Genomic DNA, 57,399 nt, shown 5'->3' with positions numbered 1-57,399 from the left:
ATATCCCCGCAAAGGCCGCCGCACGGGGCTTGCGGGGAAGGCGGGTAAACCGAGGCGCATGCGTCCCCAGGTTTGTGTCATGGCAATCTTTGCAGTCGGTTGAAACGGCTTTTGCGCTTTCTGCAACACCACGGAAAGAACTTTTGGGGACGCGGGTGGATTTTTCAAGCGCTGTATGGGATATTAAATAACAATTATTCTCATTAATATTAGTGATCGCGCCGCCGCGGTTCGGCGGCGCGTCCTGCCGGGGCCGGCGTGGGGCCGCCCGGATCCCCCGAAGAATGATTCGTCGCCACCCATCCGTTGGAGTTGTTATGTCGTCGCACATCAAGAGCCGCAAGCATCCCGTTGCCGGAAGCATGCGCACTCAAACCTCGTTGGCCACCTCGGCCGCCCTGGCCGCCGGACTGGCGCTGAGCCTGCCGGCCGGCGCCCAGACCACGCCGCCGGCCACCGCCGCCTCGCCCACCCTGCCCGCCGTCCGGGTCGAGGGCCAGGCCGCGAGCGAAGGCTACAAGGTCGATCAGCTGTCGTCGCCCAAGTTCACCCAGCCCCTGGTGGACACGACGCAGACCATCACGGTCATCCCGCAGGAAGTGATCCGGCAGCAGCAGGCCACCACGCTCACGGAAGCCATGCGCAACGTGGCCGGCGCCGGCACTTTCTTCGCCGGCGAGAACGGCAACACCAGCGTGGGTGACGCGATCTTCATGCGCGGCATCAATACGTCCAACAGCATCTATGTCGACGGCATCCGCGACACCGCGACGGTGTACCGCGACATGTTCAACATCGAATCGGTGGAAGTGGTCAAGGGCCCGTCGGGCTCCGACTTCGGCCGCAGCGCCCCCAGCGGCTCGATCAACCTGGCCACCAAGAAGCCCCACCTGGAAAACAGCTTCGACGCCACCGGCAGCCTGGGCACCGACAGCTACCTGCGGGGCACCATCGACTGGAACCGCCAACTGGGCGAAACCTCGGCCATGCGGCTGAACGTAATGGGCCACAAGGCCGACGTGCCCGGCCGCGACAAGGTCGACAACGAACGCTGGGGCGTGGCGCCCTCGCTGGCGTTCGGCCTGAACACGCCCACCACGGTATACCTGGACTATGTCCACGTGAAGCAGAACAACACGCCGGACGGTGGGATTGCGACCCTTGGAATGGGCCTTCAGGGTAAGAAAATAGACCAATTCCCCTGGCTGGCCTCGGCTCCGAAAGTGGATAGCAGCAACTTCTACGGCACGGCATCTGACCACGACGACTCGACCACCGACATGCTGACAGCTCGCATCGAGCACAAGTTGTCGGCTGACACCACGATTCGCAACATTACGCGCTGGGCCCAAACCAAGCAGAATTACCTGCTGACCGCATTCATGTACAGCCCTGAGCCGGGTCGTAACGGCTCCGCCCCCAGCCTCACGTACAACCCTGCGAATCCTACGGACTATTCGCAATGGTTCATGGCCCGCAGCCCGCTGAATTTCCGCGATTCCGACAATCAGATCATCACGAACCAGACTAACCTGACAAGCAAGTTTGCGACTGGCAGCCTCAAACATACCGTCAGCGCAGGCTTTGAGCTGATCCGCGAGGAACAGACGCTGTACAACCATACCGGCTCAGCCCCGGCTGTCAATGTGTATAACCCGAACAGCAATGTGTTTGCCGTCGACAATGGCAGCATCAATTCCAACAAAGGTAAGACCGACACGATCGCTGCCTATGCATTCGACACCGTTGAACTGACTGATCGAGTACAAGTCAATGGCGGCCTGCGGGTGGACCACTACAAGACTGAGTACTCGGGGTACTCCAGCGCCACGGCAACCGCGCCAGTAGACCTGAAGACCTCCGACACGCTCTTCACCTGGAAGCTTGGCGCTCTCTATCGCCTCGCCCCCAATGGGAACGTCTACGCGAACTACGCTGTTTCGCGGCAAGCCCCGGGCGGCGCAAACTTCTCCCTGGCCTCGAGCAGTGGACCGGAAGGTGCACAAAGCGTGGCCCCTGGCAAGGCCAAGACGTTCGAATTGGGTACCAAGTGGGAATTGTTCGAGAAGCGCCTGCTGACTTCGGCTGCGCTGTTCCGGACCGATATCGATAACCAGGTCGTAGCGCTGGAAGACAATACTAGCTACGGTCAGATCGGCAGTCAGCGCATCCAGGGCCTGGAACTTGGCGCCGTTGGTACCATCACCCCGCGCTGGTCGGTCATGGGCGGTTATACCTACCAACACGCAACCATCGAACAAGGCAATTCAATTACCTCTGACGGCTCTGATCTCCTCGGCTACACGCCTAAGCACGCGGTGTCGCTGTGGTCGACCTATCGGCTGCCCAGCGGCGTAACATTGGGCGGCGGAGCCCGCTACGTCAGCAAGTTGACGAAGGGCTCTGACGCCGATAACTACGTCCCGTTCAGTACCGACGGCTACGTAGTTTTCGACGCGATGGCCAGCTACCAGTTGAACCGCAACATCAGCCTGCAGCTGAACATTTATAACCTGTTCGACAAGGACTACACGGCCTCTATCAACAAGAGCGGCTATCGCTACATGCTCGGCACGCCACGCACCGCGATCCTGAGCGCCAACATCAGCTTCTGATCCTTGGCGGCCGCCAAGCCGCCCGCCGAACCGGATGTTGCGATAGCTCAAGTCCGCAGGGGAAGCCGATGCTAGACTTCCCTGCACCGACGCCTACCGGCATCGCCGGTAGGCGTTTCCGTTTCAGGAATCTACATCATGATGCTGCACATTCCCGCCGTCCTCACCAAGGACGAAGTGCGCCAGTTGCGGCAGCGGCTCGACGCGGCGGACTGGATCGACGGCCGCGCGACGGTCGGCTCGCAGGGGGCGCAATTCAAGCGCAACCGGCAGCTGCCGGAGCATTCGCCGGTCAGCCAGGAGCTGGGGCGGATCGTCCAGAAAGCCGTGATGTCGCACCCGATGTTCTTCGCCGCGGCGCTGCCTGCGCGCACGATGGTGCCGCTGTTCAATCGCTACGAAGGCAGCGAAACCTACGGCGCGCACGTGGACGGCGCCGTGCGCGGCGTGCCGGGGGCCGACTACCGGCTGCGCACCGACCTGTCTTCCACGGTGTTCCTGAGCGAACCGGAAGACTACGACGGCGGCGAGCTGATCGTGCACGACACTTTCGGAGAGCACGAGGTCAAGCTGCCGGCCGGCGACATGGTGCTGTACTCATCCAGCAGTCTGCACCGGGTCGAGCCCGTCACGCGCGGCGCGCGGGTCGGCGCCTTCTTCTGGACGCAAAGCATGATCCGCGACGACAGCGCGCGCACCATGCTGTTCACGCTCGACACAACCATCCAGTCGCTGCGCGAGAAGTACGGCGAAACGCCGGAGGCGGTGGCGCTGACCGCCCATTACCACAACCTGCTGCGGCGCTGGGCCGAACCCTGAAAAACGAACCGCGGCGCAAGGCCGCGGTCGGTAAACGGCGGCCGCGCGACCGACGGGCCGCGAGCCGCGAAGCCGCGCTCAGCGCGGCAGCGTGGTCGACCCCATCAGGAACTCGTCGACCGAGGCCGCGCACTGGCGGCCTTCGCGGATCGCCCACACCACCAGCGACTGCCCGCGGCGCATGTCGCCCGCCGCGAATACCTTGTCGACGCTGGTGCGGTAGTCATCCGTATTGGCGCGGGCATTGCCGCGGCCGTCGCGTTCCACGCCGAAAGCTTCCAGCACCTTCTGCACCGGCGACACGAAGCCCATCGCGAACAGCACCAGGTCGGCCGGGATCTCGAATTCCGAACCCGGCACGTCGCTCATCTTCATCTGGCCGTTCTCGTCGCGCTTCCACTCCAGGCGGTTGCCGACCAGCGAGGTGACCTTGCCGTTCTGGCCGCGGAAGGCCTTGGTGGTGACCGACCAGTCGCGCACCGCGCCCTCTTCGTGCGACGACGAAGTGCGCAGGCGGATCGGCCAGTACGGCCAGGTCAGCGCCTTGTTCTCGGACTCGGGCGGCTGCGGCATGACCTCGAACTGGGTGACCGATTTGGCGCCGTGGCGGTTGCTGGTGCCGACGCAATCGGAACCGGTATCGCCGCCGCCGATCACGACCACGTGCTTGCCGGCCGCCGAGATCTGGCCCTTGATCTGGTCGCCCGCGTTGACCTTGTTCTGCTGGCGCAGGAAGTCCATCGCGAAGTGGACGCCGTCGAGCTCGCGGCCCTCGATCGGCAGGTCGCGCGGCGTTTCGGCGCCGCCGGAGATGACGATGGCGTCGAACTCGGCCTGCAGTTCGTCGGGCGTCTTGACCGCCAGCGCGCCGCCCACCGAGAACGAGGCGGCGTCTTCGGGACGGCCGACGAAAGTGGAGGGACGGAAGGTGACGCCTTCCTGCTCCATCTGCGCCATGCGGCGGTCGATATGCGCCTTGTCGAGCTTGAAGTCGGGGATGCCGTAGCGCAGCAGGCCGCCGATGCGGTCGTTCTTCTCGAACAGCGTGACATCATGGCCTGCGCGCGCCAGTTGCTGGGCACAGGCCAGGCCGGCCGGGCCGGAACCTACCACGGCCACTTTCTTGCCGGTCTTGACCTTGGGGATCTGCGGCACGACCCAGCCGTTTTCCCAGGCGCGGTCGATGATGGCGTGCTCGATCGACTTGATGCCTACCGCGTCGTTGTTGATGTTCAGCGTGCAGGCGGCCTCGCACGGGGCGGGGCAGATGCGGCCGGTGAACTCGGGGAAGTTGTTGGTGGAATCCAGCACCGCGAACGCCTGCCTCCAGTTCTGGCGGTAGACCAGGTCGTTCCAGTCGGGAATGATGTTGTTGACCGGGCAGCCGTTGGTGCAGAACGGGATGCCGCAGTCCATGCAGCGCGCGCCCTGCACCTTGGCCTGCTCGTCGCTGAGGTGCATGACGAATTCTTTGTAGTGCCTGACGCGCTGCGTCGGCGCCTCGGCCGCTTCCTGCAAGCGCTGGTACTCGAGAAATCCGGTGACCTTACCCATGAGTTTTTCCTGACAATTCCGTTGCGGCGGTGGCAAAGCCCCCAGCCTTTTCAACCTTTATTGAGATTACGCCCCACCCACCGAGGATGCGGCGGATCCGGCTCCGCCGGTCCGCCCGCATCGCCCCCTGGGGGGCGCGCGAAGCGCGTAGGGGGGGCCTCCTCAAGCCGCGATTTTTTGCGGCGTCCCGGCATCCCACAGTTCGCCCAGCGCGCGCCGGTATTCCAGCGGCATGACCTTGACGAACTTGCCGCGCGAGCTTTCCCAGCTGTCGAGGATGTTGCGCGCGCGCGTGCTGCCGGTGTAGCGGAAGTGGGACTCCACCAGCCGCCGCAGGATGGCCTCGTCGGTATCGCGCTCGCCGCCGCGCACCGCGCTGTGCCACAGGCGCGGGCTGCCGTCCTTTTCCTGCAGCGCCGCCGGCAGCACCGGCTCGAGCTCGACCATGGCCAGGTTGGTGCGCTGGCGGAAGCTGCCTTCCGGGTCGAACACGTAGGCGATGCCGCCCGACATGCCGGCCGCGAAGTTGCGCCCGGTATGGCCGAGCACGACCACCGTGCCGCCGGTCATGTATTCGCAGCCGTGGTCGCCCACGCCCTCCACCACCGCGGCGGCGCCGGAGTTGCGCACCGCGAAGCGCTCGCCGGCCACGCCGTTGAAGTAGGCCTCGCCCGCCAGCGCGCCGTACAGCACCGTGTTGCCGGCGATGATCTGCTCCGGCCCCTCGCCGCGGAAGTCGTTGGGCGAGCGCACGATGATGCGGCCGCCCGACAGCCCCTTGCCGACGTAGTCGTTGCCCTCGCCGACCAGGTCGAGCGTGATGCCGTGCGCCAGGAAGGCGCCGAAGCTCTGGCCCGCCGTGCCGTTGCACTGGATGTGGATGGTGTCGTCGGGCAGCCCTTCGTAGCCGTACTTGCGCGCCACCATGCCCGACAGCATCGTGCCGATGGTGCGGTTGACGTTGCGCACGGTGGTGATGAAGGACACCTTCTCGCCGCGCTCCAGCGCCGGCCGGCTGCGTTCGATCAGCTGGTGGTCGAGCGCCTTGGCCAGGCCGTGGTCCTGCTCTTCCACCTGGCGGCGGGCCACTTCGGCCGGCACCGCGGGCTGGTGGAAGATGCGGCTGAAGTCGAGCCCGCGCGCCTTCCAGTGCTGGATGCCCTGGCGCATGTCGAGCAGGTCTGAACGGCCGATCAGGTCGTCGAACCTGCGGATGCCCAGCTGCGCCATCAGTTCGCGCACTTCCTCGGCCACGAAGAAGAAGAAGTTGACCACGTGCTCGGGCTTGCCCTGGAACTTGGCGCGCAGCACCGGATCCTGGGTGGCCACGCCCACCGGGCAGGTGTTCAGGTGGCACTTGCGCATCATGATGCAGCCTTCCACCACCAGCGGCGCGGTGGCGAAGCCGAACTCGTCGGCGCCCAGCAGCGCCCCGATGACGACGTCGCGGCCGGTCTTCATCTGGCCGTCGGCCTGCACCCGGATGCGGCCGCGCAGGCGGTTCAGCACCAGGGTCTGCTGGGTCTCGGCCAGGCCGAGTTCCCACGGCGTGCCGGCGTGCTTGATGGACGACACCGGCGAGGCGCCCGTGCCGCCGTCATGGCCGGCGATCACCACGTGGTCGGACTTGGCCTTGGCCACGCCGGCCGCCACCGTGCCCACGCCCAGTTCCGACACCAGCTTGACCGAGATCGAGGCGTGCGAATTGGCGTTCTTCAGGTCGTGGATCAGCTGGGCCAGGTCTTCGATCGAGTAGATGTCGTGGTGCGGCGGCGGCGAGATCAGGCCCACGCCCGGCACCGAGAAGCGCAGCTTGGCGATGTATTCGGTGACCTTGTGGCCGGGCAGCTGGCCGCCCTCGCCCGGCTTGGCGCCCTGCGCCATCTTGATCTGGATCTGGTCGGCGCTGGCCAGGTATTCCGACGACACGCCGAAGCGGCCCGAGGCCACCTGCTTGATGCGCGAGCGCAGCGAATCGCCGGCCTTCAGCGGCACGTCGGCCACGATGCGCTCGGCGCCCAGCACCGAGGCCAGCGTGTCGCCGTCCTTGATGCCGGCATCGCCCGCTTGCAGCTCGGCGCGGTAGCGCAATTCGTCTTCGCCGCCCTCGCCCGTGTTCGACTTGCCGCCGATGCGGTTCATCGCCACCGCCAGCACCGCGTGCGCCTCGGTGGAGATCGAGCCGAGCGACATCGCGCCGGTGGCGAAGCGCTTGACGATTTCCTTGGCCGGCTCGACCTCGTCCAGCGGCACGGCCTTGGCCGGGTCGAAACGGAACTCGAACAGGCCGCGCAGCGTCATGTGGCGGCGGCTCTGGTCGTTGATGATCTGCGCGTACTCCTTGTACGTGCGGTAGCTGTCGGCGCGCGTGGAATGCTGCAGCTTGGCGATCGCGTCGGGCGTCCACATGTGCTCTTCGCCGCGGACGCGGAAGGCGTACTCGCCGCCTTCGTCGAGCGCGTTGCGCAGGATCGGGTCGTCGCCGAAGGCCGCCTTGTGCATGCGGATGGCTTCCTCGGCCACCTGGAAGATGCCGATGCCTTCCACGCTGCTGGCGGTGCCGGGGAAATACTGCTCGACCAGCTTGCGCGACAGGCCGACGGCTTCGAAGATCTGCGCGCCGGTGTACGACATATAGGTGGAGATGCCCATCTTGGACATCACCTTCTGCAGGCCCTTGTCGATCGCCTTGACGAAGTTGTAGATCGCCTTGTCGGCCTTCTCGGCGTCGCCGCCGGCTTCCTCGACCAGGGTTTCCATCGCCAGGTAGGGATGGATGGCCTCGGCCCCGTAGGCGCCCAGCAGCGCGAAGTGGTGGACCTCGCGCGCCGAGCCGGTTTCCACCACCAGGCCGGTGCTGGTGCGCAGGCCGGCGCGGATCAGGTGCTGGTGCACGGCCGAGGTGGCCAAGAGCGCCGGGATCGGCACGCGCGTGGCGTCGACCCGGCGGTCGGACACGATCATGATGTTGTAGCCGCCGCGCACGGCCTCGACCGCCTGCGCGCAGAGCGCGGCGATGCGGGCCTCGATGCCTTCCTTGCCCCAGGCGGCCGGATAGGTGGCGTCGAGCTCGAAGCTGCGGAACTTGCCCGAGGTGACGCGCTCGATGTGGCGGATCTGCGCCATGTCGGCGAAGTCGAGCACCGGCTGCGCCACTTCCAGGCGCAGCGGCGGGTTGACGTTGTTGATGTCGAGCAGGTTGGGCTTGGGCCCGATGAACGACACCAGCGACATGACCAGGTTTTCGCGGATCGGGTCGATCGGCGGGTTGGTGACCTGCGCGAACAGCTGGCGGAAGTAGTTGTACAGGCTCTTGTTCTTGTTCGACAGCACCGCCAGCGGCGAGTCGTTGCCCATCGAGCCGGTGGCTTCCTCGCCCAGCGCGGCCATCGGGCGCAGGATGAACTTGTAGTCTTCCTGGCTCCAGCCGAAGGCCTGCTGGCGGTCGAGCAGCGGCACCGAGGAACGGCCTTCCTCGATCACTTCGCGCGCGGGCTCGGCCAGCGTGTCGAGCTTGATGCGGATGCGCTCGATCCACTGCCGGTAGGGCTTGCTGTTGGCGAGCTGGTCTTTCAGTTCCTTGTCGTCGATGATGCGGCCCTGTTCCAGGTCGATCAGGAACATCTTGCCGGGCTGCAGGCGCCACTTCTTGACGATCTTGCTCTGCGGGATCGGCAGCACGCCGGATTCCGAGGCCATGATGACCAGGTCGTCATCCGTGACGATGTAGCGCGCCGGGCGCAGGCCGTTGCGGTCGAGCGTGGCGCCGATCTGGCGGCCGTCGGTGAAGGCGATCGCGGCCGGGCCGTCCCACGGCTCCATCATGGCGGCGTGGTATTCGTAGAAGGCGCGGCGGGCTTCGTCCATTTCCGCATGCTGTTCCCACGCCTCGGGGATCATCATCATGATCGCGTGGGCGATCGGGTAGCCCGACATCACCAGCAGTTCCAGACAGTTGTCGAACGTGGCGGTATCGGACTGGCCCTCGTAGACGATGGGGTACAGCTTCTTCAGGTCGGCGCCCAGCACCGGCGACTGCATCACGCCTTCGCGCGCGCGCAGCCAGTTGAAGTTGCCCTTGACGGTGTTGATTTCGCCGTTGTGGGCGATCAGGCGGTAGGGGTGGGCCAGCGGCCAGGCCGGGAAGGTGTTGGTGGAGAAGCGCTGGTGCACCAGCGCGAGCGCCGACACCGTGCGCGGATCGGCCAGGTCGCGGTAGTAGCGGCCCACCTGGTCGGCCAGCAGCAGGCCTTTGTAGACCACGGTGCGCGACGAGATCGACGGCACGAAATATTCCTTGCCGTGCTTGAGCTGCATGCTCTGGATGGCGTGCGAGGCCATCTTGCGGATCACGTACAGCTTGCGCTCGAGCGCGTCGGGCACCATCACGTCGCCGCCGCGGCCGATGAACAGCTGGCGGATGACGGGCTCCACCTTCTTGACGGCGGGCGACATCGGCATTTCAGTATCGATCGGCACGTCGCGCCAGCCGAGCACGACCTGGCCCTCGGCGCGCACGGCGCGCTCGAGTTCCTGCTCACAGGCCAGGCGCGAGGCGATTTCCTGCGGCAGGAACACCATCGCCACGCCGTATTCGCCGGGAGCCGGCAGCTCCACGCCCTGGGCCGCCATTTCCTCGCGGTAGTAGGCGTCGGGGATCTGGATCATGATGCCGGCGCCGTCGCCCATCAGCGGGTCGGCCCCCACCGCGCCGCGGTGGTCGATGTTCTCGAGGATCTTCAGGCCCTGCTGGATGATGGAGTGGCTCTTCTTGCCCTTGATGTGGGCAACGAAGCCGACGCCACAGGCGTCGTGCTCGTTGCGCGGATCGTACAGCCCCTGGGCGGCCGGCAGGCCGATGCGGCTGGCGTCGACGACCGCGGTGTGCACGGTCGGGGCGGATTCCTGGTGGGAATGGGGCATTTCGCGCTCCGGAAAGCGGATCGCGGCGCGTGGGTGCGGGCCGGCGAGCCGGGAAAACGGGGCCGGCGGCGCCGGCGTTTGCGGAGGCCGTCTGTATGACAAACATCCAGGTTCGACGATACTGCGCCGCACCACCTGATGCAAGGACTATAATTAGGGGAGTGTCCCTATTTTATATCCTGGTGTCACCCAACTCGCTTTTTATTGGGGACACATTATTGTCTGGCGGATTTTCGAGGGCTGGCGGCGCGTTGTCGGCCGGCGCCTTGCGCGGCCGCCCGCGGCGCGCCGCCACCGGGCGGCGGCTGGCGCTCTGGCTCAGGTCGGCCAGGAAGGCTTCGCCGCCCAGCGCCCACTGCCCTTGCAACGCCTGCTCGATGCGGCGCGCCTGGGTCAGGCCCAGGCCGTCCAGCACCATCCGGCGGTAGACCGCCTGGCGGTCGAACGGCGTGTTGCCGCAGGCCCAGTAGTCGGTGTGGTCGCTTACCAGGCCTTGCGGCGCGGCGCCCATGTGCTGGGCCGCCGACGACCAGCGCCAGTGCTCGCCCTCGGCCACCAGCGCCTGCCGCACGGGCAGCGTTTCCAGCCAGATCAGCGCCGGCAGCACCCAGGCGGCGGGTTCCACCAGCGTGGAGCGGAAACGCCCGGCGTATACCCGGCCGGACCGCAGGTGGGCCGCCAGGCGGCGCCCCAGCGCCTGCAGCAGGGCCGACATGCCGGCCGGGCCGGCCGGCGTGGCCAGCAGCACCAGCTGGTCGGGGGTCAGCACCCAGCCGTGGATGGCCACTTTCTGGGTGCGGGCGTCTTCCGCCAGCCAGGCCACGATGCGGTCCGGCATGTCGGCGCCGGGCGCGGCGCCCGGCATGGCCAGCGGCGATGCGAAGCGGGCCTGGGCCAGATGGGGCAGATCGGGAGCATACAAGCGCGGAAGGCGTGCCATGTCGGACGTCTCCAATTGGGGTCGGATCGGCGCGGCGGGCGCGGCGCTTGCTGGCGCACTAAGCGCGTTTCCGAGAACGATTGCGGGAGTTTCCTGTCTATACCTTAACCGCAGAGCGGTCCGTTGGGTAAGTCAAAGTTTCGAAAACGGCGCATTGCCGTCCCCGCGGTCTTGCAATGCAACAACGATACTTCGCTATCGCTCCAATCGAAAAGTCCCATTAGCACTCCAATCCACCGAGTGCTAACCTTCGTCCAGGAGGTAAGCCATCCATGAAAAGCGCCAATTCATCCAGCATGATCGTCCCCGCCGCCACCAATCCCGGCGCGCTGGCCATGGCGATCGCCAATCCGGGCGCCCTCGGCACGATCGACGCGTACATCGGCGCGGTCAACCGCCTGCCGGTGCTGACGGCAGAACAGGAATCGACCCTGGCGCGCCAGTACCGCGACGGGCAGGACCTCAACGCCGCGCGCGAACTGGTGCTGTCGCACCTGCGCCTGGTCGTGGCGATCGCGCGACAGTACCTGGGCTACGGGCTGCCGCACGCCGACCTGATCCAGGAGGGCAACGTCGGCCTGATGAAGGCGGTCAAGCGGTTCGACCCCGATCGCGGCGTGCGCCTGGTGTCGTTCGCGATCCACTGGATCAAGGCCGAAATCCACGAGTACATCCTGAAGAACTGGCGGCTGGTCAAGGTGGCCACCACCAAGGCGCAGCGCAAGCTGTTCTTCAACCTGCGCAGCATGAAGCGCGAGGCCCATGCGCTCACGCCCGAGCAGGTGGAAGAGATCGCCACCAGCCTCAACGTGCGCCCGCAAGACGTGGCCGAGATGGAAGTGCGGCTGTCCGGCCAGGACATGGCCCTGGAGGGGCGCGGCACGGATGACGGCGAGACCGATTTCGCGCCCATCGCCTACCTGTCCGACGAAGGGCGCAGCGAGCCCAGCCACGTGCTGGAAGACCGCCGGCGCGACCAGCTGCACGGCGAAGGCCTGAGTTCGGCGCTGGAAACGCTGGACGCGCGCTCGCGGCGCATCATCGAGGCCCGCTGGCTGCAGGATGAGGGCGGCTCCACGCTGCAGGAACTGGCCGACGAGTTCGGCGTGTCGGCCGAGCGGATCCGCCAGATCGAGGCGCGCGCGATGACCAAGATGCGCGGCGCGCTGGCGGACTACGCCTGAGGCGCGGCGGCTGTCACAGCCGGTTACTCGAACGCGCGGGAACGCGAAAAAAAACCTGGCGATGCGCGAACTTCCCTACGCGTTGGGTGCCTAATAGACAGGTAGGGCACGATCCGGCGCAACGCCATCGTGTCGGAACCGGGCGGCTCCCCCCCGCTGTCCGGTTTCTGCCGGCGCAGTTTGCCGGCACTAGCCGATACGTCCGCCTCTGTTTTCTCCTCCCTCCCCCCACTCGAGGCGGATAGTTAACGGGACACCTCCACGGTGTCCCGTTTTTTTATGCCCATCCCCGCGGGCCTGCGGCCCACCCCCTCAAAGGGGGCGGCGCTGGCGGACCGGAAGGAAGGGCCCACCCCTGGCGGCCTTCGGCCGCGCCCCTCAAGGGGCGGCACCGGCGGACCGGCAAAGCCGGATCCGCGGTGCCTCAGATGGGATTGCCGTTAGGCGAGGAGCTGGCGGATGTCTTTGGCCAGGGCGTCGGTGGAGGCGCCGTGCTGGGCGAAGAGGCGGATGTTGCCCTGGGGGTCGAAGATGTACATGCCGGCGGAGTGGTCCATCGTGTACGACCCCGGTTCCTTGCCGGCCACCTTGGCGTAGAACACGCGGAAGGATTTCGCCACGCGGGCGGTGGCGTCGGCGTCGCCGCGTAAGGCGAGGAAGCTGGGGTCGAACTGGGTGACGTAGGCTTTCAGGATCTCGGGCGTATCGCGCTCCGGATCCACCGTCACGAATACCACCTGCATGCGGTCGCCGTCAGGGCCGAGCTTGCGCTTGACCTCGGTCAGGTCGGACAGCGTGGTGGGGCAGACGTCGGGGCATTGCACGTAGCCAAAGAACACCACCAGCGCCTTGCCGCGGAAATCCTGCAGCGTGCGCGGCTTGCCGTCGTAGTCGGGCAGCGACAGGTCGCGGCCCAGGTCGGCGCCGCTGACGTCGGTGCTGCTGAAGATCGGCTTCCTCTGGCAGGCGGCCAGCGCGGCCGCCAGCGCCGCGGCCATGCCGGCCCGCAGCGCCGCGCGGCGCGAAGAACGGAACGCGGACATCGAAAGCTCCTTCACGCCGGCAGCCAGTGGTCGGCCAGCAGCGCCGCGAACAGCAGCGCCAGATAGATGATGGAAAAGCGGAACATCTTCTTCGCCAGCGCGTCGCTGTAGTCCCGGTAGAGCCTGACGGCGTAGCCGACGAACACGCCCCCCAGCACCAGCGAACACGCCAGGTACGGCAGGCCGTTCATCCCGATCACGTAGGGCAGCGTGGTGGTGGCCAGCAGCGCGATCGAATAGAGCAGGATGTGCAGGCGGGTGAGCTGCTCGCCATGGGTGACGGGCAGCATCGGCAGGCCGGCCTTCTGGAAATCGAGCCGGCGGTACAGCGCCAGCGCCCAGAAGTGCGGCGGCGTCCAGACGAAGATGATCAGCACCAGCAGCCAGGCCTCGGCCGGCACCTGGTTGGCCACCGCGGCCCAGCCCAGCGCCGGCGGCATCGCGCCCGACAGGCCGCCGATCACGATGTTCTGCGGCGTGCGCGGCTTGAGGATGACGGTGTAGATGACGGCATAGCCGACGAAGGTGGCGAAGGTCAGCCACATGGTGAGGTCGTTGACCCAGGCGTGCAGCACCGCCATGCCGAGGCCGCCCACCACGCCCGAGGTGGCCAGAATCTGCAGCGCGCCGATCTCGCCGCGCGCCGAGGGCCGGTGGGCGGTGCGCGCCATCTTGGCGTCGACCTGCTCTTCGATCAGGCAATTGACCGCGAAGGCGGCCGCCGCCAGCAGCCAGATGCCCACGGTGGCGGCCACCACGGTCTGCCAGGGCGGCAGGCCGGGGGCGGCCAGGAACATCCCGATTACCGCGCAGAACACCGCGAGCTGCGACACCCGCGGCTTGGTCAGCACGAGGTATTGGCGGAAACGCAGGCGGGCGGCGGAGATGGTAAGGGTAGTCATGACAGAACGGATCAACGCGAAAAACGAGGCGAGCGCCCCGCAACGACGGCGACGCCCATTCTACTTCCTGCGACGCCCTCCCCACACCGCCATCCTCATCCAGGGCACCGCGGATCCGGCTTCGCCGGTCCGCTAGTGCCGCCCCTCGAGGGGAGCGGCGAAGCCGCCAGGGGTGGGCCTCAATCTCACCAACAGGGTCACGCACAGCATCGTCAGCACCGCCGACCCGCCGTTGTGCAGCACCGCGATTACCAGCGGCCATTGCAGGAAGATATTGGTGAGCCCGGTGGCCAGCTGGACGGCCAGCATGACCAGCAGCGCCCGCGCCGGCCCTTCCAGGCCCGCGTGGCGCCGCAGTTTCCAGCCCAGCCATCCGAGATAGACCAGCACCACGAACGCAAAGTTGCGGTGCGTCCAGTGAATCGCGGTCAGCGCGTCCTGCGAGATGATCTCGCCCGAGGGAAGCTCGCCCAGCCCGCGCACGATGGAGTAGCCGCCGCGGAAGTCCATCGCCGGCAGCCACTGCCCATGGCAGGTCGGGAAGTCCATGCAGGCCAGCGCGGCGTAATTGGTGCTCACCCAGCCGCCCAGCGCGAGCTGCACGTACAGCAGCGCCAGGCCGATGGCCGCGGCGGCGCGGTAGCGGCGCGCCTGCGGGTCGATCGGCGGCAGCGGCGTCTGCCGGGCCGACAACCAGGTCATCAGCGCCAGCAGGCCGATACCGAGCAGCAGGTGGGTGGTGACCACCGCCGGCATCAGCTGGTGCGTGACCGTCCACGCGCCGAACGCGCCCTGCAGGCTGACCGCCGGCAGGATGATGGTGGCCAGCCAGGGCGACTGGCCCAGCGCGCGGCGGTGGCGCCAGGCCATCAGCACGATCAGGATGATGAGCATGCCCAGTATGGTGCCCACATAGCGGTGGACCATCTCGATCCAGGCCTTGGGCAGCGTGACCGGGCCGTCGGGCATGGCCTGCACCGCGGCGTGGATGTCGTGCAGCGCGCCGATGGGCGAGGCCTTGCCGTAGCAGCCGGGCCAGTCGGGGCAGCCCAGCCCCGAATCGGTCAGCCGCACGAAGGCGCCGAACATGATCAGGTCGAAGGTCAGGAACATCGTGAAGGCGACCAGCCGGGCATAGCGCGCGCGGATGCGCGCCGCCGGGGCGCCGGTTTGCGTCGGGGCCATGCTCATCCTATGCGCGAAGCCTGCAGCAGCTTGCCGATATCCTTGCGCAGCTGCAGCGGATCGGGGTTTTCCGGGAAGCGCATCATCTGGTTGTTGCGCGGATCGATCAGCCAGATGTGGCGGGCCAGGCCGTCGAGCCCGTCTTCGCCGGGCGGCAGCGCCAGGAAGCGCTCGAGCTGGTCGCGGCGGGCGCGCAGGAAATGCATGCCTTCGTAGGCGCGGATCACGATGGTGGGCACCGGCTCGTCGTCGGCGATCAGCCAGACGCGTTCGATGCGGTGGATTTCCTTGCCGGTGCTGGCGTGGGTCTGGCGCATGATGAACAGCTTCTTCGCGCATTCGTCGCCGCAGGCGCCGCTGTCTACGCTCACCAGCAGCCAGCGGCCGGCCAGGCTGCGCAGGTCGAAGGGGTCGCCTTCCAGCGTGGTCAGCTGCAGCTCGGCCGGCGGCGGCACCGGGCGCTGCGGCTGGACCAGGTCGCCGTAGTTGGTGGCGGCGGCCGGCCGCCAGTCCAGGAAATAGACCAGCGCCGCGGCCACCACGGGCGCGGCGCAGATCAGCATGACCGCGTACAGCGACAAAAGCGAACGCTTGCGCGGCGCGGCGCTATGGGCGGGTCGGGCGGAAGCGTCGGACAAGAATGACTCCAAAGGCAATCGCGGCGATCGCCGCAAACGAGAACCACTGCATCGCATACCCGAGATGGGTGTCGACGTTCGACGGCGGTGGCGGCCAGTCCCGCAGCAGGCCGTCGGCGGCCTCGCCCGTCTGCTGCAGCACGGCCGGCAGCAGCGCCAGGCCGGTGGCGCCGGAATAAACGCCCAGGTCGAGATTCTGCACTCTCGGCACGATGCCCGACGGGTCGGGCAGGCGCGACGGCAGCTGCGCGGCGCGGCCGCCGAGCCAGGACGGCAGTTCGAACAGGCGCGGCACGTGGTCGAGCAATTCGCCGCGCACGTCGAGCTCGCCGCCAGGGGCCGGGATCGCGTTTTGCGGCGCGTCGGGGAAGGCGCGCGGCAGCCAGCCGCGGAGCACCGCCACCGCCGTGCCGCGCGACGGCGTGCCGGCCAGCAGCAACGGCGTCACCACCCAGAACCCCGGCCGGCCGGCGGCGCTGCGGTTGTCCAGCAGTATCGTGCGATCGGCCAGCCAGCGGCCGTGGGCGACGGCCGGGCGCCATGGTACCAGAGCGGCGGGGTTGGCCCCGGCGTCGAGCGCGAGCGGCGGACGGCTGCGGCCGGCCTCGACCGCCGCCATCAGGTCGCGCTTTTCCTGGGCGCGGTGGAGCTGCCAGCGGCCCAGCGCGATGGTGGCGGCCACGGTGCAGGCCAGCAGCACGAGGGCCAGCCAGGCGCGCCGGGGGCCGCGCCGGCCGCCGGCGGAAGCGTTCACCGGGCCGCCCTCCGCGCGCCCGGCTCGCAGCCGCCGGCCCACGCTGCGATAATCGAGGATTGGAGGAGCATTTCGATGCGCATCATCGTCGCACTCGCCTTTCTGGGCATTCTCGGCAGCCTTGGGTCGGCGCTGGTCTTCATGATGAAGGACAAGAGCAAGACCAATCGCACCGTCAACGCGCTGACGGCCCGGATCGGGCTATCGGTCGTGCTGTTCCTGTTCGTGCTGTTCGCGCACTGGATGGGCTGGATAGACAGTACGGGAATAAGGTAGGCCCCCCCCCCTACGCGCTTCGCGCGCCCCCCAGGGGGCGATGCGCGCGGACCGGCGGAGCCGGATCCGCCGCATCCTGGATGGGGTGGGTACTTGCGCGGGGCTTCCGGCGGTCAGAACCAGTAGACGAACAGGTACAGGCCGAGCCAGACGACGTCGACGAAGTGCCAGTACCAGGCGGCGCCTTCGAAGCCGAAGTGGTGGTCGGGCGTGAAGTGGCCGCGGATCAGGCGGACCAGCACGACCGTGAGCATGATGGCGCCCATGGTTACGTGAAAGCCGTGGAAGCCGGTCAGCATGAAGAAGGTGGAGCCGTAGGCGCCGGAGCTGAGCTTCAGGTTCAGCTCGGTGTACGCGTGGTGGTACTCCAGGGCCTGGCAGACCATGAAGGTGGCGCCCAGCACGATGGTGGCGGCGAGCCAGAAGATCGACTGGCCGCGGTGATTGGCCCGCAGCGCGTGGTGCGAGATCGTGAGCGTTACGCCGGAGCTCAGCAGCAGCGCGGTGTTGATGGTGGGAATCCAGAACGGCCCCATCGTGCCGAACTGCTCGACCGTGCCGGCCGGGCCGAAGTTGGGCCAGGTGGCCGCGAAGTTCGGCCACAGCACGATGCGGTGGTCGAGGTCGCCCAGCCACGGCGTGGTGACCGCGCGGGCATAGAACAGCGCGCCGAAGAACGCCGCGAAAAACATCACTTCCGAGAAGATGAACCAGCTCATGCTCCAGCGGAAGGAGGTGTCGATCCGCTTGCCGTACAGGCCGCCCTCGGACTCGGCGAAGGCATCGCCGAACCAGCGGTACAGCACGAACAGCAGCCACAGGACGCCGAACAGCACGATCCAATGGCCGGCCGACACGCCGTTGACCCACATCGCCATGCCGAGGCCGAACGCCAGCAGGCCCAGGCTGGCCGTGGCCGGGTGCATGGAAGGCGCCGGCACGTAGTAGTAAGGCGCCTCCTTGCCCGATGCCGAGTGGCTTGCACTCATTTCATTCTCCTTCGCGTATTCCAGGTATTCCAGAAAACAACATTTGCTTTTGTATGAACGTGAGCCGGGTCGACACGACCACCGGCCCGCATCGGGTCACGACACCACCGACCGCACGATCAGCAGCAATATCACCACGAACGCCGCCGCCAGCAGCAGGCCGATGATGACGAGGTACAGCGGATTGTAATTGCCGAGGTCGTCGCGCGACTCCTTGCCGCTGCGCAGCCCGATGAACGACCAGGCGACGGCGGCCACCGTCTGGAAAAAGCCCATCTTGCGGCGGGTTCCGGGCGCGTTCACGAGCCCTCCTTGCCGGCGGCGGGCGAGGCGGCCGACACGGCCGCCGGCGAGCCGACTTCGAAGAAGGTGTACGACAGCGTGATGGTATGGATGCTCTTGGGCAATTTCGGGTCGATCACGAACACCACCGGAAACTGGCGCGCCTCGTGGGCCTTCAGGTCCTGCTGGCTGAAGCAGAAGCATTCCAGCTTCTTGAAGTGCGGCCCGGCCTCCATCGGCGCATAGCTGGGAATCGCCTGGGCGATCATTTCGCGGTCCTGCTGGTTGGCGATCTCGTAGGTGATGGTGGCCAGTTCGCCGGGATGGACTTCCATGCTCGACTGGACCGGCCGGAAATGCCAGGGACCGCGCGCGTTGGCGTCGAACACGACCTTGACGGTGCGGCTGGCGTCGACCTGCGTGTTGCGGGCGAACTCGGCGGCGCCGTCGTCGGTCTTGGTCAGCACGTTGATGCCGGTGACTTCGCAGATGGCCCGATACATCGGCACCAGCGCGTAGCCGAAGCCGAACATCAGCACGATGATGACGGCCAGCTTGCCCAGCATGCGGCGGTTCTCGCCGCGGGCCGGGCCGCCGTCATCGTGTGTTCCAGGCTTCTTCATCCATTCACCTGCATGTCATGAACCGCATCGGCCGCGAGGAAGGCGCCGGGCCTCAACCCACCCAGACCTTCCGCACGATCACGCCCAGGAAGAAGACCAGCGCAATGGCCGCCAGCAGCAGCCCGGTGCGCCGGTTCTTCCGGCGCTGCTCCTCGGTGAGCATTACTTCACCAGGGGCGGCGTCTCGAACGAGTGGTACGGCGCGGGCGACGGCAGGCTCCATTCCAGGCCGCCGTCTTCGGCGCCCCACGGGTTGGCCGGCGCGGGCGCGCCCTTGCCGGCGTAGGTTTTCAGCACGTTGTACAGGAACAGCAGCTGCGACAGGCCGAACCAGAAGGCGCCGATGGTGGCGATCTGGTGGAAATCGGTGAACTGCGCGGCGTAGTCGGCGTAGCGGCGGGGCATGCCGGCCAGGCCCAGGAAGTGCATCGGGAAGAAGGTGACGTTGAACGAGATCAGCGACGACCAGAAGTGCAGCTTGCCGAGCTTTTCGTCGTACATATAGCCCGACCACTTCGGCAGCCAGTAGTAGGTGCCGCCGAACAGCGCGAACAGCGAGCCGGCCACCAGCACGTAGTGGAAATGGGCCACCACGTAATAGGTGTCCTGCACCTGGATGTCGATCGGCGCCACGGCCAGGATCAGGCCGGTGAAGCCGCCCATCGTGAACACGAAGATGAAGCCGACCGCGAACAGCATCGGCGTTTCGAAGGTCATGGAGCCGCGCCACATCGTGGCCAGCCAGTTGAAGATCTTCACGCCGGTCGGCACCGCGATCAGCATCGTGGCGTACATGAAGAACAGCTGGCCGGTAACGGGCATGCCGGTCGTGAACATGTGGTGCGCCCACACGATGAACGACAGGATCGCGATCGACGAGGTGGCGTACACCATCGAGGCATAGCCGAACAGGCGCTTGCGGGCGAACACCGGCACGATCGACGACACGATGCCGAACGCCGGCAGGATCATGATGTAGACCTCGGGGTGCCCGAAGAACCAGAAGATGTGCTGGTACATGACCGGGTCGCCGCCGCCGGCCGCGTTGAAGAACGAGGTGCCGAAGTGGCGGTCGGTCAGCACCATGGTGATGGCGCCGGCCAGCACCGGCATCACGGCGATCAGCAGGTAGGCGGTGATCAGCCAGGTCCAGCAGAACAGCGGCATCTTCATCAGCGTCATGCCGGGCGCGCGCATGTTCAGGATCGTGACGATGATGTTGATGGCGCCCATGATGGACGAGGCGCCCATGATGTGGACGGCGAAGATGGCGAAGTCCATGCCCGGGCCCATCTGCACCGACAGCGGCGCGTACAGGGTCCAGCCGGCGGCGGTGGCGCCGCCCGGCACGAAGAACGACACGGTGAGCAGGATCGCGGCGACCGGCAGCAGCCAGAAGCTGAAGTTGTTCATCCGCGCGAAGGCCATGTCGGAGGCGCCGATCTGCAGCGGGATCATCCAGTTGGCGAAGCCCACGAAGGCCGGCATGATGGCGCCGAACACCATGATCAGGCCGTGCATGGTGGTGAACTGGTTGAACAGCTCGGGCCGGAAGAACTGGATGCCGGGCTCGAACAGCTCGGTGCGCAGCAGCAGCGCCAGCAGCCCGCCTTCCAGCAGCATGGCGAAGGAGAAGATCAGGTACATCGTACCGATGTCTTTGTGGTTCGTGGCGAACAGCCAGCGGCGCCAACCGTGGAGGTGGCCGTGCCCGTGGTCGTCCGCATGATCGTGCCCGTGGACGTGATCGATAGCGGTGCTGCTCATCATGGCTCCTTGCTGCTCAATACAGCTGTCGTCGCGTTGCAGGCGATGACTTCAACTAGACGGAATTTCTTTCTTATAAGGACCGCAGTTGCAGGCGGACTCAGCGTGCCGCCTTGATATCCTGCGGCTGCACGACCGGATCCTGGCCCTTGCCCTGATTGCTCCAGGCGTGGCGGATATATGTTACGACCGCGGCCAGTTCGACGTCGGACAGGTGGGCGAACGACGCCATGGCGGTTCCGGGGCGGCCCTTCAGCTCGGTTTCGATCTGGCCGGCCTTGGGGCCGAGCACCACGGCGTCGCCGTCGAGCGCCGGGAACGTGCCCGGCACGCCCTTGCCGTTGGCCTGGTGACAGGCCACGCAATTGGAAGCGTAAACCTTTTCGCCGCGCGCCACGAGTTCGTCGGGCGTCCAGACCTTGTTAGGGTCGTCGGCCAGGGCCGCCATCTTGGCCTGCTGCTCGCCCACCCACTTGGTGTAGTCCTCTTGCGAGACGACCTTCACCACGATCGGCATGTAGGCGTGGTCCTTGCCGCACAGCTCGGCGCACTGGCCGCGGAATTCGCCGGTTTTCTCGGCTCGGAACCAGGTGTCGCGCACGAAGCCGGGGATCGCGTCCTGCTTGACGCCGAAGGCCGGCACCATCCAGGAGTGGATCACGTCGTTGGCGGTGGTGATGACGCGGATCTTCTTGTTGACCGGCACCACCAGCGGGTTGTCGACCTCGAGCAGGTAGTTGTCGCCCTTGGGCTCGCGGCCGGCGATCTGCTCGGCCGGGGTGGCCAGGTTGGACAGGAAGGAGATGCCCTCGCCTTCGCCGTTCAGGTAATCGTAACCCCACTTCCACTGGTAGCCGGTGGCCTTGACGGTGAGGTCGGCGTTGGTGGTGTCTTTCATCGCCACCACGGTCTTGGTGGCCGGCAGCGCCATGCCGATCACGATGATGAACGGGATGACCGTCCAGGCGATCTCGACGCCGATGCTTTCGTGGAAGGTGGCCGGCTTGACGCCGCGCGACTTGCGGTGTGCCCAGATGGAATAGAACATCACCGAGAACACGCCGAGGAAGATGACCAGGCAGATGGCCAGCATCATCCAGTGCAGCCATTGGATGTCGGCGGCAATGACGGTGACGGGATCCTGAAGGTTCAGTTCATTGACCTTGGGACCACCCACGCTGTCGTTGACGGCAAGCGCAGTGCCACAGGCCAGCAAATTGACCAGCACCGCCCCCAACGACCCACTCAACCACTTCTTCATGTCCGACCTCGAGAACACCGTTACTTTTAGGCTGGCGGTCCGTGCGGCATATCCCCCTCCGCGCGAATCCGCGGCGCAAGCCGCGACGGACCGCTGCATGTCTTCTAATCGGCAGCCGTGGCGCGATGGCCCGGGCTGCGGTTGGCGCATAAAACCGACGGATTATACGGGTTGCCTGTTGCCCCCATCAACCCGGGCCCGGCGGGCGCGGGCGTCAACGCGGCCGCGCCCGGCCGATGGCCGATGCCGACAGCCGGGTTTCGCCGGGCCCGGCGCGATGCGAAGCCGCGCGCCACGCATGGCCGTACGCGACTTCCATGGTCAGCCGGATCAAGCCCTCGGCATCGCGCATGTCGTTCAGCGCGGCCTGCAGCCGATCGCGCCATGCGCGGCCGGCCAGCCCGCGGCGGCGGCCGGCGGCGGGATTGCCGCCCAGGCTGCGCACGTCGTGCAGCAGGCGCGCCGGCTCGCGGTAGGTGAGCGTGATGGTTTCCTGGTCCATGACCGGATCGGCGAAACCGTTTTCGACCAGCAGGTCGCCGAAGTCGTGCATGTCGACGAACGGCGGCGTGGCGGTGCGCAGCCCGGCCGCGCCGACCGCCTCGCGCAGTTCGCGGAAGGTGCCGGGGCCCAGGCAGCTGAACATCGCCAGCCCGCCCACCCGCAGCACGCGGCGCCATTCGGCCAGCACCGCGTGCGGCTGCGGATGCCAGTGCAGCGCCAGGTTCGACCATACCAGGTCGATCGATTCGGGCGGCAGCCCGGTGGCGGCCAGGTCGGCCAGCACGAAGGCCGGCGCGGGCGGCATGGCGCGGCCGGACAGCCGGCGCGCGGCGCGCCGCAGGCGGTCGGCCGGCGCGGGCGCATGGCGGCGCGCGGCCAGGGCCAGCAACGGCGCGCATTGGTCCAGGCCCACGTAGCGGGCCTGAGGATAGCGCGCCAGCAGCGGCGCCAGCGCGGGCGCGGTGCCGCAGCCGGCGTCGAGCACGGCGGATGGCGCCAGGCGGATGTATTCGAGCCGCTCGCGCATGCGGTTGGCGATTTCGGCGTAGAAGAACTGGGCGTCGGCCAGATCGCCGCGGCGGCCGAACTGGCGCGCCACGTGTTCGCGCACCAGGGGCAGGGACGGCAGGCGCGGCTCGGCGGCCAGGGTGGAGCTTTCGGTCATTGGGGAAGATGGCGCGGCGGAGCGGTCGTTCGATAATCTTCGACAGACAGACTCTGACACGGGAGCCAGCAGAAACAGGGAATGGGAATAACGGAAACAGGGGCAGGGCACGCCCCGCCTCAATGATGCCACGCCGCAGCCGGCCCGGGCGGCAAACCGGCCTTCCGCTCCGGCCGGTCCGCATCGCCATGCCCGCCGGCGACATATCCGCAATCGCATACCAGCAATCGCATACCCGCAACCGCATACCCGCAATCGCCATGCCCGCCATCGCCACCCTGTCCGCCGCCGCGCGGCGCGCCCGCGCCACCCTCTCCCATTGGCGCACGCTGCTGCCGGGCGACTGCCCGCTGTGCGGCGACCGCGCTCGCGCCGGCCGGCTGTGCGCGCCCTGCGAGCGCGAGCTGTGCTGGCACGCCCGCACCGGCCCGGCGCTCGGCCTGCCGTGGCGCTGTCCGCGCTGCGCGCTGCCGCTCGACGGTCACGATGAACCCTGTCCCGACTGCGCCGGGCGCGACACGGCGTTCGACCGCACCATCGCGGCCTTCGACTACGGCCCGCCGGGCGACGCGCTGATCCTGGAGTTCAAGCACGGCCGGCGCTATCCGCGCGCCGACATGCTGGGCAACCTGCTGGCCGAGGCGGTACGCCATGATCGCCTGCCGCTGGCGCCGTCCACCGTGCTGCTGCCGGTGCCGGCCGGCATGGCCTCGCTACGCGCCCGCGGCTTCAACCCGGCGGCCGAGATCGCCCGCGCGGCGGCCCGCGACCTGGGCCTGCCGCTGCGGCGCGGCTGGCTCTGGCGCACGCGCGAACAGGCGCGCCAGGCCACGCAGGGCCGCGGCGGCCGCCTGCGCGCCGCCGAAGGCCTGTATGCTTGCAGCCCGGCCGTGGCGGGCCGGCGGCTGGCGCTGGTGGACGACGTGATGACCACCGGCGCCACCCTGCACGCGGCCGCCGCGGCGCTCAAGCAGGCGGGCGCGCGCGAGGTCGTGGCGCTGGCGGTCGCCCGCACGCCGCACGCGCCGCGCAATGTCCGCCGGCAGGGGCCATGGGCAGCCGGCCCGGCCGTCCGCGGGCATGGCTATTGAGGCTGCGGGCTCCAGCCGGCGAAACCGGCCAGTTGCGTTGCGTGAACCGCAATGGACAGGCATTGTCTGCTTTCACGATACACAAAACGATTTCCATCGATTTCAAAACCGGCCGCGCGCGTCGAATCGCGCCCGCTTCTGGTCTACCTTAGCGGCTCACCCAAGAACCATCCGAACCCCCTCATGGCAGACACTCCTCCCGATCCGGCGCCCGGCCCGGCGCCCATCGCCCGCGATGCGGGCCTTCGCCGGCGCCGCTGGCCGTGGTTGATCGCCATTCTCGTGCTGGCCGCGGCGGCGGTCTGGTGGTGGTCGCACCGGCATGCGGCCGGGCCAGGGCAACAGGCCCGGCAGGGCCAGGCGGGCCGCCCCGGAGGCCGGGCGGGCGGCCGGCCGGCGGCGGGCGCCGCCATGCCGATGCCCCCCACGCCGGTCAAGGTCGAGGCGGCGCGCGCCGAAAACCTTGACGTCTTCATCCGCGCGCTGGGCACCGTCACCGCCTTCAATACGGTCACGGTGCGCAGCCGGGTCGACGGCGAACTGCTCAAGGTGCTGTTCCGCGAAGGCCAGCTGGTCAAGGCTGGCGACCTGCTGGCGCAGATCGACCCGCGCGCTTTCCAGGTGCAGCTGGCGCAGGCCGAAGGCGCGCTGCAGCAGAACCAGGCGCAGCTCGACAATGCCCGGCGCGACCTGCAGCGCTACCAGACCCTGTTCGCGCAGGATTCGATCGCCCGCCAGCAGGTCGACACGCAGGCGGCGCTGGTACGCCAATACGAAGGCACGCTGAAAACCAACCAGGCCGCGGTCGACAACGCCAAGCTGCAGCTCGACTACACGCGCGTCACGGCGCCGATCGCCGGACGCCTGGGCCTGCGCCAGGTCGACCAGGGCAACCTGGTCAGCAGCGGCGACGCCAACGGCCTGGTCATCATCACCCAGACCCAGCCGATCTCGATCCTGTTCACCATCGCCGAAGGCGACCTGCCGGACGTGCTGCGGGAACTGCGGGCCGGCCACCAGCTGACGGTGCAGGCCTGGGACCGCGCCGACCTGCACCACATCGCCGACGGCGTGCTGGCCACGGTCGACAACCAGATCGACACCACCACCGGCACCGTCAAGCTCAAGGCCCGCTTCGAGAACAAGGATGAAAGCCTGTTCCCGAACCAGTTCCTGAACGTGCGGCTGCACGTGCGCACGCTGCAGGGCGCCACCGTCATCCCGGCCGCGGCGGTGCAGCGCGGCACGCCCGGCACCTATGTGTACGTGGTGGGCGACGACGGCACGGTGCAGATGCGGGTGGTCAAGCTGGGCCTGCTCGACGGCGAGCGCATCGCGGTCGACGAGGGCCTGAAACCCGGCGAACGGGTGGTTACCGACGGCCTCGACCGGCTGCGCGACGGCGCCAAGGTCGAGGTGGTGGCCGATCCCATCCCCGGCCAGGCCGGCAGCCAGCTGCAGGGCGGCGGCGCCAGCCCGCCGGCGGCCGGCGCGCGCGGGCCGGGCGCGCGCGCACCGGGTGCCCGATGAATCCGTCGCGGATATTCATCCTCCGCCCGGTCGCCACCACGCTGGCGATGATCGCGCTGCTGCTGTCCGGGATCATCGCCTACCGCCTGCTGCCGGTGTCGGCCCTGCCCGAGGTCGACTATCCCACCATCCAGGTCGTCACGCTGTACCCGGGCGCCAGCCCCGACGTGATGACCTCGCTGGTGACGGCGCCGCTGGAACGCCAGTTCGGCCAGATGCCGGGCCTGAACCAGATGTCGTCCACCAGCTCGGGCGGCGCTTCGGTCATCACGCTGAAATTCAACCTCGACCTGGCGCTCGACGTGGCCGAGCAGGAAGTGCAGGCCGCCATCAACGCCGGCTCCAACCTGCTGCCGAGCGACCTGCCGGCGCCGCCGATCTACAACAAGGTCAACCCGGCCGACACGCCGGTGCTGACGCTGGCCATCAGTTCGCCCACGCTCCCGCTGTACGAAGTGCGCGACCTGGTCGACACCCGCATGGCGCAGCGCATCGCGCAGGTATCGGGCGTGGGCCTGGTCAGCATCGCCGGCGGCCAGCGGCCGGCCGTGCGCATCCGCGCCAATCCGCAGGCGCTGGCGGCGCACGGCCTGAACCTGTCCAACATCCGCACCGCCATCACCGGCGCCAACGTCAACCAGCCCAAGGGCAATTTCGACGGCCCCACGCGCGCCACCACGCTCGACGCCAACGACCAGCTCAAGACCATCGACCAGTACCGCGACCTGATCATCGCCTACGAGAACGGCGCGCCGCTGCGCCTGTCCGACGTGGCCGAGACCGTGCAGGACGCCGAGAACATCCGCCAGGCGGCCTGGGCCGACGCCAGCCCCGCCATCCTGCTCAACATCCAGCGCCAGCCGGGCGCCAACGTGATCGACGTGGTGGACAGCATCCGCGCGCTGCTGCCCGGCCTGCAGGCCTCGCTGCCCAGCACGCTCGACGTGAAGATCCTGTCGGACCGCACCGACACCATCCGCGATTCCGTGAGCGACGTGCAGTTCGAACTGATGCTGTCGATCGCGCTGGTGGTGATGGTCACCTTCGTCTTCCTGCGCAACCTGACGGCCACCATCATTCCCAGCGTGGTGGTGCCGCTGTCGCTGGTGGGCACCTTCGGCGTGATGTACCTGGCGGGCTTCAGCGTCAACAACCTGACGCTGATGGCGCTGACCATCGCCACCGGCTTCGTGGTCGACGACGCCATCGTGATGATCGAGAACATCGCCCGCTACCTGGAGGAAGGCGAGCCGCCGATCCAGGCCGCGCTGAAGGGCGCGGCGCAGATCGGTTTCACGCTGATCTCGCTGACCTTCTCGCTGATCGCGGTGCTGATCCCGCTGCTGTTCATGGGTGACGTCGTCGGCCGCCTGTTCCGCGAGTTCGCCATCACGCTGGCGGTGGCGATCTTCATCTCGCTGCTGGTATCGCTCACGCTGACGCCGATGATGTGCTCGCGCTTCCTGCGCCACATCCCGGAAGAAAAGCAGACGCGCTTCTACCGCAAGAGCGGCGCGGTGTTCGACCGCATCATCGGCGGCTACGACCGCATGCTCACCCGCGTGCTGGCGCACCAGCCGCTGACCCTGCTGGTGGCGCTGGGCACGCTGCTGCTGACGGTGCTGCTGTACGCCGTGATCCCGAAAGGCTTCTTCCCGGTGCAGGACACCGGCGTGATCCAGGCCATTACCGAGGCCCCGCCCACCGTCTCGTTCGCCGCCATGGCGCGCCGCCAGCAGGCGGCGGCCGAAGTGGTGCTGCAGGATCCCGACGTCGAAAGCCTGTCGTCGTTCATCGGCGTGGACGGCAGCAACGCCACCCTCAACAGCGGGCGCATGCAGATCAACCTGAAGGCGCACCGCGACCGCACGGCCACCGCGGCCGAGGTGATCGCGCGGCTGGCGCCGAAGCTGGCGCAGCTGGGCGACATCAAGCTGTACATGCAGCCGGTGCAGGATCTCACCATCGAAGACCAGGTCAGCCGCACCCAGTACCAGTTCACGCTGCAGGATCCCGACCTGGAGCTGCTGGGCACCTGGACCCGGCGCCTGGTCGACCGCCTGCAGACGCTGCCGATGCTGGCCGACGTCGCCCACGACCTGCAGGACCAGGGCCTGCAGACCTATGTGGAGATCGACCGCAACGCGGCGTCGCGGCTGGGCATCACGGCGGCCGCGATCAACAACGCGCTGTACGACGCGCTGGGCCAGCGGCTGATCTCCACCATCTTCACGCAGTCCAACCAGTACCGCGTGGTGCTGGAGGCGCAGCCGCAGTTCCGCCAGGATCCGGGCTCGCTGGCGCAGGTCTACGTGGCCACCGGCGACGGCAAGCAGGTGCCTCTGACCAGCATCGTCAAGGTGTCCGAGCGCACCACCCCGCTGGCCATCAGCCACCTGGGGCAGTTCCCGTCGGCCACGGTGTCGTTCAACCTGGCGCACGGCGCCTCGCTCAGCGACGCGGTCGACGCCATCACCCAGGCCGAGCAGGAAATCGGCATGCCGGCCGGCATCCAGACCCGCTTCCAGGGCGCCGCCGAGGCCTTCCGCTCATCGCTCGACAGCACGCTGCTGCTGATCCTGGCGGCGGTGGCGACGATGTACATCGTGCTGGGCGTGCTGTACGAAAGCTACATCCACCCCGTCACCATCCTGTCTACGCTGCCGTCGGCCGGCGTGGGCGCGCTGCTGGCGCTGATGCTGACCGGCACCGACCTCGACATGATCGGCATCATCGGCATCATCCTGCTGATCGGCATCGTGAAGAAGAACGCGATCATGATGATCGACTTCGCGCTCGATGCCGAGCGCCACCAGGGCCTGGCGCCGCGCGACGCCATCCACCAGGCGGCGCTGCTGCGCTTCCGGCCGATCCTGATGACCACCTGCGCCGCGCTGTTCGGCGCCGTGCCGCTGGTGCTGAGCACCGGCACCGGCGCCGAGCTGCGCCAGCCGCTGGGCATCGTGATGGTGGGCGGCCTGCTGCTGAGCCAGCTGCTGACGCTGTTCACCACGCCGGTCATCTACCTGATGTTCGACCGCCTGTCGCACCGTTTCGGCTTCAATCGCCGCCGCGAGCCGGTGGCGGTGGACGAGGAAGGGAGGCTGGCGTGAACCTGTCGGCGCCGTTCATCGTCCGCCCGGTGGCCACCGCGCTGCTGAGCCTGGCGGTGGTGCTGGCCGGCGCGCTGGCCTTCGTCAAGCTGCCGGTGGCGCCGCTGCCGCAGGTTGACTATCCGGTCATCTCGGTGTCGGCCAGCCTGCCCGGCGCCAGCCCGGAAACCATGGCCTCCAGCGTGGCCACGCCGCTGGAGCGCGCGCTTGGCAGCATCGCCGGCGTCAACGAACTGACCTCCAGCAGCAGCCAGGGCTCGACCCGGATCACGCTGCAGTTCGACCTGGACCGCGACATCGACGGCGCCGCGCGCGACGTGCAGGGCGCGATCAACGCCGCCCGCAACATGCTGCCGTCGGCGCTGCGCAGCAACCCCACCTACAACAAGCGCAACCCGGCCTCGGCGCCCATCATGGTGCTGGCGCTGACCTCCAAGACGCTGGACCAGGGCCAGCTGTACGACGTCGGCGCCACCATCATGGCGCCGCGCATCGCGCAGACCAAGGGCGTGAGCGAGGTGGAAGTCGGCGGCAGCTCGCTGCCGGCGGTGCGGGTCGAACTGAACCCGACGCTGCTCAACCACTACGGCATCGCGCTCGACGAGGTGCGCAACGCGCTGTCGAACGCCAACGCGCGCGGCCCCAAGGGCGTGCTCGAGAACGACAACACCTCGTGGCTGGTGTCGACCAACGACCAGCTGCGCAAGGCCGCCGAGTACGCCCAGCTGATCGTCGCCTACCGCAACGGCTCGCCGGTGTTCCTGAGCGACGTCGCCAAGGTCGAGGATTCGGTGGAAGACCTGTTCAACATGGGCTTCTACAACAACCAGCCGGCCATCCTGCTGGTGGTCAGCCGCCAGGCCGACGCCAACATCATCGAGACGGTGGACCAGATCAACGCGGAGCTGCCGCAGATGCGCGCGCTGCTGCCGGCCGACGTGGAAATGACCGTCGCCCAGGACCGCACGCCCAGCATCCGCGCCTCGCTGACGGAGGCCGAGCACACGCTGATCATCGCGGTCGGGCTGGTCATCATGGTGGTGCTGCTGTTCCTGCGCAACGGCCGCGCCGCGCTGATCCCCAGCGTGGCGGTGCCGGTGTCGCTGGTCGGCACCTTCGCCGTGATGTATTTGTGCGGCTTTTCGCTCAACACCATTTCGCTGATGGCGCTGATCGTGACCACCGGCTTCGTGGTCGACGACGCCATCGTGGTGCTGGAGAACATCTCGCGCCACATCGAGGAAGGGCTGTCGCCGCTGCGGGCCGCGCTGAAAGGCTCGCGCGAGGTGGGCTTCACGGTGCTGTCGATGAGCATCTCGCTGATCGCGGTGTTCATTCCCATCCTGCTGATGGGCGACATCGTGGGCCGGCTGTTCCGCGAGTTCGCGGTCACGCTGTCGGCGGCGATCCTGGTGTCGCTGGCGGTGTCGCTCACCCTCACGCCCATGATGTGCGCCGGCATGCTGCGCGCGCGGCCCGCGCGCCCGCCCGGCCGCGTGGCGCGCGCGCTCGAACGCGGCTTCGCGGCGCTTACGCGCGGCTACGAGAAAAGCCTGCGCTGGGCGCTGGCCAACGCGCTGCTGACGCTGGTGATCCTGGTGGCCACCATCGGCCTGAACGTCTACCTGTACATCAAGGTGCCCAAGGGCTTCTTCCCGCAGCAGGATACCGGCCAGCTGATGGGCTTCGTGCGCGCCGACCAGGGCACCTCGTTCCAGGCCATGCGGCCCAAGCTCGAATATTTCCGCAAGGTGGTGCTGTCGGACCCGGCGGTGCAGAGCATGGTGGGCTACAGCGGCGGCCGCGGCGGCAGCAACACCAGCTTCATGATGATCCAGCTCAAGCCGCTGGCCGAACGCAAGGTGTCGGTGGACGACGTGATGAACCGGCTGCGCGGCCGGCTTTCGAACGTGCCCGGCGCGCGCATGTTCATGATGCCGAACCAGGACATCCGCATCGGCGCCCGCAGCACCAACTCCAGCTACCAGTACACGCTCAGCGCGTCCGAATTGAGCGACCTGCGGGAGTGGATGCCGCGCGTGTCGCGCGCGCTGGCCACGGTGCCGCAGCTGACCGACGTGGACACCGACGTGGAAGACCGCGGCCAGCAGATCTCGCTGCAGATCGACCGCGAGACCGCCACCCGGCTCGGGGTCGACATGTCGCTGATCGCCGGCGCGCTGAACAACTCCTTCAGCCAGCGCCAGGTCTCGGTCATCTACAACACGCTGAACCAGTACCGGGTGGTGATGGAGGTGGACCAGCGCTTCGCGCAGAACGCCAACGCGCTGGAGCAGGTCAGCGTGATCACCGCCGACGGCAACCGGGTGCCGCTGTCGGCCTTCGCCAAGTGGACCACCACCAATGCACCGCTGCGCGTCAACCACGACGCGCAGTTCGCGGCCGACACGATCTCATTCAACCTGGCGCCCGGCGTGTCGCTGGACGAAGCCACGCGCGCCGTGCAGGAAGCGGTGGCGCGCATCAACCTGCCCACCACCCGCATCAAGGCCGGCTTCGGCGGCAGCGCGGGGGCGCTGCAGTCGGCGCTGAGCGCGCAGCCCTGGCTGATCCTGGGCGCGCTGCTGACCATGTACCTGGTGCTGGGCATCCTGTATGAAAGCTACATCCACCCGCTGACCATCCTGTCGACCCTGCCGTCGGCCGGCATCGGCGCGTTGCTGGCGCTGATGGTGCTCAAGCGCGAGTTCACGCTGATCGCGCTGATCGGCGTGTTCCTGCTGATCGGCATCGTCAAGAAGAACGCCATCATGATGGTCGACTTCGCGCTCGACGCCGAGCGGCGGCGCGGGCTGGCGCCGCGCGACGCGATCTTCGAGGCCTGCCTGATGCGTTTCCGGCCGATCCTGATGACCACCATGGCCGCCATGCTGGGCGCATTGCCGCTGGTGGTCAGCACCGGCGCCGGCGCCGAGCTGCGCCAGCCGCTCGGCATCACCATCGTCGGCGGGCTGCTCGTCAGCCAGCTGCTCACCTTGTACACCACGCCGGTGGTCTACCTGTACCTGGACCGCATGCGCCACTGGGCGCTGCAGCGCTGGGGCAGGAACCCGCCGCCGGCGTCCCTGGTCTTGCCCGGAGATAATCTATGAGAGCGCCCGCCGCCCTCGCCGCCGTCCTGTTCGCCGCGCTGCTGACCGGCTGCGCGGTCGGGCCCGACTACGTTCGGCCGCAGGCCGCCACCGGCGCCGAATTCAAGGAGGCGGCCGGCTGGAAGCGCGCCGAGCCGGCCGACACGGCGCTGCGCGGCGACTGGTGGCGCATCTACGGCGACCCGGTGCTGGACGGCCTGATGGCGCAGGTGGAAACCGCCAACCAGACGCTGGCGCAAAGCGAGGCGCAGTACCGGCAGGCGCTGGCGCTGATCCGCGGCACCCGCGCCGGGCTGTATCCCACCGTGACCGGCAACGCCTCGGCCACGCGCAGCGGCACCGGCGCCAGCAGCAGCGTCACCACCAATTCGAACGGCACCATCATCAACAATGGCGGAAGCGGCGGCAGCAACATCCGCAACCAGTTCAGCCTGAACGCCGGCGTCAGCTGGGAGGCCGACCTGTGGGGCAGCATCCGCCGCAGCGTCGAGGCCGACACCGCGTCGGCCCAGGCCAGCGCCGCCAACGTGGGCGCCGCCCGGCTCAGCGCGCAGTCGACGCTGGCGCGCACCTATTTCCAGCTGCGCGTGATGGACGAACAGGAACGCCTGCTGGAGGCCACGATCCGGGTCTACGAGCGTTCGCTGCGGCTCAACGAAAACCGCTACGCGGCCGGCGTCAGCGCCCGCGCCGACATCGCCCAGGCCCGCACCCAGCTCGAAAGCGCGCGCGCCCAGGCGATCGACCTGCAATGGCAGCGCGCCCAGCTGGAGCACGCCATCGCCATCCTGGCCGGCCAGCCGCCCTCCACCTTCAGCCTGGCCGCGGCGCCGCTGAACCCGGCCTTGCCCGACATCCCGGTCGGCCTGCCGTCCGAGCTGCTGGAGCGGCGTCCCGACGTGGCGGCCGCCGAGCGGCAGGTGGCGGCCGCCAACGCGCGCATCGGCGTGGCGCAGGCGGCCTATTTCCCCAGCCTGACCCTGTCGGCCAGCCTGGGCTATCGCAGTTCCAGCTTTGCCGACTGGCTGACGGCGCCGGCGCGCTTCTGGTCGCTCGGCCCGGCGCTGGCCGCGCCGATCTTCGACGCCGGCCTGCGCCGCTCGCAGGTCGAGCAGGCCCGCGCGGCCTACGACGCGCAGGTCGCCGCCTACCGGCAGACGGTGCTGTCGGCGCTGGCCGAGACGGAAGACTATCTGGTGCAGCTGCGCGTGATGGCGCAGGAGCAGGACGTGCAGCAGCGCGCGCTCGACGCCGCCCGCGAGTCGCTGCGGCTGGCCAACAACCAGTTCGAGTCGGGCCTGATCGACTACCTCAGCCTGGCCACGCTGCAGACCTCGGCGCTGAACAACGAGCGCACGATGCTGACGCTGCTCGGCAGCCGGCTGACCGCCAGCGTGCAACTGATCGCGGCGCTGGGCGGGGGCTGGGATCCGTCGCAGATCCCGCCGCCGATCGGCGCTGCGCAACCCGGCAACGGCGCGCCGCAGGCGGGCGATACGCCAACGGCCGCCGCATCGCCGGCCGGTGCGGCATCGGCGGCGCAGACAGCCGACGCAACATCGCCGCAGGCGGCCGGCGGCCGCTGACGCCCCACTTTTCCGCAGGACCACCGTGTTCCACGTCGTACTCGTCTCGCCCGAAATCCCGCCCAACACCGGCAACGTGATCCGCCTGGCCGCCAACACCGGCGTCCGGCTGCACCTGGTACGTCCGCTCGGCTTCGAACTGGACGACGCCAAGCTGCGCCGCGCCGGCCTCGACTACCACGAATGGGCGGCGGTGGAGGTGCACGACGACATCGACGCCGCCTTCGCCGCCACCGGCGCCGCCACCGGCCGCCGCTTCGCCTTCACCACGCGCGGCTCGCGCCCGCTGGGTGACATCTCGTTCGCGCCCGGCGACGCCCTCGTCTTCGGCAGCGAAACCGCCGGCCTCGCGCCCGAGGTGCGGGACCGCTTCCCGCCCGGCCAGCGCGTGCGCCTGCCCATGCGCCCGGGCCAGCGCAGCCTGAACTTGTCCAACGCGGTGGCCGTAGCGGTATTCGAAGCCTGGCGGCAGCAGGGCTACGCCGGCGGAATATAGAAGTTAGAAGTGGGCAGGCGTCCAGCACGACGCCTTCGACGCCATCCCGTCCGTGACCGTCTTGCCGCTGACGAGCGATATCCGCAAGGCGAACCTGATACGCATCACCGTGGAACCCTTGCCGCAAAAGGGCCTGCGCACGACCTCCCAAGTGATGATAGACAAGGCCACCACCGTGCCCCGGACACGCGTCGGCGGCCGCATCGACGCACCCACCATGAAAACCGTAGACACCGCGCTGGCGCGCTTCCTTCACTTGCGCCCATAAACCGGAGGTCAAGAACCCAACACCCAGGATGCGGCGGATCCGGCTCCGCCGGTCCGCTCGCATCGCCCCCTGGGGGGCGCGCGTAAGCGCGTAGGGGGGTCCTTAGTCCAGCGTCAGGTTCAGGCGCTTGATCACGGCGCCCAGCGTCTGCGTTTCCTTCTTGATCAGCGCCGTCAGTTCTTCCGGCGTCGACCCGGCCGCGGTGAAGTACTGCGCGTCCAGCTGCTTGCGCACTTCGTCGCTGCGGATGATCTTGACCAGTTCGGTGTTGAGCCGGTCGACGATGGGCTTGGGCGTGCCGGCCGGCACCAGGATGGCCTGCCAGGAGATGACCTCGAAATTGGGCACGCCCTGTTCGGCCATGGTGGGAATGTCGGGCAGCGAGGGGCTGCGCTGCAGGCTGGTGACGGCCAGCGCCTTGACCTTGCCTTCCTTGACCTGCGGCATCGCGATCGCCGGCACCATGAAGCCGGCCTGCACCGAGCCGCCCAGGATGGCGGTGATGACCTGCGGGAAGCCGGCGTACGGCACGTGCAGGATGTCGAGGTTCTCGCGGCCCTTGAGCAGTTCCATCGCTAGATGGGCCGAGCTGCCGGCACCGACCGAGCCGTAGTTCAGCTTGCCCGGCTCCTTGCGCAGCAGCGAGGTGAACTCGCCCACCGAGTTGACCTTGAGCGCCGGGTCGACCACCAGCACGTTGGGGCTGGTGGCCACCAGCGTGACGGGCGCGAGATCCTTGAGCGGATCGTAGTTGAGCTTGGTGTACAGCGCGGGCGCGGTGGCCAGCGGCCCGTTGATGGTGAACAGCACGCTGTAGCCGTCGGGCGCGGAGTGCGCGACGTTGGCGGTGCCGATGTTGCCGCCGGCGCCTGCGCGGTTGTCGACCACGATGGCCTGGCCGAGCGCCTTGCCCAGCGGCTGCGCGATCACGCGCGCGATGATGTCGGGCGACGACCCCGCCGGGAAGGGCACCACCAGCCGGATCGGCTTGCTAGGCCAGTCGGACTGGGCCTGGGCGGGCGCGGCGGCGACGCCGGCCGCCGCCGCGGCCAGGGCGGCGCCCAGCAGGCGGCGGCGCAGGCCGGCACGGCCCGACGCGGGGGAACGACGTACTGTCATGGGGGTATCTCCGTGGGTGTTTTGCGGCGGCGAGGCGTCAGACCTCGTCGCCCTGTGAGGACCAGCGGTCCACCTGGACCGGGCGCGCGTTCTCCAGCCGGTCCAGCAGGCGTCCGATCTCGGTGTCGACGATCAGCGCATCGAGATGGACGGCGCGCACGAAACCTTGTGAGTGGGCGTGGCGCGCAAACGCAATAAGGCTGTCATAGTAGCCGTTCGCGTTGAGCAGGCCCACCGGCTTGTGGTGGTAGCCGATCTGCTGCCAGGTCAGCACCTCGAACAATTCGTCGAGCGTGCCGTAGCCGCCGGGCAGCGCGACGAAGGCGTCGGACAGCTCCACCATGCGCGCCTTGCGGGCGTGCATCGAAGCCACCACGAACATCTCGGTCAGGCCGCGGTGGCCGATTTCGCGGTCCCACAATTGCTGCGGAATGACGCCTGTGACCTTGCCGCCGGCTGCCAGCGCGGCATCGGCCAGTTCGCCCATCAGGCCGACGCTGCCGCCGCCGTAGACCAGGCCCAGGCCGCGCCGCGCCAGCGTGGCGCCGAATTCGCGCGCCAGCTCGGCATACCAGGGCTGGTTGCCGGCGCTGGCGCCGCAATACACGCAAACCGAAGCGATCATCGATCCCCGCCTTCGAATCGGGGATCGCGCGCCAGCAGGCGCGAGACGGCCTCCTGCGGCGGCACGCGGTCGAACAGCACGGCGCAGACCGCCTCGGTGATGGGCATGTCGATGCCGTGCCGGCGGGCCAGCGCCAGCACGGCCGGCGCGCAGCGCACGCCTTCGGCCACCTGCGTCATGTCGCCCAGGATGGCGTCGAGCGGACGGCCGCGGCCGATCGCCAGGCCGACCTGCCGGTTGCGGGACAGGTCGCCGGTGGCGGTGAGGATCAGGTCGCCCAGGCCGGTCAGGCCCGTGAAAGTTTCGGCCCGCGCGCCCAGCGCGACGCCCAGCCGGCTGATCTCGGCCAGCCCGCGGGTGATGAGCGCGGCGCGCGCATTGGTGCCCATCGACAGGCCGTCGCCGATGCCGCAGGCGATGGCGATCACGTTCTTCAGCGCGCCGCCGACCTCGACGCCGACCACGTCGTCGCTGCCGTAGACGCGGATGGCGCCGCCGTGCAGCGCGCATACCACGCGGTCGCGCAGCACCGGATCGGCGCTGGCGACGGTGAGCGCCACCGGCAGGCCCTGCGCGACCTCGCGCGCGAACGACGGCCCCGACAGCACGCCGGTGGAGACGCCGGGCAGCGCGCCGAAATGGTCGGCCGCGATCTCGTGCGGCAGGCGGCCGGTGACGGCGTCGATGCCCTTGCAGGCCCAGACCACCGAGGCCTGCGCCAGCCCGTGCCGCGCCAAGCCGGCGGCCACGGCGTGACAGGCGGCGTCGAGCCCGGCCATCGGCACCGCCAGCACCACCAGCGCCTCGGCGTCCGGGCCGTGCAGATGCGCCAGCAGGCGGTCGAGGTCCCCCGTCACGCGCAGCGCGGCGGGCAGCGGGATGCCGGGCAGGTAGTGGGTATTCTCGCGGCCGCGGGCGAGCTGGTCGGCGAAGGCCGGATTGCGCGCCCACAACACGGTGGGATGGGCGCGCGCGCTGGCCGCGGCCAGCGCGGTGCCCCAGCTGCCGGCGCCGAGCACGCCGACCCGCAGCCCCGGTTTGCCATCCGCCTGCATGGCCGGCATGCCGCTCAGTGCCGCGCGCCCGGCGGCAGGATCAGGCCGCTGTCGCCGCCCTGCTCCGGCTGCTGCTGTTGCTGCTGCGCGGCCGCCAGGCGCTGTTCGTAGATGGTCTGGAAGTTGACCTCGGCCAGGTGCAGCGGCGCCATCGAGGCGCGCGTGATGGCGTCGGCCACGTTGGCGCGCAGATAGGGGTAGACGATGCCGGGGCAGACGATGCCGAGCACCGGATCGAGCTGTTCCAGCGGCAGGTTGGCCACTTCGAAAATGCCGGCCTGCTTGCCTTCGACCAGGTACAGCACCTTGTCGCCGATCTTGGTGGTGACGGTAGCGGTGACGCTGACCTCGAACACCGTTTCGGCCAGCGCCTGCGCGCCGACGTCGATCGACACCTCGACCGCGGGCTGCTCGGTTTCCAGGAAAATCTGCGGCGCGTTGGGCAGTTCCAGCGAGAGGTCTTTCAGGTAGACGCGCTGGATGTTGAACACGGGGGCGGACTGCTGCTGCTCTTGATTATCGGACATGAGACCAATTCGCGAAAAACGGGAAGCCTGACGGCTGGACCGGCCGGGCGCGAGCCCGAGCCGGCATGAGGAAAAACGTGGCGCGCGATACGGGGCGCCGCCCGGCGCAGCAGCCGGCCGCCGGCTTCAGTCGTTGAGCAGCGGCATCAGCCCGCCGGCACGGTCGAGCGCGGCCAGGTCGTCGAAACCGCCGACGTGCGTGTCGCCGATGTAGATCTGCGGCACCGTGCGCCGGCCCGTGCGCTCCATCATGGTCTGGCGCAGTTCCGGATGCATGTCGACGCGGATTTTCTCGATTTCCGCCACGCCGCGCTGCTTGAGCAGCATTTCGGCGCGCTGGCAGTACGGACAGTACCCCGTGGAATACATCACCACTTGCTTCATTACATCACCCTACCTTTTCATGACCCTGACTATCCGTCGCATCAATCATGCCAGACCCCACCGTGGACGCCGCGGATCCGGCTTTGCCGGTCCGCCAGCGCCGCCCCCTTCGAGGGGGAGCGGCCTCTGGCCGCGCAGGGGTGGGCCTCCCTTCAGCGCGTAGGGGGGGTTCCGGAAATCGGCATGCCTGCCTGGACCCAGCCGGCCAAGCCGCCGGCAAGGGAAACGACTTCGCCGAAGCCCTGCGCCTTGAGTCTGGCAGCCGCCTTGGCGGCATCCCGGCCGTTGCCGCACACCACGATCAGCGGCCGGTTCTTGGGCAGCCCGGCCGCCTTCTGCTCCAGCTCGGCCGCGGGCACGTTGCGCGATTGGGCGATATGGCCGCCGGCGTACTGCTCGGCCGGCCGCACGTCGACGAAGACCGCCTGCCGCTGGTTGGCCAGCTGGGTGGCCTCGGACGGGCTGATCGCGCCGCCCTGCCGGGCGCCGCGCAGCGACGGCAACAGCAGCATCACGCCCGACACTACCGCCAGCGCGACCAGGAAAATGTTATCGATGAGGAATTTCACGAGATGCCTTGATAGTGGATGCCCGCAGGCGCGGCGCGGACGGGAGCTTTTCCGGGGCGCCGGGTGTCATACGGCGGGCGTAAAAGCGTTCCTGCCGCGGGATTATAAAATGTCGCGGTTCCGGCGCCGTTTTCAAGCCCGGCCGGGTGCCGCGCCCCGACGGCGCCGACGGATTGTATTCAACCTTCATTCACTTTCGCGGCCCGCCGCCTACTCACATGCACAAACTCGTCCTGATGCGTCACGGCGAAAGCCAATGGAACCTGGAAAACCGCTTCACCGGCTGGACCGACGTCGACCTGACCGAAAAAGGCCGCGAAGAAGCCCGCAAGGCCGGCCAACTGCTCAAGCGGGAAGGCTATGAATTCGACCTCGCCTACACCTCGGTGCTGCGACGCGCCATCCGCACGCTGTGGATCGCCCTCGACACGATGGACGCCATGTACCTGCCGGTGCGCAACAGCTGGCGCCTGAACGAGCGCCACTACGGCGCCCTGCAGGGCCTGAACAAGGCCGAGACGGCCGCCAAGTTCGGCGAGGAACAGGTGCTGATCTGGCGCCGCGCCTACGCGATCGCGCCCGATCCCGTGCCCTACGACGACGAACGCCACCCGCGCTTCGACCGCCGCTACCACGACCTGGCGCCGTCCGAGCTGCCCGCCACCGAATGCCTGAAAGACACCGTCGCCCGCGTGGTGCCCTACTGGCAGGAAACCATCGCGCCGTCCATCAAGGCCGGCAAGCGGGTGCTGATCGCCGCCCACGGCAACAGCCTGCGGGCGCTGATCAAGCACGTGGACGGCGTCTCCGACGAAGACATCGTCAAGCTCAACATCCCCACCGGCCAGCCCCTGGTGTACGAATTCGACGACGAGCTCAAGCCGATCAGGCACTACTACCTGGGCGATCCCGACGAAATCGCCGCCGCGCTGGCGGCGGTGGCTGCGCAAGGCAAGGCCAAGGCGAAGTGAGGCGCCTGCGGGCCCTGGCGCCGCCCCTCGCCCTGGCGGCCGCCGGCTGGCTGGCCCCGGGCCCGGCCATGCCGGCCCAGTCGTCCACCGACCCGGCCGCCGTCGCCCGCGAACGCGAGGCGCTGCAGCGGCGGCTGGAAGCCTTGCGCAAAGACATCGCCCAGCGCGAAGAAGCCCACGCCGACGCCGCCGACGCGCTGAAAGCCTCCGAACAGGCCATCTCGCGCGCCAACCGCCGGCTGGCCGAACTGGCCGAGCAGCGCAAGCGCGCCGCCGCCGAACTGGCGCGGCAGGACGCCGCCATCGCCGAGCGGCAGGCCGACGTCGACGCCCGCCGCGCCCATCTGGCCGACCTGATGCGGCGCCAGTACGCCGGCGCCGGCCTGTCGCCGTGGAGCGCGCTGCTGTCGGGCGACGATCCGCAGCAGCTGGGCCGCAACCTGACCTATCTCGGCTACGTGTCGCAGGAACGGGCGGCGGCGGTGACGGCGCTGCAGGAAGAACTGGCGCAGCTGGGCGACCTGCGCAGCCAGGCCCAGGCCCGGCGCGAAGAATTGGAACGATTGGCGGCCGAGGAAAACGGCGAGCGCCAGGAACTGGTCAGGCAGTCGGCCGAACGGCGCAAGGTGCTCGATTCGATTTCCGCCAAGCTCGACACCCAGCGGCGCGAGGCCGCCAGCGTGGCGCGCAACGAACAGCGGCTGGCGCGGGTGATCGACGAACTGGCGCGCAAGGCGGCCGAGGCCCGCCGGCGTGCCGAGCAGGCGCGCCGCGCCGAACAGGCCCGGCGGGCGGCGGAAGCGGCCCGGCGCGCCGCCGCCGAACGCCAGGCGGGCGCATCCGGTCCGGCCCGCCCGGCGCCGCCCCCGCCGCCGCGCGACGAAGCGGTGGCGCGCAACGACGCGCTGCCCGACGCCAGCCTCGACGGCCAGTTCGTCAAGCTGCGGGGCCGCCTGCGGCTGCCGGTGCGGGGCGAGGTCGTGGGCCGTTTCGGCACCCAGCGCGGCGAGGGCGGCACCTGGCGCGGCGTGTTCATCCGCGCCGCCGAGGGCACCGAGGTGCGCGCCGTGGCGGCCGGCAAGGTGGTGTTTGCCGACTGGCTGCGCGGCTTCGGCAACCTGCTGATCATCGACCACGGCAGCCAGTACCTGTCGATCTACGGCAACAACCAGTCGGTGCTGCGCCACGTGGGCGACGACGTGCGCGCCGGCGACGTGGTCGCCAGCGTAGGCGCGACGGGAGGCCAGTCGGAATCGGGCCTATACTTCGAAATCCGGCAAGGCGGCGCGCCCGTGGACCCGCTCAAATGGGCCACGTTGCGCTGACCGCCGGGTCCCGGATATCCTGATCGCCGGCGGCTCGCGCCGCCGCGTTCAGCCGCGTTTTTCCACTTTTTGGACCTCTACGAGAACCCGCAGGCCGCAATGGATGTCCAATCGGCACATCGCACCGTGGCCCCGGAGGAATACATGGGCAGCAGCAAAAGCAAATTTCGCAGTGTCGGCCTGGTCGGCATGGGCGTGATCGCCGGCATCCTGGTCAGCGTCGGTCTGACCGCGGTCGCACAGCGCGAAACCCGTGGCCCATTGCCCCTCGAAGAACTGCGGCAGTTCTCGATGGTGTTCGACACCATCAAGAAGCACTACGTCGAGCCGGTCGACGACAAGACGCTGATCGACGGCGCCATCGCCGGCATGCTGTCCGACCTGGACCCGCACTCGGCCTATCTCGACCCCGACGCCTACCGCGAAATGCAGACCGCCACCCAGGGCGAGTTCGGCGGCCTGGGCATCGAGGTCGGCACCGAAGACGGCTTCGTCAAGGTCATCTCCCCCATCGAAGACACCCCCGCCGCCCGCGCCGGCGTCAAGGCGGGCGACCTGATCGTCAAGATCGACGACAAGTCCACCAAGGGCCTGCTGCTGAACGACGCCGTCAAGCTGATGCGCGGCAAGCCCAAGACCAGCATCGTGCTGACCCTGGTGCGCAAGGATGTCGAAAAGCCGCTGGTGCTGACCATCCAGCGCGACATCATCAAGGTGCAGAGCGTGCGCAGCAAGATGCTGGAATCCGGCACCGGCTACGTGCGCATCGCCCAGTTCCAGGAGCAGACCGGCGCCGACCTCGTCACCCACCTCGAACGCCTGGGCAAGAACGGCGCGCCCAAGTCGCTGATCCTGGACCTGCGCAACGACCCGGGCGGCCTGCTGCACAGCGCGATCGGCGTGGCCTCGGCCTTCCTGCCGCCCGACACGCTGGTGGTCTCCACCAAGGGCCGCACGCCGGATGCCCAGCGCACCTACGAAACCGTGCCGGCCGACTACCTACGCGGCCGCGACGACTACATCAAGCGCCTGCCCGCCTGGGCGCGCACGGTGCCGCTGGTGGTGCTGGTCAATGCCGGCTCGGCCTCGGCCTCGGAAATCGTGGCCGGCGCGCTGCAGGACCAGAAGCGCGCCAAGGTGCTGGGCACGCAGACCTTCGGCAAGGGCTCGGTGCAGGTGATCCTGCCGATCTCGCGCGATTCGGCCATCAAGCTGACCACCTCGCGCTACTACACGCCCAGCGGCAACTCGATCCAGGCGCAGGGCATCGTGCCGGACTACTCGGTTACCGAAACGGCCACCGGCGACCTGTTCGAACGGCCGCGCGAGGCCGACCTGGCCAAGCACTTGAGCAATGACCGCGATCCCAACCACGAGATCAAGTCGGCCCCGCTCGACCCCGCCAAGGCGGCCGAGCAGCGCGCCATCAAGCCGATCGAGCTGGGCGGTCCGGACGACTTCCAGCTGCAGCAGGCGCTGAACCTGCTGGAAGGCAAGCCGGTGCAGCTGGCCAAGGCGGAAGACGTGGCCAAGGCCGCCGCCGAGGTGGCCGAGCGCAACAAGACCCCGGCGCAGAAGGCAGAGGAAGCCAAGCCGGCGCCGGTCGCGCCCACCACGCCGCCCGACAAGGCCGTGCCCGCCCCCGCGCCTGCGCCCGCCCCCTCCCCGGCGCAGTGAACGACGACCAGCTGCTGCGGTACTCGCGGCACATCCTGCTCGACGACCTCGGGGTCGAAGGGCAGGAGCGGCTGCTGGGGGCCCGGGCGCTGATCGTGGGCGCCGGCGGCCTCGGCTCGCCGGCCGCGCTCTACCTGGCCTCGGCCGGCGTGGGCACCCTGGTGCTGGCCGATGACGACCGTGTCGACCTGACCAACCTGCAGCGCCAGATCCTGCATACCACCGAGCGCGTCGGCCAGTACAAGGCCGAATCCGGCCGCCAGGCGCTGGCCGCCATCAATCCCACCATCGCGATCGAAACGCTGGTGCTGCGGCTCGACGGCGAGGCGCTCGACGCCCAGGTGGCGGCGGCCGACGTGGTGCTAGACTGCACCGACAACTTCGCCACCCGCCACGCCATCAACCGCGCCTGCGTGCGGCACCGCACGCCGCTGGTATCGGGCGCGGCGATCCGTTTCGACGGCCAGGTGAGCGCCTTCGACCTGCGGCGCGACGACGCGCCGTGCTATCACTGCCTGTTCCCCGACGACGAAGACGTCGAAGAAGTGCGCTGCGCCACCATGGGCGTATTCGCGCCGCTGGTAGGCATCATCGGCGCCACCCAGGCGGCCGAGGCCATCAAGGTGCTGACCGGCGCCGGCACCGGGCTGACGGGACGCCTCTTGATGCTCGATGCCCTGCGCATGCACTGGCATGAAGTCCGGGTGGCGCGTGATCCCGGGTGTACGGTGTGTGGGCGGCGGGTGGATTGATTATTGCGCGGGCGGGATAGCGTTCTTTAGGCGTTCGGAGCCCGTTGGGCGGGCCTGTGGGGCGCATAGGAGGCGAGCGGGGCGCACGCGAAGGAAGGGCCCGGACGGGCCCGTACGAGCGGGCCGAAGCGGTGTCCGGAAGCCCCCCGAGGGGCTGAAGGACCGACTCCTCTCAGCGCCTCACAGGCCCGCCCCCACCCCGGCGGACGCTCAAGAACTCAAGAACCATCAAGCCAACAAAATCCGCATCTGAGTATCCAGATATTCGGTAGGCGGCTTTTTCCAGGCGTTCTTGGCATACCGATGCCACCGCCCGAGCACGAAGTGCAGGATCAGGTTGGCCCGCGCGTGGATGTCGTCGGTGGGCGGCAGTTCGTTGAGGGCCAGCGCAGTGCGCAGGCACTGCCGCAGCGAGGCCTCGATGCGGTCGAAGAACTGGTTCATGCGCTCCTGGAGCCGGTCGTCTTCCGACACCAGGGCGTCGCCGATCAGCACCCGCGTCATGCCGCGGTTGCGCTCCGAGAACGACAGCAGCATCACGATGGCCTTGCGGGTCTGCACCACGCCGCTGGTCTCGGTTTCGGCGATGACGTTCATCAGGCCGAAAATCGAATTCTCGATGAATTCGATCAAACCCTCGAACATCTGCGCCTTGCTCGCGAAATGCCGGTACAGGGCCGCTTCCGACACCTGCAGGCGAGCCGCCAGCGCGGCGGTGGTGATGCGTTCCCCTTTGGGATGCTCGAGCATCTCGGCCAGGGTATTGAGGATTTGGGTCTTACGTTCACCCGACTTACTTGCGGCCATGTCGTGGTTGAATCCGTTCAGTAGAGATTCGCCGCCCGGCCGGTGTGATGTAAGAGCGAGCTATGTTCGCCGGATCGCGCGAGTCTGTAACAATAAGTGACTGACGGAGTTTACTGTAAGACCGACGCAAATCGGGCGTCCGTGATGAAAATTAGCAAAAGGCGTACCCCGGTGACGGACATAAACCGTACACATCCCGGCTCTCTTTGCTCCCTTCAGATTGGCCACGGTGTCCTCCACCAGTACCGCGCGGTGGGGACTCACTCCTTCGTGCGCCATGACGTGCCGCATCAGTGCGACCGAGGGTTTGACGTGGAAATCACCGTGGAAGCGCATGTCTTCCACCGCCCACATGCTGTCGAAGCAATGCAGGATGCCCAGATGCCTGAGAATGCTGCGGGCGTAGTTGTGCGGGGCGTTGGTGAGCAACACCTTCCGGCCCGGCAGCCGTGACAGACGGTTACGCAAATCCTTGTCGGCCCGCACCAGCGGCCTGACGTCGAAATTGTGACTCCGGTGCAGGAATTCCGCCGACGACACGCCGTGGTGCCGCACCATGCCGATCAGCGTGGCGCCGTAGCGCTGCCAGTAGCGCTTGCGCAGCGCCGTGGCTTCTTCCCGGCTCAGGTTCAGCGTTTCCATGACGGCCTCGGTCATGGAAAGGTCGATGTGGGAAAAGATCGCGTGGGAAGCGTCGTGCAGCGTGTTGTCGAGGTCGAAGAACCAGACCGGGCGCGTGTCGCCCGGCGGCCGGCGGCTCCGGCGCACCCGGCCCAGCGGACGGCGGATCTGCGTGCGGTACTCGGCCGACAGCGCCGGCACGCCGGTGGCGGCGGCCGCGACCTGGCTGACCAGCAGCGTTTTCGTCATCAGTGCGAACGGATCATCGTGCCGACCCCCTGGGCCGTCAGGATCTCCAGCAGCAGACAGTGCTCGACGCGGCCGTCGACGATGTGGACCGAATTGACGCCGCTCTTGGCGGCTTCCAGCGCCGAGGAGATCTTAGGCAGCATGCCGCCGGAGATGGTGCCGTCGGCGAACAGTTCGTCGATGCGCGCCGCCGTCAGGCCGGTCAGCAGGTTGCCGCTCTTGTCGAGCACGCCGGGGGTGTTGGTCATCATCACCAGCTTTTCGGCGCGCAGCACCTCGGCGATCTTGCCGGCCACCAGGTCGGCGTTGATGTTGTAGGCCAGGCCGTCGTCGCCGAAACCGATGGGCGAGATGACGGGGATGAACTGGTCGTCCTGCAGCGCCTTGACCACCGAAGGATCGATCGACGCGATCTCGCCCACGAAGCCGAGGTCGAAGTGCGCGCCGGGGTTGTTCTTGTCTGGCATCAGCATCTTGCGGGCGCGGATCAGGCCGCCGTCCTTGCCGGTCAGGCCCACCGCCTTGCCGCCGAACTCGTTGATCATCATCACGATGTCCTGCTGCACCTGGCCGCCCAGCACCCATTCGACCACTTCCATGGTCTCGGCGTCGGTCACCCGCATGCCCTGCACGAAGGTGCCCTGCTTGCCGACGCGCTTCAAGGCGTCGTCGATCTGCGGGCCGCCGCCGTGCACCACCACCGGGTTCAGGCCCACCAGCTTGAGCAGCACCACGTCGTGCGCGAAGCCGCGCTGCAGGCGCTCGTCGGTCATGGCGTTGCCGCCGTACTTGACCACGATGGTCTTGCCGTGGAAGCGGCGGATGTAGGGCAGCGCCTCGGCCAGCACGCTGGCCTTGACGCCGGGCGTGAGCGCGGCGATGGGGCTGTGCGGATCGGACAGCAGGTCTTGGGCGGTGGTGTCGGTCATGGCGGGTCCGGAAGGTCTGCGGCGGCCGGCGGCCGCGGAGCGCTTGACCCGAATTGTAGCGAGTCCGGGGGCCGCCAAGGGCCGGCCGGCGGGCCTTGCGCGCCCCGGCGGCGAAGGGCGCGGCGAAGGGCGCGGCGACCGCGCAACGCCGCCGGGCGGCGGCGCGCGCGGGCCGTCAGCGGAACAGGAAGCGCGGGCCCAGCTCGCGGATGTCGGGGCAGCCGATCAGCCCCAGCACGCGGCGGATTTCCTCGTGCAGCAAGTGCAGCACGCGTTCGGCGCCGGCCTGCCCGCCCGCGGCCACGCCGTACAGCGTGGCGCGGCCGACCAGCACCGCGTGCGCGCCCAGCGCGATCGCCTTTACGGCGTCGCTGCCGCGCATGATGCCGCTGTCGAGCAGCACCGGGAAACGCCCGCCCATGCGCTCGACGATGCCGGGCAGCGCGTCCAGCGGCGCGATGCTGCTGTCGAGCATGCGGCCGCCATGGTTGGACACGATCACGCCGTCGGCGCCGCAGGCCACGGCCATCGCGGCGTCGTCCGGGTGCAGGATGCCCTTGACCAGCAGCGGTCCGGTCCACAGCTTGCGCAGTTCGCGCAGGTCGTTCCAGTCCAGCGAATCGGTCTTGGCCATCGCCCGGCCCAACGGCTTGGCGGTGATCGAGCCTCGCATCGCCGCCGGGTAGTTCTCGTATTGCGGCATGCCGGTGGACGCCAGGTAGCGCAGCAGCACCGAGCACAGCCAGCGCGGGTGCAGCGCCACGTCGCGCACGTTGCGCGCCGAGAAGCGGAACGGGATGCTGAAGCCGTTGCGGAAGTTGTACTCTCGGTTGGACGGCACGGCGGTATCCACCGTGACCACCAGCGCCTCGTAGCCGGCCGCCTGGGCGCGGCGCACGAGTTCGTACGACAGTTCCTTCTGCGGCCACATGTACAGCTGGAACCACAGCCGGCCGCCGGCCTGCTGCGCCACTCGCTCCATCGAGGTGAGCGAGCCGGTGGCCACCGTGAACGGGATCCCGGCCTGGGCGGCGGCGCGCGCCAGCGCTACCTCGCCGTCGTACCACATCAGCCCGGCGGCGCCGGTCGGGCCGATCGCCAGCGGGAACGGCATCGCCTTGCCGAACAGCTCGACGGCGGCGCTGCGCTTGGAAACGTCGACCAGCGTGCGCGGCACCAGCTTCCACTGGTCGAACGCCGCGCGGTTGCTGGCCAGCGCCACTTCGTCTTCGGTACCGCGGTCGACGAACTCGAACAGGCCCTTCGGCAGGCGCCGCTTGGCGAGCGCCCGGAAATCGAAGGTGTTGTAGGCGGTCGCTACGGCTCGGCTCATTGCAGCGACGTCTGGGTCTGCTTCAGCAGGGCCTTGTACTGGGTCGAGTCGCGGACCAGCATGGCGCGCAGCTCGTCGGGCGTGGAGGTGCGGACTTCCATCCCTTGCGCGGCCAGCGTGTCGACGATGTGCTGGGTCTTGGCGGCCTTGACCACGGCGTCGTTCAGGCGGGCCACCACGTCCTTCGGCGTGCCGGCCGGCGCGATCACGCCCTGCCAGGTCTGCGCCTCGAAGCCGGGCAGGCCGCTTTCGGCCACGGTGGGCACGTTGGGCGTGGCCGGCGAGCGGTGGGCACCAGTGGTGGCGATCAGGTTCAGGCGGCCGGCGCTGACGTGTTCCATATTGCCCACCAGCGAGCTGAACATGATGTCGACGCGGCCGGCCAGCAGGTCGGTCATGGCCGGGCCGGTGCCCTTGTACGGCACGTGCACCATGTCGATCTTGGCGGCGTTGGCGAAGGCGGCGCCGGCCAGGTGCTGGGCCGAGCCGTTGCCCGACGAGGCGAAGTTGATCTTGCCCGGGTTGGCGCGGGCGTAGGCGATCAGTTCCTGCACCGTCTTGATGCCGAGCTTGGGCGTGACCAGGATGCCGAGCGACTGCACGGTGGTCAGTCCGATAGGCTGGAAGTCCTTGACCGGGTCGTAGGTGGGCTGGTCGTGCAGCAGCGGGGTGATGACGAAAGCGTTGGTGCCGAACAGCAGCGTGTAGCCGTCGGCCGGCGAACGGCGGACCGACTCGGTGCCCACCAGCGTGCCGCCGCCGGCGCGGTTTTCCAGCACCACGGTCTGGCCGAGCTGCTGCGACATCTCCTGCGCCAGCATGCGGCCGACGATGTCGGTGGCGCCGCCGGGGGCGTAGGCCACCACCATCCGCAGCGGGTGGGACGGGAAGGCGTCGGCCGCGGGAGCGGCCTGGGCCACGGCCAGGCTGCCCAGCAGGACGGCAGCCAGGCGCGCCAGCAGCGTGGCCGGGCGGCGGGCTTGCGCAGGGGCGACGCCGATGCGCAGGGTCGAGGTATGGAACATTATTGTCTCCAGAGGGAAAGAGATTGGGCGGCCGCGCGCGGGGCGGCCTTGCTGTGGCGCCGTCGAGCTGCGCATCCACGGCGGCGCAGGCGGTGTGCCTGCCCGGGATGCCGGCGACGCTCGAATCGGGAAACAACGTCAAACCGCGATTATTGGCAGCCGGGAGCCGGCCAGCAAGGCGCCAGTGCTAAATTAGGAATTTCGATTCTGGAAACCGACGTGGACGAATTGACATGTTTGCGCGTGTTCCTGGAGGTCGCGCGGCGCAACAGCTTCGCCGGCGCGGCCCAGCATTTCGGCGTGTCGCGCGCCACCTGCACCAAGCAGGTGGCCTGGCTGGAACGCTCGCTCGGCGCCAAGCTGCTGAACCGGACCACCAAGCAGCTGGGCCTGACGCGGGCCGGGCTGCAGGTGGTGGAAAACGCCGCCGGCCTGCTGGAGCGCTACGACGAATTGCGCGAATCGGTGCGCAACCTGTCGGGCGACGTGGCCGGCGTGATCCGGGTCGGCGTGCCGCCGGCGTTCGGCACCCGGCGGCTGCTGCCGGTGGTGAACGAATTCTACGAGAAATACCCGGACATCCAGATCGCGCTCAGCCTGCTGACGGTGCGCAAGCACGAAACCTTCGTCGAGCAGGGGCTGGACGTGGGCATCATCATCGTGCCGATGCTGAAGGATGCCAGTTTCATCGCCATCCCGCTGGCCGAGGCGCGGCAGGCGCTGGTGGCCTCGCCCGCCTACCTGGCGCGTCACGGGCCGATCGAGAAACCGCAGGATCTGCTGGACTGCAACTGCCTGATCAACTGGAACAAGTCGCCCACGGCCAACTGGAGCTTCACCGGGCCGCAGGGGCCGGTCACCGTGCGCGTGCAGGGCTCGCTGCGGGCCGACTTCGGCGACGCGCTGAAGGAAGCGGCGCTGGAAGGCATGGGCGTCTCGATGCATCCGTACTACATGCTGGCCGAGGAGATCGAGCGCGGGGAACTGGTGGTGGTGCTGCCGGACTACGAGCCGTCGGGGCTGGAGGTGTACGCGATCTATTCGTCGCGCAGGAACCTGCCGGTACGAGTCCAGCTGTTCCTGGATTTCCTGAAGGAATGGGCCAAACGGCCCAAGCCATGGGACCCTTCCACGCGCTGACGCGCGCCCTCCCGGGGGCGCGCGTCAGCGCGTAGGGGGTCACCCAAACCTGCGGGAGGAACGCATTTCTTCGATCAGCCAGCGGCCATCGGCGGCGCGCTTCAGGCGGTCCCGGTAGACCGAGATGGACAGCAGGGTGTCGAGCGGGGCGGGGCCGGTGGCGCCGGGCGGGGCGTCGTAGCGGTAGACCAGCGCGATGTAGCGGACGTCGGCCTCGTCGGGGCCGCGCACGTCCACCACCATGTTCTGCATCATGTGGGCGGTGATGCGGCCGGCGGGACGCTCGGCCAGCGCCGCGCGCACGGCGGCCGGGCCTTTCAGCACCTTGCCCTGCCGGTGCCAGACGCCGTCCTCGGCGATCGTGTTGGCGACGGTTTCGAAATCGGAATCATCGAGCGCGGCGTAGAAGCGATGGATCGTCTGCTCGCACTCGACGATGGCGGCCGCTTTTTCCAATGGGCTCATCGTGTCTCCAATCAGTGATTCAGGTATCAGGGTGCCGCCGATCCGGCCGGCACCGCCCTCCGGGGGAGCGCGCGTCAGCGCGTAGGGGAGAGCCCGAACCCCGGATCGAACACGCGGTCTGCCAGCACCTGGCAGCGCTTGATCAGGCGGTGTTCGTGCGGCTCGTAGTCGGGCCAGGCGTTGTGCAGCGTGCCGATGTGGTCCCACATCAGGACGTCGCCTTCCGTCCACTGGTGAGTGTACTGGTATTTCTGCTGCAGCTGATGCGCGAACAGCCGGGCCAGCAGCTCGTCGCTCTCGGCCTCGCTCACCTCGTTGATGCGGATCGCGTAGCCGGGGTTGCAGTACAGCACCTTGCGGCCGGTCAGCGGGTGCGTGAGGAATACCGGATGCACCGACGGGGGCCGCTTGGCGCGCTGCTCGGGCGTGAGCGGCGGGCGCTCGCTGCCGGGCCGGGTGCGCATGTTTTCCCAGAACTTGTTGAAATCGTGGGTGGCGGTGGCGTCCTTCAGGCGGATCTTCAGCTCCTCCGGCAGGTCGCGGTAGGCGGCCTGCATATTGGCAAAGCTGGTCGAGCCCAGCGCGCGGCCGTCGCGGCGCGGCACCTCGATCGCGTACAGCACGTTCACGAAGCCCACCGTGCGGTTGTACGACATGTCGGTGTGCCAGTCCTGGCCGGCGTCGGCGATGCCGATCGGCTTGCCGTCCACGACGATATTGGAAAGAATGCTGACTTCCGGAATGCCCGGTTCGTTGAAGGACGACACGCCCGTCTGCAGGCTGCCGAAACGGGCCGAGAAGGCCTTCAGCGCGGCGGCATCCAGCTGCTGCGCCGGGAAGCGCAGCACCCCGTATTCTCCGAGGGCCCGCAGCAGCGCGGCGAACGCCTCCGGCGCCAGTTCGCGCGACAGGTCGAGACCGCTGACGGTGGCCCCCAGGACTTGGCCGGTAGGCTCGATGTGCATCATGTTTTTTCCTTCGATGAACGTAGCGACATGCGAGCGTTCATCTTAGGGCGACGGCCCCGGCTTGGGTAACCCGCCGGCCGCAAACTTGTAATTTCCAGATTGGAAACCAAGACCGTGCGAGGCGGGCATCGGCTGGCGGCTTTTCCACTGGCCTTCCACAGCCTGTCCACCGCTTTCTCCACCAGTTCTCCACCACCTTGTCCCCCGCCCCATCCACAGGATCGCGCACCGGCGGTCCACAGCCTTGTCCACCGCGAAACGGGGTTTGTCCACTGCGGACGGGCGGGTTGCCCACATGAAGTCCACAGCGTATCCACAGCTCTTCCACCGCCTTTTCACCGGCAATCCACAGGCGCTTCCCCTGGGAATCCACAGCCTGTCCACAAGGCCGTCCACAGGCTTCCCACAGACTTGTCCAAAGACTTGTACACAACGGAGGGCGAACCGGACCGCATCAGGCTTGACCTTGACATGATGTTAAGCTCGACGATGACCGACATGCAGTCTTCCGGGTCCCTCGCCGTGAACGCCGTCTCCCCCTTTCGCCCTACCCACCGCTTCGCCATCGGCGGCATGACTTGCGCCTCGTGCGTGAAACGGGTCGAACGCAGCCTGGGCAAGGTGGCGGACGTCCGGCGGGTGTCGGTCAACCTGGCCACCGAGCAGGCCCACGTCGAGGCGCCCGGCGTGGACGCGGCCGCGCTGCAGGCGGCGGTGGAGAAAGCCGGCTACCAGGCCATCCTGATCGCCGGCGACGCCCCGGCGGCCGCCGCGCATGCCGAATCGGGCGCGGCCGTGGCCATGGCGGCGCTGCTGACCGCGCCGCTGCTGCTGCCGATGCTGGCGATGGCGGCCGGGTCCGGCTGGGCGCTGCCGGCCTGGCTGCAATGGCTGCTGGCCACGCCGCTGCAATTCGGCTTCGGCGCGCGCTTCTACAAGGCGGGCTACAAGGCCGTGCGGGCGCGCGCCGGCAATATGGACCTGCTGGTCGCGCTGGGCACCAGCGCGGCCTACGGGCTGTCGCTGTGGCAATGGCTGGGAACGGCGGGGCATCACGGCGCGCCGCACCTGTATTTCGAGGCCTCGGCCGCCGTCATCACGCTGGTACGGCTGGGCAAGTGGCTGGAAGCTCGCGCCCGGCGCCAGACGGCGCAGGCCCTGCGCGCGCTGCAGAGCCTGCGGCCCGATACGGCCCGCGTGCGCGGCGCCGACGGCCGGGAAAGCGAGGTGCCGATCGCCCGCGTCGCGGTGGGCGACGTCGTCGTGGTACGGCCCGGCGGCCGCATTCCGGTCGACGGCGAGGTGGTGGAAGGAAGCAGCCAGGCCGATGAATCGATGCTCACCGGCGAAAGCCGGCCGCAGGACAAGCGCCCCGGCGACAAGGTGACCGGCGGTTCGGTCAACGGCGCCGGGCTGCTGTGCGTGCGCACCACGGCCACCGGCGGCCAGACCACGCTGGCGCGCATCGTGCGGCTGGTGGAAGACGCGCAGGCGGCCAAGCCGCCGCTGCAGCGCGCGGTGGACCGCGTCAGCGCCGTCTTCGTGCCGGTCGTGCTGGCGATCGCGCTGCTGACACTGCTGGGCTGGGGGCTGGCGGCGCACGACTGGCCGCAGGCCGTGCTCGACGCCGTTTCGGTGCTGGTGATCGCCTGCCCTTGCGCGCTGGGCCTGGCCACGCCGGCCGCCGTCATGGCCGGCACCGGCGCGGCGGCGCGGCGCGGCATCCTGATCCGCGACGGCGAGGCGCTGGAAACGGCGTACCGGGTCGATTGCGTGGCGTTCGACAAGACCGGCACGCTGACGGCCGGGCGGCCGGCGCTGGCGGCGGTCGAGCCGGCTGCCGGGCTGTCGCGCGGCGAGGTGCTGGCGCTGGCGGCGGCGGTGCAGCGCGGCAGCGAACATGCGCTGGCGCGCGCCACGGTCCAGGCATGGGAACGGCTGCCGGCGCAGGAGCGGTCCGTGGCGGCGGCGCCGGCGGCCACCTCATTGCAGGCGCTGCCCGGCCGCGGCCTGGCGGCCCGCGTGGGTGCGCGGCGGGTCTGGCTGGGCAATGACGCGCTGATGGCGGAACTGGGCATCGACGTCTGCGCGCTGCATGCGGCGGCCACGGCCGCGGAGAACGACGGCCTTACCGTATCGTGGCTGGCGGCGGCCGGCGAAGCGGGCCCCGCCACTGCGCCCGCGGACGGCGCGGACGTGCCGCCGGCCTCGACGGCGGCAAGGAATGGGCAAATTCCCGCGCTGCTGGGCATGCTGACGTTCGGCGACGCCGTGCGGCCGGAGTCGGCGGCCGCGGTCGCGCAGCTCAGGCGGCAGCGCATCCACGTCGTCCTGCTGACCGGAGACAACGCCGGCAGCGCCGCCGCCGTGGCGCGGCAGACCGGCATCGAACAGGTGGAAAGCCGCCTGCTGCCGGCCGGCAAGGTCCGTGCCGTCGAGGCGCTGCGCGGCGCGGGCTATCGCGTGGCGATGGTGGGCGACGGCATCAACGACGCGCCGGCGCTGGCGGCGGCCGACGTCGGCATCGCGCTGGCCGGCGGCACCGACGTCGCGATGCAGACCGCCGGCATCACGCTGATGCGCGACGACCCGCGGCTGGTGGCCGACGCGATCGACATCTCGCGCCGCACCACCCGCAAGATCCACCAGAACCTGTTCTGGGCCTTCGTCTACAACGTCATCGGCCTGCCGCTGGCCGCGCTCGGCTGGTTGAATCCGGTACTGGCCGGCACCGCGATGGCGCTGAGCAGCGTCTGCGTGGTCGGCAACGCCCTGCTGCTGCGCCGCTGGCGGCCGCGCGCATAGATCCAGGAGATCGAGCCATGAAAACCTTCAACATCGGCCAGGCGGCCGCCGCCTCCGGCGTATCGGCCAAGATGATCCGCCACTACGAATCGATCGGCCTGATCCGGCCCGCCCGCCGCACCGAAGCCGGCTACCGCCTGTACGGCGACACCGACGTGCACACGCTGCGCTTCATCCGCAACGCGCGCGACCTCGGCTTTTCCATCGCCCAGATCGACACCCTGCTGCGCCTGTGGGCCGACCGCGGCCGCCCCAGCGCCGACGTCAAGCAAGTGGCGCTGGCCCACATCCGCGACCTCGACGACAAGATCCGCGGCCTGCAGGCCATGAAGACCACGCTGGAAGACCTGGCGGACCGCTGCCACGGCGACCACCGGCCCGACTGCCCCATCCTGGCAGGGCTGGCCGGGGCGGCGCCGGGCGCCGATGCCCCGGAATGCGAACACTGCGGCTGAGCCGCGCCGGTCCCGCCCCCGGCAAGACGGGATGATCCCGTCCTGACCTCTTCTTGCGCCCCGACTTGGTAGATATACAATGCTGACGTATATCCAAAGAGTAGATGTCCATGCAAGTGGCAAAGTGGGGCAATAGCCTGGCGGTACGGCTGCCGGCCGGCGTCGTCAAGGCGCTGGAACTGCAGGAAGGCGACGACATCGAGATCGTGATCGACGACCCTCGCCGCTTCGCGGTTCGCCGCAAGGCTGCCGGCGACGACGCCCGGCTGGCGCGCCTGCGGGCATTCCGCGGCAGGCTGCCGGCCGATTTCAGCTTCAGCCGCGACGACGCCAATGCCTCCGGCTAGATCGCGCAGCTTTCTGGACAGCAATGTGGTGCTGTACCTGCTGTCGGCCGACGCCGGCAAGGCCGACGGCGCCGAAGCGCTGTTGTGGCAGGGCGCGGTCATCAGCGTGCAGGTGCTCAACGAAGTCGCCAGCGTATGCACGCGTAAACTCGGCATGCGCTGGGATGACGTCGGGCAGTTCCTGGAACTGGTCCGCAGCTTCTGCAAGGTCGTGCCGTTGACGGTGGACGTGCACGACTGCGCGCGCCGGTTCGCGCAGCGCCATGGCATGTCGTTCTACGACGCCTGCATCGCGGCTGCCGCCGCCGTCGAAGGGTGCAGGACGCTCTACAGCGAAGGCCTGCACCATGGGCTGGTCATCGACGGCGCGCTGACGGTGCGCAATCCGTTCGCGGCGCCGGGGCGATAGCGCCCCGGCGCCGGCCCGATCCTATCGATCGGAGATCAGAGCACGTAGCGCGCGAGGTCTTCCTGCGCCGCCGTTTCCGCCAGCTGCGCGTTCACGTAGGCGGCGTCCACCCGCACCGCCTCGCCGCTGCGGCGGCCGGCGTCGAAGGACAGTTCTTCGAGCAGTTTTTCCATCACGGTGTACAGCCGCCGCGCGCCGATGTTCTCGGTCTTCTCGTTGACGGCGAACGCCAGTTCGGCCAGCCGTTCGATGCCGTCGTCGGTGAATTCGAGCCTGACGTCTTCGGTGGCCAGCAGCGCCGTGTACTGCTTGGTCAGCGAGGCGTCGGTGGCCGACAGGATGCGCACGAAATCCTTGCTGGTCAGCGATTCCAGCTCGACCCGGATCGGGAACCGGCCTTGCAGCTCGGGGATCAGGTCGGACGGCCGCGACAGGTGGAAGGCGCCCGAGGCGATGAACAGGATGTGGTCGGTGCGCACCACGCCGTACTTGGTGTTGACGGCCGTGCCCTCCACCAGCGGCAGCAGGTCGCGCTGCACGCCCTGGCGCGAGACGTCGGAGCCGGAGGTTTCCTGCCGGGTGGCGATCTTGTCGACCTCGTCGATGAACACGATGCCGTTCTGCTCGGCGCTGGCCAGCGCCTTGGCGCGCAGCTCTTCCTCGTTCACGCGGCGCGCCGCCTCTTCGTCCACCAGCAGCTTGAACGCCTCTTTCACGCGCAGTTTGCGCGCCTTTTTGCGGCCCTGCGCCATGCCGGCGAACATGCCGCGGATCTGCTCGGTCATCTCTTCCATGCCGGGCGGCGCCATGATTTCCATCGCCGGCGCCTGCTGCGCCACTTCCACCTCGATCTCCAGCTCGTCGAGCTGGCCTTCGCGCAGGCGCTTGCGGAAGGTCTGGCGGGCGGCGCTGTCGGTGCGCAGCGGCTGGCCCGAGGCGTCGCGCGCGGGGGTGACCAGCACGTCGAGGATGCGGTCCTCGGCGGCGTCTTCGGCCTGCGTGCGCACGCGCCGCATCTCGGCCTCGCGCACCTGCTTGACCGCCACTTCGGCCAGGTCGCGGATGATGGTGTCGACGTCGCGGCCCACGTAGCCCACTTCGGTAAACTTGGTGGCCTCGACCTTGACGAACGGCGCGTCGGCCAGCTTGGCCAGGCGGCGCGCGATCTCCGTCTTGCCGACGCCGGTGGGGCCGATCATCAGGATGTTCTTGGGATGAATCTCGTGGCGCAGCGGTTCGGGCACCTGCTGGCGCCGCCAGCGGTTGCGCAGCGCGATGGCCACGGCGCGCTTGGCGCGTTCCTGGCCGACGATATACTTGTCGAGTTCGGAAACGATCTCGCCGGGCGTCATCATGTTCATTCCAGCACCTCGATAGTGTGATGCTGATTGGTGTAGATGCACAGATCGCCGGCGATGCCGAGCGACTTGGCCACGATTTCCTCGGGCGGCAGCTCGGTGTTCTGCAGCAGCGCCAGCCCGGCCGACTGCGCGTAGGCGCCGCCCGAGCCGATGGCGGCCAGCCCGTGCTCGGGTTCCAGCACGTCGCCATTGCCGGTCAGCACCAGGGTGGACGAGCGGTCGGCCACGATCAGCATGGCCTCGAGCCGCCGCAGCACGCGGTCGGTGCGCCAGTCGCGGGTCAGGTCGACCGCGGCGCGCAGCAGATGGCCCTGGTGCTTTTCCAGCTTGCCTTCGAACCGCTCGATCAGCGTGAACGCATCGGCGGTGGCGCCGGCGAAGCCCGCCAGCACCGAATCCTTGTACAGGCGACGCACTTTGCGCGCGCTGCCTTTCATCACGATATTGCCCAGGGTGACCTGACCGTCGCCGCCGAGCGCCACGCGGTTGCCGCGGCGCACGCTGATGATGGTCGTCCCGTGAAACTGTTCCATCGATGGTTCCATAGCTTGCTCTGTCGTTGGCAGATGGGGGCGGGCGGGCGGCACGCAATAGCCGGCCGGAAAAATCTTCCCTTGGCGGCGGCACGGCGCTACCGTGGAATACGGAATTTACAGAACGCAAACCACGCAGGAAAAGTCTGTTTACCTCAACCGCCGCGGCATGCGGCCCGAGGACCCACGCCATGACCGATACCATTCCAATCCCCCCGCCCGCCGAACGCGGATCGAGCACGCTTTCCTTCCTCAACCCCGCCGCCCCCGAGCCGTGGGCCAGCTTCGTCGAGCAGATCGACCGGGTCACGCCCTACCTGGGCGGGCTGGCCCGCTGGGCCGAAACGATGAAACGCCCGAAACGGATGATGGTGGTGGACGTGCCCATCATTCGCGACGACGGCAGCGTCGCGCACTACGAAGGCTACCGCGTGCAGCACAATCTGTCGCGCGGCCCCGGCAAGGGCGGAACGCGCTATCACCCGGCAGTCAACCTGAACGAGGTGATGGCGCTGGCCGGCTGGATGACGGTCAAGAATGCGGCACTGAACCTGCCGTACGGCGGCGCCAAGGGCGGCGTGCGCATCGACCCCCACCTGCATTCGCAGGGCGAGCTGGAGCGCGTCACCCGCCGCTATACCTCCGAGATCGGCGCCTTCATCGGGCCGGACCGCGACATCCCGGCGCCCGACGTCGGCACCAACGAGCAGACCATGGCGTGGATGATGGACACCTACGCCATGAACACCGGCGTCACGGCCACCGGCGTCGTGACCGGCAAGCCGATTCCGCTGGGCGGTTCGCTAGGGCGCCACGAGGCGACCGGGC

Annotated in this window: 50 protein-coding genes and 1 pseudogene (1 of these 51 only partly in view); 21 read left to right on the top strand and 30 right to left on the bottom strand. The window is 68.5% G+C overall.

Features of this window, described 5'->3' with window-relative positions; genetic code table 11:
• Positions 1-317 precede the first annotated feature (317 nt).
• On the top strand, positions 318-2,615 hold the full coding sequence (locus tag ABD927_RS03425) for a catecholate siderophore receptor Fiu (RefSeq protein WP_345246333.1): 2,298 nt from the start codon (positions 318-320) through the stop codon (positions 2,613-2,615).
• 138 nt (positions 2,616-2,753) lie between these two features.
• Positions 2,754-3,434, top strand: a complete 681-nt coding sequence (locus ABD927_RS03420) for a Fe2+-dependent dioxygenase (RefSeq protein WP_345246331.1) — start codon at positions 2,754-2,756, stop codon at positions 3,432-3,434.
• Positions 3,435-3,512: 78 nt separating this feature from the next.
• Here the strand turns inward: ABD927_RS03420 and ABD927_RS03415 are convergent, their stop codons facing one another.
• From ABD927_RS03415 to ABD927_RS03405, 3 genes are all read right to left on the bottom strand, one after another.
• Positions 3,513-4,988, bottom strand: coding sequence for a glutamate synthase subunit beta (locus ABD927_RS03415; RefSeq protein ID WP_345246329.1), 1,476 nt, complete (start codon positions 4,986-4,988; stop codon positions 3,513-3,515).
• 162 nt (positions 4,989-5,150) lie between these two features.
• A complete protein-coding gene (locus tag ABD927_RS03410; RefSeq protein WP_345246327.1) occupies positions 5,151-9,911 on the bottom strand; it encodes a glutamate synthase-related protein in 4,761 nt (1,586 codons plus the stop codon).
• A 172-nt stretch (positions 9,912-10,083) separates the two neighbouring features.
• Positions 10,084-10,851, bottom strand: a complete 768-nt coding sequence (locus tag ABD927_RS03405) for a hypothetical protein (RefSeq protein WP_345246325.1) — start codon at positions 10,849-10,851, stop codon at positions 10,084-10,086.
• Between the two features lie 272 nt (positions 10,852-11,123).
• Here ABD927_RS03405 and rpoH point away from each other — a divergent pair, with 272 nt between their 5' ends.
• Positions 11,124-12,035, top strand: a complete 912-nt coding sequence (gene rpoH / locus ABD927_RS03400) for an RNA polymerase sigma factor RpoH (RefSeq protein ID WP_345246323.1) — start codon at positions 11,124-11,126, stop codon at positions 12,033-12,035.
• A 440-nt stretch (positions 12,036-12,475) separates the two neighbouring features.
• Here rpoH and ABD927_RS03395 read toward each other — a convergent pair whose 3' ends face one another.
• The 5 genes from ABD927_RS03395 to ABD927_RS03375 form a co-directional block, all read right to left on the bottom strand.
• A complete protein-coding gene (locus ABD927_RS03395; protein ID WP_345246321.1) occupies positions 12,476-13,078 on the bottom strand; it encodes an SCO family protein in 603 nt (200 codons plus the stop codon).
• A gap of 11 nt (positions 13,079-13,089) precedes the next feature.
• Positions 13,090-13,980: a heme o synthase gene (gene cyoE, locus ABD927_RS03390; RefSeq protein WP_345246319.1), complete on the bottom strand. Its 891-nt coding sequence runs from the start codon at positions 13,978-13,980 to the stop codon at positions 13,090-13,092.
• A gap of 132 nt (positions 13,981-14,112) precedes the next feature.
• Positions 14,113-15,165, bottom strand: a complete 1,053-nt coding sequence (locus ABD927_RS03385) for a COX15/CtaA family protein (RefSeq protein WP_345246317.1) — start codon at positions 15,163-15,165, stop codon at positions 14,113-14,115.
• Between the two features lie 2 nt (positions 15,166-15,167).
• Positions 15,168-15,803 (bottom strand): SCO family protein, encoded by a 636-nt coding sequence (locus ABD927_RS03380; RefSeq protein WP_425570162.1) that lies wholly within the window; start codon positions 15,801-15,803, stop codon positions 15,168-15,170.
• Positions 15,772-16,557, bottom strand: coding sequence for an SURF1 family protein (locus ABD927_RS03375; RefSeq protein WP_345246315.1), 786 nt, complete (start codon positions 16,555-16,557; stop codon positions 15,772-15,774). Before ABD927_RS03375 ends, ABD927_RS03380 begins: the two co-directional genes overlap by 32 nt.
• Positions 16,558-16,632: 75 nt before the next feature.
• Between ABD927_RS03375 and ABD927_RS03370 the strand changes: the two genes are divergently transcribed.
• Positions 16,633-16,833, top strand: coding sequence for a twin transmembrane helix small protein (locus ABD927_RS03370; RefSeq protein WP_345246313.1), 201 nt, complete (start codon positions 16,633-16,635; stop codon positions 16,831-16,833).
• Between the two features lie 113 nt (positions 16,834-16,946).
• On the opposite strand, the gene ABD927_RS03365 is transcribed toward ABD927_RS03370, so the two are convergent.
• From ABD927_RS03365 to ABD927_RS03335, 7 genes are all read right to left on the bottom strand, one after another.
• A complete protein-coding gene (locus ABD927_RS03365; protein ID WP_345246311.1) occupies positions 16,947-17,822 on the bottom strand; it encodes a cytochrome c oxidase subunit 3 in 876 nt (291 codons plus the stop codon).
• 96 nt (positions 17,823-17,918) lie between these two features.
• The gene (locus tag ABD927_RS03360) at positions 17,919-18,125 is read right to left on the bottom strand and encodes a DUF2970 domain-containing protein (RefSeq protein ID WP_425570161.1); all 207 of its coding nucleotides are present in this window, start codon (positions 18,123-18,125) and stop codon (positions 17,919-17,921) included.
• The gene (locus tag ABD927_RS03355; RefSeq protein ID WP_345246309.1) at positions 18,122-18,727 is read right to left on the bottom strand and encodes a cytochrome c oxidase assembly protein; all 606 of its coding nucleotides are present in this window, start codon (positions 18,725-18,727) and stop codon (positions 18,122-18,124) included. The genes ABD927_RS03360 and ABD927_RS03355 overlap by 4 nt, the downstream gene beginning before the upstream one ends.
• 52 nt (positions 18,728-18,779) lie before the next feature.
• The gene (locus tag ABD927_RS03350; protein ID WP_345246307.1) at positions 18,780-18,890 is read right to left on the bottom strand and encodes a cytochrome oxidase small assembly protein; all 111 of its coding nucleotides are present in this window, start codon (positions 18,888-18,890) and stop codon (positions 18,780-18,782) included.
• Entirely contained in the window at positions 18,890-20,494 is a 1,605-nt protein-coding gene (ctaD, locus tag ABD927_RS03345) for a cytochrome c oxidase subunit I (protein ID WP_345246305.1), read from the bottom strand. The genes ABD927_RS03350 and ctaD overlap by 1 nt, the downstream gene beginning before the upstream one ends.
• A gap of 100 nt (positions 20,495-20,594) precedes the next feature.
• A complete protein-coding gene (gene coxB, locus ABD927_RS03340) occupies positions 20,595-21,755 on the bottom strand; it encodes a cytochrome c oxidase subunit II (protein WP_345246303.1) in 1,161 nt (386 codons plus the stop codon).
• A gap of 214 nt (positions 21,756-21,969) precedes the next feature.
• Entirely contained in the window at positions 21,970-22,923 is a 954-nt protein-coding gene (locus tag ABD927_RS03335; RefSeq protein WP_345246301.1) for a methyltransferase domain-containing protein, read from the bottom strand.
• A 260-nt stretch (positions 22,924-23,183) separates the two neighbouring features.
• On the opposite strand from ABD927_RS03335, the gene ABD927_RS03330 reads away from it, so the two are divergent.
• The 7 genes and pseudogenes from ABD927_RS03330 to ABD927_RS03300 form a co-directional block, all read left to right on the top strand.
• On the top strand, positions 23,184-24,014 hold the full coding sequence (locus tag ABD927_RS03330; RefSeq protein WP_345246299.1) for a ComFC family protein: 831 nt from the start codon (positions 23,184-23,186) through the stop codon (positions 24,012-24,014).
• Between the two features lie 183 nt (positions 24,015-24,197).
• Entirely contained in the window at positions 24,198-25,544 is a 1,347-nt protein-coding gene (locus ABD927_RS03325) for an MdtA/MuxA family multidrug efflux RND transporter periplasmic adaptor subunit (protein ID WP_345246297.1), read from the top strand.
• The gene (locus ABD927_RS03320) at positions 25,541-28,657 is read left to right on the top strand and encodes an MdtB/MuxB family multidrug efflux RND transporter permease subunit (RefSeq protein ID WP_345246296.1); all 3,117 of its coding nucleotides are present in this window, start codon (positions 25,541-25,543) and stop codon (positions 28,655-28,657) included. Before ABD927_RS03325 ends, ABD927_RS03320 begins: the two co-directional genes overlap by 4 nt.
• Positions 28,654-31,770: a multidrug efflux RND transporter permease subunit gene (locus ABD927_RS03315; protein WP_345246294.1), complete on the top strand. Its 3,117-nt coding sequence runs from the start codon at positions 28,654-28,656 to the stop codon at positions 31,768-31,770. Before ABD927_RS03320 ends, ABD927_RS03315 begins: the two co-directional genes overlap by 4 nt.
• A complete protein-coding gene (locus ABD927_RS03310; protein WP_345246292.1) occupies positions 31,767-33,356 on the top strand; it encodes an efflux transporter outer membrane subunit in 1,590 nt (529 codons plus the stop codon). The genes ABD927_RS03315 and ABD927_RS03310 overlap by 4 nt, the downstream gene beginning before the upstream one ends.
• A gap of 25 nt (positions 33,357-33,381) precedes the next feature.
• Complete coding sequence (locus tag ABD927_RS03305; RefSeq protein ID WP_345246290.1) at positions 33,382-33,852, top strand: tRNA (cytidine(34)-2'-O)-methyltransferase; 471 nt, start codon at positions 33,382-33,384, stop codon at positions 33,850-33,852.
• 31 nt (positions 33,853-33,883) lie between these two features.
• A pseudogene (locus ABD927_RS03300) lies at positions 33,884-34,120 on the top strand (type II toxin-antitoxin system PemK/MazF family toxin); the annotation flags it as partial.
• 102 nt (positions 34,121-34,222) lie between these two features.
• Here ABD927_RS03300 and ABD927_RS03295 read toward each other — a convergent pair.
• The 6 genes from ABD927_RS03295 to ABD927_RS03270 form a co-directional block, all read right to left on the bottom strand.
• The gene (locus ABD927_RS03295) at positions 34,223-35,239 is read right to left on the bottom strand and encodes a Bug family tripartite tricarboxylate transporter substrate binding protein (protein WP_345246288.1); all 1,017 of its coding nucleotides are present in this window, start codon (positions 35,237-35,239) and stop codon (positions 34,223-34,225) included.
• Between the two features lie 37 nt (positions 35,240-35,276).
• Positions 35,277-35,861, bottom strand: a complete 585-nt coding sequence (locus ABD927_RS03290) for an LOG family protein (protein ID WP_345246494.1) — start codon at positions 35,859-35,861, stop codon at positions 35,277-35,279.
• Positions 35,861-36,919 carry an NAD(P)H-dependent glycerol-3-phosphate dehydrogenase gene (locus ABD927_RS03285; RefSeq protein WP_345246492.1) on the bottom strand — a complete coding sequence of 353 codons (1,059 nt, stop codon included), beginning with the start codon at positions 36,917-36,919 and terminating at the stop codon, positions 35,861-35,863. The genes ABD927_RS03290 and ABD927_RS03285 overlap by 1 nt, the downstream gene beginning before the upstream one ends.
• A gap of 14 nt (positions 36,920-36,933) precedes the next feature.
• The gene (gene secB, locus ABD927_RS03280) at positions 36,934-37,446 is read right to left on the bottom strand and encodes a protein-export chaperone SecB (protein WP_345246286.1); all 513 of its coding nucleotides are present in this window, start codon (positions 37,444-37,446) and stop codon (positions 36,934-36,936) included.
• A gap of 126 nt (positions 37,447-37,572) precedes the next feature.
• Positions 37,573-37,830 (bottom strand): glutaredoxin 3, encoded by a 258-nt coding sequence (gene grxC / locus ABD927_RS03275; protein ID WP_345246284.1) that lies wholly within the window; start codon positions 37,828-37,830, stop codon positions 37,573-37,575.
• Positions 37,831-37,982: 152 nt separating this feature from the next.
• Positions 37,983-38,342, bottom strand: a complete 360-nt coding sequence (locus tag ABD927_RS03270) for a rhodanese-like domain-containing protein (RefSeq protein ID WP_345246490.1) — start codon at positions 38,340-38,342, stop codon at positions 37,983-37,985.
• A 275-nt stretch (positions 38,343-38,617) separates the two neighbouring features.
• On the opposite strand from ABD927_RS03270, the gene gpmA reads away from it, so the two are divergent.
• From gpmA to ABD927_RS03250, 4 genes are all read left to right on the top strand, one after another.
• On the top strand, positions 38,618-39,370 hold the full coding sequence (gene gpmA / locus ABD927_RS03265) for a 2,3-diphosphoglycerate-dependent phosphoglycerate mutase (RefSeq protein WP_345246282.1): 753 nt from the start codon (positions 38,618-38,620) through the stop codon (positions 39,368-39,370).
• Positions 39,367-40,695 carry a murein hydrolase activator EnvC family protein gene (locus ABD927_RS03260; RefSeq protein ID WP_345246280.1) on the top strand — a complete coding sequence of 443 codons (1,329 nt, stop codon included), beginning with the start codon at positions 39,367-39,369 and terminating at the stop codon, positions 40,693-40,695. Before gpmA ends, ABD927_RS03260 begins: the two co-directional genes overlap by 4 nt.
• 144 nt (positions 40,696-40,839) lie before the next feature.
• Positions 40,840-42,372, top strand: coding sequence for a S41 family peptidase (locus ABD927_RS03255; protein WP_345246278.1), 1,533 nt, complete (start codon positions 40,840-40,842; stop codon positions 42,370-42,372).
• Positions 42,369-43,124, top strand: a complete 756-nt coding sequence (locus tag ABD927_RS03250; protein ID WP_345246276.1) for a HesA/MoeB/ThiF family protein — start codon at positions 42,369-42,371, stop codon at positions 43,122-43,124. The genes ABD927_RS03255 and ABD927_RS03250 overlap by 4 nt, the downstream gene beginning before the upstream one ends.
• A gap of 228 nt (positions 43,125-43,352) precedes the next feature.
• On the opposite strand, the gene slmA is transcribed toward ABD927_RS03250, so the two are convergent.
• The 5 genes from slmA to ABD927_RS03225 form a co-directional block, all read right to left on the bottom strand.
• Complete coding sequence (gene slmA / locus ABD927_RS03245; RefSeq protein WP_345246274.1) at positions 43,353-43,931, bottom strand: nucleoid occlusion factor SlmA; 579 nt, start codon at positions 43,929-43,931, stop codon at positions 43,353-43,355.
• 60 nt (positions 43,932-43,991) lie between these two features.
• The gene (locus ABD927_RS03240; RefSeq protein ID WP_345246272.1) at positions 43,992-44,801 is read right to left on the bottom strand and encodes a pyrimidine 5'-nucleotidase; all 810 of its coding nucleotides are present in this window, start codon (positions 44,799-44,801) and stop codon (positions 43,992-43,994) included.
• Complete coding sequence (argB, locus tag ABD927_RS03235; protein WP_345246270.1) at positions 44,801-45,730, bottom strand: acetylglutamate kinase; 930 nt, start codon at positions 45,728-45,730, stop codon at positions 44,801-44,803. The genes ABD927_RS03240 and argB overlap by 1 nt, the downstream gene beginning before the upstream one ends.
• Before the next feature lie 175 nt (positions 45,731-45,905).
• Positions 45,906-47,063, bottom strand: a complete 1,158-nt coding sequence (locus ABD927_RS03230) for an alpha-hydroxy acid oxidase (protein ID WP_345246268.1) — start codon at positions 47,061-47,063, stop codon at positions 45,906-45,908.
• A complete protein-coding gene (locus ABD927_RS03225) occupies positions 47,060-48,088 on the bottom strand; it encodes a Bug family tripartite tricarboxylate transporter substrate binding protein (RefSeq protein WP_345246266.1) in 1,029 nt (342 codons plus the stop codon). The genes ABD927_RS03230 and ABD927_RS03225 overlap by 4 nt, the downstream gene beginning before the upstream one ends.
• A gap of 219 nt (positions 48,089-48,307) precedes the next feature.
• On the opposite strand from ABD927_RS03225, the gene ABD927_RS03220 reads away from it, so the two are divergent.
• A complete protein-coding gene (locus ABD927_RS03220; RefSeq protein WP_345246265.1) occupies positions 48,308-49,228 on the top strand; it encodes a LysR family transcriptional regulator in 921 nt (306 codons plus the stop codon).
• A gap of 39 nt (positions 49,229-49,267) precedes the next feature.
• On the opposite strand, the gene ABD927_RS03215 is transcribed toward ABD927_RS03220, so the two are convergent.
• Positions 49,268-49,693, bottom strand: a complete 426-nt coding sequence (locus ABD927_RS03215; protein WP_345246263.1) for a nuclear transport factor 2 family protein — start codon at positions 49,691-49,693, stop codon at positions 49,268-49,270.
• A 74-nt stretch (positions 49,694-49,767) separates the two neighbouring features.
• Positions 49,768-50,661 (bottom strand): TauD/TfdA dioxygenase family protein, encoded by an 894-nt coding sequence (locus tag ABD927_RS03210; protein ID WP_345246261.1) that lies wholly within the window; start codon positions 50,659-50,661, stop codon positions 49,768-49,770.
• 573 nt (positions 50,662-51,234) lie between these two features.
• Here ABD927_RS03210 and ABD927_RS03205 point away from each other — a divergent pair.
• The 4 genes from ABD927_RS03205 (at position 51,235) to ABD927_RS03190 (ending at position 54,677) form a co-directional block, all read left to right on the top strand.
• Positions 51,235-53,466: a heavy metal translocating P-type ATPase gene (locus ABD927_RS03205; RefSeq protein WP_425570172.1), complete on the top strand. Its 2,232-nt coding sequence runs from the start codon at positions 51,235-51,237 to the stop codon at positions 53,464-53,466.
• 17 nt (positions 53,467-53,483) lie between these two features.
• On the top strand, positions 53,484-53,921 hold the full coding sequence (gene cueR / locus ABD927_RS03200; protein WP_345246257.1) for a Cu(I)-responsive transcriptional regulator: 438 nt from the start codon (positions 53,484-53,486) through the stop codon (positions 53,919-53,921).
• A gap of 110 nt (positions 53,922-54,031) precedes the next feature.
• Positions 54,032-54,268 (top strand): AbrB/MazE/SpoVT family DNA-binding domain-containing protein, encoded by a 237-nt coding sequence (locus ABD927_RS03195; RefSeq protein ID WP_345246255.1) that lies wholly within the window; start codon positions 54,032-54,034, stop codon positions 54,266-54,268.
• Positions 54,255-54,677, top strand: coding sequence for a PIN domain-containing protein (locus tag ABD927_RS03190; RefSeq protein WP_345246253.1), 423 nt, complete (start codon positions 54,255-54,257; stop codon positions 54,675-54,677). Before ABD927_RS03195 ends, ABD927_RS03190 begins: the two co-directional genes overlap by 14 nt.
• Before the next feature lie 35 nt (positions 54,678-54,712).
• Here the strand turns inward: ABD927_RS03190 and hslU are convergent, their stop codons facing one another.
• Both hslU and hslV read right to left on the bottom strand, forming a co-directional pair.
• Complete coding sequence (gene hslU / locus ABD927_RS03185) at positions 54,713-56,029, bottom strand: ATP-dependent protease ATPase subunit HslU (RefSeq protein ID WP_345246488.1); 1,317 nt, start codon at positions 56,027-56,029, stop codon at positions 54,713-54,715.
• A 5-nt stretch (positions 56,030-56,034) separates the two neighbouring features.
• Complete coding sequence (gene hslV / locus ABD927_RS03180; protein WP_345246251.1) at positions 56,035-56,571, bottom strand: ATP-dependent protease subunit HslV; 537 nt, start codon at positions 56,569-56,571, stop codon at positions 56,035-56,037.
• 191 nt (positions 56,572-56,762) lie between these two features.
• On the opposite strand from hslV, the gene ABD927_RS03175 reads away from it, so the two are divergent.
• Positions 56,763-57,399, top strand: the 5' end (the start) of a protein-coding gene (locus ABD927_RS03175; protein WP_345246249.1) for a Glu/Leu/Phe/Val family dehydrogenase. It continues 677 nt past the right edge of the window; only the first 637 of its 1,314 coding nucleotides appear in the window; the start codon lies at positions 56,763-56,765; the stop codon falls past the right edge of the window.

This window comes from Pigmentiphaga soli (assembly GCF_039541095.1).
Classification (GTDB): domain Bacteria; phylum Pseudomonadota; class Gammaproteobacteria; order Burkholderiales; family Burkholderiaceae_B; genus Pigmentiphaga; species Pigmentiphaga soli.
The sequence above is the reverse complement of the archived record's forward strand: the minus strand, read 5'-3'. Positions and strand labels throughout refer to the sequence as shown.

Bases quoted from the DNA above. Each gene is read 5' to 3' on its own strand.
- ABD927_RS03425 (WP_345246333.1), top strand. From the start codon at position 318: ATGTCGTCGCACATCAAGAGCCGCAAGCATCCCGTTGCCGGAAGCATG.
- ctaD (WP_345246305.1), bottom strand. From the start codon at position 20,494: ATGAGCAGCACCGCTATCGATCACGTCCACGGGCACGATCATGCGGAC.
- ABD927_RS03195 (WP_345246255.1), top strand. From the start codon at position 54,032: ATGCAAGTGGCAAAGTGGGGCAATAGCCTGGCGGTACGGCTGCCGGCC.
- ABD927_RS03320 (WP_345246296.1), top strand. From the start codon at position 25,541: ATGAATCCGTCGCGGATATTCATCCTCCGCCCGGTCGCCACCACGCTG.
- ABD927_RS03410 (WP_345246327.1), bottom strand. From the start codon at position 9,911: ATGCCCCATTCCCACCAGGAATCCGCCCCGACCGTGCACACCGCGGTC.
- secB (WP_345246286.1), bottom strand. From the start codon at position 37,446: ATGTCCGATAATCAAGAGCAGCAGCAGTCCGCCCCCGTGTTCAACATC.
- grxC (WP_345246284.1), bottom strand. From the start codon at position 37,830: ATGAAGCAAGTGGTGATGTATTCCACGGGGTACTGTCCGTACTGCCAG.
- argB (WP_345246270.1), bottom strand. From the start codon at position 45,730: ATGACCGACACCACCGCCCAAGACCTGCTGTCCGATCCGCACAGCCCC.
- cyoE (WP_345246319.1), bottom strand. From the start codon at position 13,980: ATGACTACCCTTACCATCTCCGCCGCCCGCCTGCGTTTCCGCCAATAC.
- ABD927_RS03210 (WP_345246261.1), bottom strand. From the start codon at position 50,661: ATGATGCACATCGAGCCTACCGGCCAAGTCCTGGGGGCCACCGTCAGC.
- ABD927_RS03355 (WP_345246309.1), bottom strand. From the start codon at position 18,727: ATGAAGAAGCCTGGAACACACGATGACGGCGGCCCGGCCCGCGGCGAG.
- hslV (WP_345246251.1), bottom strand. From the start codon at position 56,571: ATGGAACAGTTTCACGGGACGACCATCATCAGCGTGCGCCGCGGCAAC.
- ABD927_RS03350 (WP_345246307.1), bottom strand. From the start codon at position 18,890: ATGCTCACCGAGGAGCAGCGCCGGAAGAACCGGCGCACCGGGCTGCTG.
- slmA (WP_345246274.1), bottom strand. From the start codon at position 43,931: ATGGCCGCAAGTAAGTCGGGTGAACGTAAGACCCAAATCCTCAATACC.
- ABD927_RS03285 (WP_345246492.1), bottom strand. From the start codon at position 36,919: ATGCAGGCGGATGGCAAACCGGGGCTGCGGGTCGGCGTGCTCGGCGCC.
- ABD927_RS03420 (WP_345246331.1), top strand. From the start codon at position 2,754: ATGATGCTGCACATTCCCGCCGTCCTCACCAAGGACGAAGTGCGCCAG.
- ABD927_RS03225 (WP_345246266.1), bottom strand. From the start codon at position 48,088: ATGTTCCATACCTCGACCCTGCGCATCGGCGTCGCCCCTGCGCAAGCC.
- ABD927_RS03205 (WP_425570172.1), top strand. From the start codon at position 51,235: ATGACTTGCGCCTCGTGCGTGAAACGGGTCGAACGCAGCCTGGGCAAG.
- ABD927_RS03240 (WP_345246272.1), bottom strand. From the start codon at position 44,801: ATGACGAAAACGCTGCTGGTCAGCCAGGTCGCGGCCGCCGCCACCGGC.
- ABD927_RS03415 (WP_345246329.1), bottom strand. From the start codon at position 4,988: ATGGGTAAGGTCACCGGATTTCTCGAGTACCAGCGCTTGCAGGAAGCG.
- rpoH (WP_345246323.1), top strand. From the start codon at position 11,124: ATGAAAAGCGCCAATTCATCCAGCATGATCGTCCCCGCCGCCACCAAT.
- coxB (WP_345246303.1), bottom strand. From the start codon at position 21,755: ATGAAGAAGTGGTTGAGTGGGTCGTTGGGGGCGGTGCTGGTCAATTTG.
- ABD927_RS03395 (WP_345246321.1), bottom strand. From the start codon at position 13,078: ATGTCCGCGTTCCGTTCTTCGCGCCGCGCGGCGCTGCGGGCCGGCATG.
- ABD927_RS03325 (WP_345246297.1), top strand. From the start codon at position 24,198: ATGGCAGACACTCCTCCCGATCCGGCGCCCGGCCCGGCGCCCATCGCC.
- ABD927_RS03310 (WP_345246292.1), top strand. From the start codon at position 31,767: ATGAGAGCGCCCGCCGCCCTCGCCGCCGTCCTGTTCGCCGCGCTGCTG.
- ABD927_RS03370 (WP_345246313.1), top strand. From the start codon at position 16,633: ATGCGCATCATCGTCGCACTCGCCTTTCTGGGCATTCTCGGCAGCCTT.
- ABD927_RS03365 (WP_345246311.1), bottom strand. From the start codon at position 17,822: ATGAGTGCAAGCCACTCGGCATCGGGCAAGGAGGCGCCTTACTACTAC.
- ABD927_RS03190 (WP_345246253.1), top strand. From the start codon at position 54,255: ATGCCTCCGGCTAGATCGCGCAGCTTTCTGGACAGCAATGTGGTGCTG.
- hslU (WP_345246488.1), bottom strand. From the start codon at position 56,029: ATGACGCCCGGCGAGATCGTTTCCGAACTCGACAAGTATATCGTCGGC.
- gpmA (WP_345246282.1), top strand. From the start codon at position 38,618: ATGCACAAACTCGTCCTGATGCGTCACGGCGAAAGCCAATGGAACCTG.
- ABD927_RS03295 (WP_345246288.1), bottom strand. From the start codon at position 35,239: ATGACAGTACGTCGTTCCCCCGCGTCGGGCCGTGCCGGCCTGCGCCGC.
- cueR (WP_345246257.1), top strand. From the start codon at position 53,484: ATGAAAACCTTCAACATCGGCCAGGCGGCCGCCGCCTCCGGCGTATCG.
- ABD927_RS03335 (WP_345246301.1), bottom strand. From the start codon at position 22,923: ATGACCGAAAGCTCCACCCTGGCCGCCGAGCCGCGCCTGCCGTCCCTG.
- ABD927_RS03215 (WP_345246263.1), bottom strand. From the start codon at position 49,693: ATGAGCCCATTGGAAAAAGCGGCCGCCATCGTCGAGTGCGAGCAGACG.
- ABD927_RS03330 (WP_345246299.1), top strand. From the start codon at position 23,184: ATGCCCGCCATCGCCACCCTGTCCGCCGCCGCGCGGCGCGCCCGCGCC.
- ABD927_RS03385 (WP_345246317.1), bottom strand. From the start codon at position 15,165: ATGGCCCCGACGCAAACCGGCGCCCCGGCGGCGCGCATCCGCGCGCGC.
- ABD927_RS03230 (WP_345246268.1), bottom strand. From the start codon at position 47,063: ATGAGCCGAGCCGTAGCGACCGCCTACAACACCTTCGATTTCCGGGCG.
- ABD927_RS03270 (WP_345246490.1), bottom strand. From the start codon at position 38,342: ATGCTGCTGTTGCCGTCGCTGCGCGGCGCCCGGCAGGGCGGCGCGATC.
- ABD927_RS03405 (WP_345246325.1), bottom strand. From the start codon at position 10,851: ATGGCACGCCTTCCGCGCTTGTATGCTCCCGATCTGCCCCATCTGGCC.
- ABD927_RS03255 (WP_345246278.1), top strand. From the start codon at position 40,840: ATGGGCAGCAGCAAAAGCAAATTTCGCAGTGTCGGCCTGGTCGGCATG.